Origin of the sequence: Winogradskyella sp., assembly GCF_045105575.1 — a bacterium.
GTDB lineage: Bacteria > Bacteroidota > Bacteroidia > Flavobacteriales > Flavobacteriaceae > Winogradskyella.
The window spans coordinates 1-49162 of sequence record NZ_JBGCDQ010000012.1 but is presented as its reverse complement, the minus strand read 5'-3'; the positions used below and the strand labels follow the sequence as shown (position 1 = coordinate 49162).

At 34.1% G+C, this 49162-nt stretch carries 44 protein-coding genes and 1 pseudogene; 26 read left to right on the top strand and 19 right to left on the bottom strand.

Annotated features, from left to right (window positions below; translation table 11 throughout):
* The 3 genes and pseudogenes from AB8B52_RS03795 to AB8B52_RS03785 all read left to right on the top strand — a co-directional run.
* Nucleotides 1-222 (top strand): annotated as a pseudogene (locus AB8B52_RS03795) (hypothetical protein); the annotation flags it as partial.
* A 49-nt stretch (nt 223-271) separates the two neighbouring features.
* Nucleotides 272-1087 (top strand): PhzF family phenazine biosynthesis protein, encoded by an 816-nt coding sequence (locus tag AB8B52_RS03790; protein WP_406025403.1) that lies wholly within the window; start codon nt 272-274, stop codon nt 1085-1087.
* 31 nt (nt 1088-1118) lie between these two features.
* Nucleotides 1119-1628: a GNAT family N-acetyltransferase gene (locus AB8B52_RS03785; protein ID WP_406025401.1), complete on the top strand. Its 510-nt coding sequence runs from the start codon at nt 1119-1121 to the stop codon at nt 1626-1628.
* Nucleotides 1629-1884: 256 nt separating this feature from the next.
* On the opposite strand, the gene AB8B52_RS03780 is transcribed toward AB8B52_RS03785, so the two are convergent.
* From AB8B52_RS03780 to AB8B52_RS03765, 4 genes are all read right to left on the bottom strand, one after another.
* The gene (locus AB8B52_RS03780) at nt 1885-4107 is read right to left on the bottom strand and encodes a TonB-dependent receptor plug domain-containing protein (protein ID WP_406025399.1); all 2223 of its coding nucleotides are present in this window, start codon (nt 4105-4107) and stop codon (nt 1885-1887) included.
* Between the two features lie 2 nt (nt 4108-4109).
* Nucleotides 4110-5390: a cell surface protein gene (locus AB8B52_RS03775; RefSeq protein WP_406025397.1), complete on the bottom strand. Its 1281-nt coding sequence runs from the start codon at nt 5388-5390 to the stop codon at nt 4110-4112.
* A gap of 92 nt (nt 5391-5482) precedes the next feature.
* A complete protein-coding gene (locus AB8B52_RS03770) occupies nt 5483-6043 on the bottom strand; it encodes a DUF4331 family protein (protein WP_406025395.1) in 561 nt (186 codons plus the stop codon).
* 35 nt (nt 6044-6078) lie between these two features.
* Nucleotides 6079-6744, bottom strand: coding sequence for a DUF4331 family protein (locus tag AB8B52_RS03765; protein ID WP_406025393.1), 666 nt, complete (start codon nt 6742-6744; stop codon nt 6079-6081).
* Nucleotides 6745-6891: 147 nt separating this feature from the next.
* Between AB8B52_RS03765 and AB8B52_RS03760 the strand changes: the two genes are divergently transcribed.
* Nucleotides 6892-8067, top strand: a complete 1176-nt coding sequence (locus AB8B52_RS03760; RefSeq protein ID WP_406025391.1) for an LETM1-related biofilm-associated protein — start codon at nt 6892-6894, stop codon at nt 8065-8067.
* A 117-nt stretch (nt 8068-8184) separates the two neighbouring features.
* On the opposite strand, the gene AB8B52_RS03755 is transcribed toward AB8B52_RS03760, so the two are convergent.
* The 8 genes from AB8B52_RS03755 to AB8B52_RS03720 form a co-directional block, all read right to left on the bottom strand.
* On the bottom strand, nt 8185-9132 hold the full coding sequence (locus AB8B52_RS03755) for a Fic family protein (RefSeq protein ID WP_406025389.1): 948 nt from the start codon (nt 9130-9132) through the stop codon (nt 8185-8187).
* A gap of 62 nt (nt 9133-9194) precedes the next feature.
* A complete protein-coding gene (locus tag AB8B52_RS03750) occupies nt 9195-9950 on the bottom strand; it encodes a LytR/AlgR family response regulator transcription factor (protein ID WP_406025387.1) in 756 nt (251 codons plus the stop codon).
* Between the two features lie 62 nt (nt 9951-10012).
* Nucleotides 10013-11152, bottom strand: a complete 1140-nt coding sequence (locus AB8B52_RS03745; protein ID WP_406025385.1) for an amidohydrolase family protein — start codon at nt 11150-11152, stop codon at nt 10013-10015.
* A gap of 73 nt (nt 11153-11225) precedes the next feature.
* Nucleotides 11226-11570, bottom strand: a complete 345-nt coding sequence (locus AB8B52_RS03740; protein WP_406025383.1) for a 2TM domain-containing protein — start codon at nt 11568-11570, stop codon at nt 11226-11228.
* A 6-nt stretch (nt 11571-11576) separates the two neighbouring features.
* A complete protein-coding gene (locus AB8B52_RS03735; RefSeq protein ID WP_406025381.1) occupies nt 11577-11885 on the bottom strand; it encodes a 2TM domain-containing protein in 309 nt (102 codons plus the stop codon).
* A gap of 11 nt (nt 11886-11896) precedes the next feature.
* Nucleotides 11897-13249: a histidine kinase gene (locus AB8B52_RS03730; protein ID WP_406025379.1), complete on the bottom strand. Its 1353-nt coding sequence runs from the start codon at nt 13247-13249 to the stop codon at nt 11897-11899.
* 4 nt (nt 13250-13253) lie between these two features.
* A complete protein-coding gene (locus AB8B52_RS03725; protein WP_406025377.1) occupies nt 13254-13877 on the bottom strand; it encodes a tetratricopeptide repeat protein in 624 nt (207 codons plus the stop codon).
* A gap of 11 nt (nt 13878-13888) precedes the next feature.
* Complete coding sequence (locus AB8B52_RS03720) at nt 13889-14311, bottom strand: DUF2141 domain-containing protein (RefSeq protein WP_406025375.1); 423 nt, start codon at nt 14309-14311, stop codon at nt 13889-13891.
* Nucleotides 14312-14603: 292 nt separating this feature from the next.
* Here AB8B52_RS03720 and AB8B52_RS03715 point away from each other — a divergent pair, with 292 nt between their 5' ends.
* Nucleotides 14604-14990, top strand: a complete 387-nt coding sequence (locus AB8B52_RS03715; protein WP_406025373.1) for a VOC family protein — start codon at nt 14604-14606, stop codon at nt 14988-14990.
* Between the two features lie 89 nt (nt 14991-15079).
* Here AB8B52_RS03715 and AB8B52_RS03710 read toward each other — a convergent pair whose 3' ends face one another.
* A complete protein-coding gene (locus tag AB8B52_RS03710) occupies nt 15080-15499 on the bottom strand; it encodes a nucleoside-diphosphate kinase (RefSeq protein WP_406025371.1) in 420 nt (139 codons plus the stop codon).
* A gap of 122 nt (nt 15500-15621) precedes the next feature.
* Here AB8B52_RS03710 and AB8B52_RS03705 point away from each other — a divergent pair, with 122 nt between their 5' ends.
* Genes AB8B52_RS03705 through AB8B52_RS03695 form a run of 3 tightly spaced genes read left to right on the top strand, consistent with a single transcriptional unit; the run spans nt 15622 to nt 18395 of the window.
* Complete coding sequence (locus tag AB8B52_RS03705) at nt 15622-16638, top strand: bifunctional oligoribonuclease/PAP phosphatase NrnA (protein ID WP_406025369.1); 1017 nt, start codon at nt 15622-15624, stop codon at nt 16636-16638.
* Nucleotides 16639-16666: 28 nt separating this feature from the next.
* Entirely contained in the window at nt 16667-17200 is a 534-nt protein-coding gene (gldI, locus tag AB8B52_RS03700) for a gliding motility-associated peptidyl-prolyl isomerase GldI (RefSeq protein ID WP_406025367.1), read from the top strand.
* Complete coding sequence (locus AB8B52_RS03695) at nt 17193-18395, top strand: peptidylprolyl isomerase (RefSeq protein WP_406025365.1); 1203 nt, start codon at nt 17193-17195, stop codon at nt 18393-18395. The genes gldI and AB8B52_RS03695 overlap by 8 nt, the downstream gene beginning before the upstream one ends.
* 67 nt (nt 18396-18462) lie before the next feature.
* Here the strand turns inward: AB8B52_RS03695 and AB8B52_RS03690 are convergent, their stop codons facing one another.
* Nucleotides 18463-19926 carry an aminoacyl-histidine dipeptidase gene (locus AB8B52_RS03690; protein ID WP_406025363.1) on the bottom strand — a complete coding sequence of 488 codons (1464 nt, stop codon included), beginning with the start codon at nt 19924-19926 and terminating at the stop codon, nt 18463-18465.
* Nucleotides 19927-20044: 118 nt separating this feature from the next.
* On the opposite strand from AB8B52_RS03690, the gene AB8B52_RS03685 reads away from it, so the two are divergent.
* The 5 genes from AB8B52_RS03685 to AB8B52_RS03665 all read left to right on the top strand — a co-directional run bounded on the left by AB8B52_RS03685 (nt 20045) and on the right by AB8B52_RS03665 (nt 27070).
* Complete coding sequence (locus AB8B52_RS03685; RefSeq protein WP_406025361.1) at nt 20045-20749, top strand: FKBP-type peptidyl-prolyl cis-trans isomerase; 705 nt, start codon at nt 20045-20047, stop codon at nt 20747-20749.
* Nucleotides 20750-20830: 81 nt separating this feature from the next.
* Nucleotides 20831-21898 (top strand): DUF3810 domain-containing protein, encoded by a 1068-nt coding sequence (locus tag AB8B52_RS03680; RefSeq protein ID WP_406025360.1) that lies wholly within the window; start codon nt 20831-20833, stop codon nt 21896-21898.
* 94 nt (nt 21899-21992) lie between these two features.
* The gene (locus tag AB8B52_RS03675; protein WP_406025358.1) at nt 21993-24983 is read left to right on the top strand and encodes an amidohydrolase family protein; all 2991 of its coding nucleotides are present in this window, start codon (nt 21993-21995) and stop codon (nt 24981-24983) included.
* A gap of 11 nt (nt 24984-24994) precedes the next feature.
* Nucleotides 24995-26305, top strand: coding sequence for an amidohydrolase family protein (locus tag AB8B52_RS03670; protein ID WP_406025356.1), 1311 nt, complete (start codon nt 24995-24997; stop codon nt 26303-26305).
* A gap of 81 nt (nt 26306-26386) precedes the next feature.
* Nucleotides 26387-27070, top strand: a complete 684-nt coding sequence (locus AB8B52_RS03665; RefSeq protein ID WP_406025354.1) for a hypothetical protein — start codon at nt 26387-26389, stop codon at nt 27068-27070.
* Nucleotide 27071: 1 nt separating this feature from the next.
* Here the strand turns inward: AB8B52_RS03665 and AB8B52_RS03660 are convergent, their stop codons facing one another.
* Nucleotides 27072-27869 (bottom strand): DUF6503 family protein, encoded by a 798-nt coding sequence (locus AB8B52_RS03660; protein ID WP_406025352.1) that lies wholly within the window; start codon nt 27867-27869, stop codon nt 27072-27074.
* Between the two features lie 105 nt (nt 27870-27974).
* Entirely contained in the window at nt 27975-29222 is a 1248-nt protein-coding gene (locus tag AB8B52_RS03655; RefSeq protein WP_406025350.1) for a T9SS type A sorting domain-containing protein, read from the bottom strand.
* 134 nt (nt 29223-29356) lie between these two features.
* Between AB8B52_RS03655 and AB8B52_RS03650 the strand changes: the two genes are divergently transcribed.
* From AB8B52_RS03650 to AB8B52_RS03590, 13 genes are all read left to right on the top strand, one after another.
* Nucleotides 29357-30151, top strand: coding sequence for a TrmH family RNA methyltransferase (locus AB8B52_RS03650; protein WP_406025348.1), 795 nt, complete (start codon nt 29357-29359; stop codon nt 30149-30151).
* Between the two features lie 84 nt (nt 30152-30235).
* Entirely contained in the window at nt 30236-31471 is a 1236-nt protein-coding gene (locus AB8B52_RS03645) for a M48 family metallopeptidase (RefSeq protein WP_406025346.1), read from the top strand.
* 123 nt (nt 31472-31594) lie between these two features.
* Nucleotides 31595-32503 carry an ABC transporter substrate-binding protein gene (locus AB8B52_RS03640; RefSeq protein ID WP_406025344.1) on the top strand — a complete coding sequence of 303 codons (909 nt, stop codon included), beginning with the start codon at nt 31595-31597 and terminating at the stop codon, nt 32501-32503.
* A gap of 120 nt (nt 32504-32623) precedes the next feature.
* Nucleotides 32624-34831: a RelA/SpoT family protein gene (locus AB8B52_RS03635; protein ID WP_406025343.1), complete on the top strand. Its 2208-nt coding sequence runs from the start codon at nt 32624-32626 to the stop codon at nt 34829-34831.
* Nucleotides 34832-34943: 112 nt separating this feature from the next.
* Complete coding sequence (locus tag AB8B52_RS03630) at nt 34944-35396, top strand: Fur family transcriptional regulator (protein WP_406025341.1); 453 nt, start codon at nt 34944-34946, stop codon at nt 35394-35396.
* Nucleotides 35397-35408: 12 nt separating this feature from the next.
* A complete protein-coding gene (locus AB8B52_RS03625; RefSeq protein ID WP_406025339.1) occupies nt 35409-36689 on the top strand; it encodes an adenylosuccinate synthase in 1281 nt (426 codons plus the stop codon).
* A gap of 86 nt (nt 36690-36775) precedes the next feature.
* Nucleotides 36776-38590 carry an OstA-like protein gene (locus AB8B52_RS03620; RefSeq protein WP_406025337.1) on the top strand — a complete coding sequence of 605 codons (1815 nt, stop codon included), beginning with the start codon at nt 36776-36778 and terminating at the stop codon, nt 38588-38590.
* On the top strand, nt 38587-39762 hold the full coding sequence (locus AB8B52_RS03615) for an aspartate aminotransferase family protein (protein WP_406025335.1): 1176 nt from the start codon (nt 38587-38589) through the stop codon (nt 39760-39762). The genes AB8B52_RS03620 and AB8B52_RS03615 overlap by 4 nt, the downstream gene beginning before the upstream one ends.
* A 161-nt stretch (nt 39763-39923) precedes the next feature.
* Nucleotides 39924-41330 (top strand): tetratricopeptide repeat protein, encoded by a 1407-nt coding sequence (locus tag AB8B52_RS03610; RefSeq protein ID WP_406025333.1) that lies wholly within the window; start codon nt 39924-39926, stop codon nt 41328-41330.
* 37 nt (nt 41331-41367) lie between these two features.
* Nucleotides 41368-42336 (top strand): DUF368 domain-containing protein, encoded by a 969-nt coding sequence (locus AB8B52_RS03605; RefSeq protein ID WP_406025331.1) that lies wholly within the window; start codon nt 41368-41370, stop codon nt 42334-42336.
* Nucleotides 42336-43355, top strand: coding sequence for a DUF368 domain-containing protein (locus AB8B52_RS03600; RefSeq protein WP_406025329.1), 1020 nt, complete (start codon nt 42336-42338; stop codon nt 43353-43355). The genes AB8B52_RS03605 and AB8B52_RS03600 overlap by 1 nt, the downstream gene beginning before the upstream one ends.
* A complete protein-coding gene (locus tag AB8B52_RS03595) occupies nt 43324-44085 on the top strand; it encodes a shikimate dehydrogenase family protein (RefSeq protein WP_406025327.1) in 762 nt (253 codons plus the stop codon). The genes AB8B52_RS03600 and AB8B52_RS03595 overlap by 32 nt, the downstream gene beginning before the upstream one ends.
* An 81-nt stretch (nt 44086-44166) precedes the next feature.
* On the top strand, nt 44167-46236 hold the full coding sequence (locus AB8B52_RS03590) for a DUF349 domain-containing protein (protein ID WP_406025325.1): 2070 nt from the start codon (nt 44167-44169) through the stop codon (nt 46234-46236).
* Nucleotides 46237-46378: 142 nt separating this feature from the next.
* Here AB8B52_RS03590 and AB8B52_RS03585 read toward each other — a convergent pair whose 3' ends face one another.
* The 3 genes from AB8B52_RS03585 to AB8B52_RS03575 form a co-directional block, all read right to left on the bottom strand.
* Entirely contained in the window at nt 46379-47113 is a 735-nt protein-coding gene (locus tag AB8B52_RS03585; protein ID WP_406025323.1) for an outer membrane beta-barrel protein, read from the bottom strand.
* A 190-nt stretch (nt 47114-47303) separates the two neighbouring features.
* A complete protein-coding gene (locus AB8B52_RS03580; protein ID WP_406025321.1) occupies nt 47304-48362 on the bottom strand; it encodes a serine hydrolase domain-containing protein in 1059 nt (352 codons plus the stop codon).
* A 152-nt stretch (nt 48363-48514) separates the two neighbouring features.
* Nucleotides 48515-49162: helix-turn-helix domain-containing protein (locus tag AB8B52_RS03575; protein WP_406025319.1), on the bottom strand; the 648-nt coding region annotated here is incomplete at its 5' end.

Genomic DNA, 49162 nt, shown 5'->3' with positions numbered 1-49162 from the left:
GCATATTTACATTTTCCATCTATAGCTAAGGAATTTGAAACACCAATTCTGATGTGTAATTCTATTGGTTTCAGCGATAATTTTATTGCAAATGGATTAAGTTCCATTTGGAACTCAAGTGGAGAATTAATCGGACAATTAAATGATAGTGATGAAGGAATTTTAATTTGGGATGCTGAAACCCAGAAAGCGGAAGTTGAACAATATAATAAAAGTAAATAATTTTCACGCTATGAACCATATTTCAGAACGTGACAGCTAAAAAAACAATATGACCAAAATTGAAACTTACATTGTTGACTCATTTACGGATAAACCATTTAAGGGTAATCCAGCAGGGGTTTGTGTTCTTAGAGATGAATTAAGCGATAATGTAATGCAGTTAATTGCTAAGGAATTGGGACTTTCTGAAACCGCTTTTGTAAATATTCTAACTGAACAAAATAAATATCCAATTCGATATTTTTCACCCAAAATGGAAATTCCATTGTGCGGACACGCTACATTGGCTGCGTCCAAAGTAATATTTGAGAAAAATAAAAACTTATCAAATATCAACTTTATTAATATTCAAAAATTGGATTTAACCGTTCAAAAAAAGGGAAAAGAAATAATAATGGAGTTCCCTATTTATGAAACCAAACCGCAAAATGCACCAAAGGAATTACTTAAAGCACTTGGAATCGAAAAAATAATCAACAGTGAATATAACCAAGAAACCAAAATTTTACTTTTAGAAATTGAGGACTGTAAAGCATTGAGAAATTTAACACCTGACTTCGAAAAACTAAAAAAATCCCACAATTCAATAAACGGAGTTTTAATAACATCACTTTCAGACAAAACAAACTACGATTTTGAATCAAGATATTTTTGGCCTTGGAGCGGAACCAATGAAGACCCAGTAACTGGTGGAACTCATACCTTTTTAGCCAAATATTGGGGCAACAGATTAAAAAAAACAAAAATGAACTCTTTTCAATGTTCAGAAAGAACTGGATTTATGGAAGTGGAATTAGTAAGCGATAAAAAATTGACTATAAAGAGTGAAGCTCAAATAGTGTTTAGAGGAGAATTGCGTATATAAATTCCTTGGCAACAGATTTAAACTAAAGCATATGACTATAAAAAATAGCGAACTAACAGATGTTCCTAAAATATTTGAATTGTACAGAATAGCTACAGATTTTATGAAATCGAAAAATCAAGTTCATTGGCCTGAATTTCCAAAAGAATTAATCATAAATGAAATAGAAGAAAATAGACAATGGAAGTTATTGATTAACGAACAAATTGCGTGTATTTGGGCGACAACTCTGAATGACGAATTGATTTGGGGAAAGGAAAATAATGAACCTTCTCTTTATATTCATCGAATTGCTACAAATCCTGAATTTAGAGGTCAAAATTTGGTAAAAACATTAATTACTTGGGCAAATGAATTTGGCAAAAAGAAAAGTCTGAATTATATCAGGATGGATACAGTTGGTCTAAATAAAGGTTTAATTGCTCATTATGAAAAATTCGGTTTTGAATTTTTGGGAACAAAATATATCGAAAATACAAATGGATTACCAGAACACTATAAAGATGGAGAAGTATGTTATTTTCAAAAGGAAATCATATGAATAACAAGTGTTATAAAAATCAATTAAATAAATAAGCAAATAGGAAAAGCCAGTTGCCAACATCCGAATATAACAAACAGCAGAAAAAAGAAAACCCACTCTTTCGAGTAGGTTTTCCAACTAACAAAAAACTCAAAAAAACACCATAACTAACTTATGGTGAAACTAATCTTAATCAGAGATTAATCCTTTTTGCTAGCAACCAACCAATCAATCAACTTAATCTGCTTCCCCACAAATTAAGAACTGAAAGTTTTTAAAATCTGTAGCTTACGGTTCCTTTTATAAAAAATGGAACTCCTGGCGTAAAATGTATTTCGTCAACAGACTGTGCTTCATTTTGTAATCGCGATTCTGTTGCAAATTGGGTTTCGTTCCAATCTACATCAAAAAAGTTTTCTATAGCCAAACCAAGTGTTATGTTTTTTAATGTATAGTTAATGTTAACATCGGTTACTAAATAACCTTCTGCAACTATAGAATTATCTTCGTTTGCGGCTCTATCATCTAAATATCTAAAGCGTAATCCACCAGAAAACCCATTAAGATTATCAACAGATAAACCGCCTGTTAACGTAAAATCTGGTGCTAAGGGAATATAATTTTGTCCTTCAGGATCGTCAATACTTCTTGCATTGGTGATGGTGGCATCTGTATCTAAAAACAACCAATCGGTCATTTGATATCTCAAACCTAAATCCAAGCCGTAGCGTCTTGTTCTTCCACTTGGCTCTACAATACCTGCATCTCCAACGTACACAAACTCTTGTTCTAAAAACAAGTACCAAAGTGCAGAATTCACTACTAGTTTAGGTAAAGGTTTCCAAACGGTTCCTAAATCTGCTCCATAAGATCTTGGTAAAATGTCCTCACCTCCATTGGCAACCACAACTCTAGTATCGTTGGAATGAAAGCCTAATCCAGATTTTAAATACAATTGCAGATTATCTTGTGCATTGAAAAAGAAATTCAATTTAGGGCTGAGTATTGTTTTAGTTTCCGATAGTGTTTCGTAATTGGTTTGAAGCGCATCGTTATATAAGAATTTGAAATAATCTAGTCTTAAAGCTGGTGCAATTTTAAGTTTTCCAAATTCAAATTCGGCATTCACAAAAGCATCGATATTCGTTTGGTTAATATCACCTAACTGAATATTTTCTAAGGTTGTGGTTCGGTTTAAGGTTCGTGACAATTCTACATCATTAACAATATCGTGTCTTAAGCCTATACCAGACGTGACATTCAATTCTATATCTCCTAAAAACCTCGTATGCGAAATCGCTGTGTTTGCTCCAAAAATATTTCGATCTTCTTTTTGAAAAATTTGATCACCATTAATAGGATCTTCTAAAAAGAAGGTGAAATTTGAAAATAACTCAAACGCATAATGTGAATAAAAAGCATTGGTACTCAATTTGGTATCATCATCAATGTATTTATCGAACGTAACGTTAAAATTGGTACGTTCTGTTTCACCACCTTCCGTATCATCTATGGCTCCAAAACGCGTAATGTTTCCATTATCAACTTCACGCTGCGGAATTTGTCCTGAAGCATCCCAACGGCTGGTAAAATGTGACGCTGTTAAGGTGAGTTTATCATTTTCTGGTGAAAACATAACGTACTTTCCAAATATATTCAAGCGGTTAAAATTCTGTGGAGATTCAAACGGTCCATCTGTGCCAATATATTCTACAGCAACGTAAGCATTTTTATTTTTTGTGTTTTCCATAAGATTGAATAAACCAACAGTTCTCAAGGTATTAAACTGACCTGCTGAAAATGAGATTTCACTTTCTTTTAAATAATCTTTTGTTTTAAAATTGACATAGCCTGCCGTGTTAAAGTCACCTTCTTGCGCATAATAACCGCCCTTACCAAAGTCAATTTTATTTATGGTTTCTGGAATTACAAAGTGTAAATCGCTATAGCCTTGACCATGAGCGTGAGAGACCATATTTACTGGCATGCCATCAACCGAAATAGACACATCTGTTCCATGATCGATATCAAAACCACGTAGAAATATTTGTTCTGCTTTTCCGCCACCTGCATGCTGACCTATAAATAAACCAGGTACTTTTCTTAAAACTTCTTGTGACGAATTTACAGGAGTCACACTTAAGTCCATTCTCGAAATGGTGTTTACGGTATTTAGTTCTTCAGTAATCATCATTTCATCTAATTGAAACGTTTTTTCTTCCAGAATAATTCTTAAATTATCTGTAGATGCTAAGGCTATTGTTTTGGTTTTATAACCTAACAAACCTACTCTTAGAGAATCTCCTACTTTTGTTTTGGTTATTACAAATACACCATTTTCTGAGGTATGTGCATGACTTTCTGACGTCTCGTTGTATAGGTATGCAGCTTCTAAGGGCTGATTGAGTTCATTAACAACTACTCCTTTTAGATTTTGGGCAGTGACAACTAATGAAAAACAACCAAAGATTAGCACTGCTAAAATTTGCTTCTTCATCTTTATAATTGGTTAATTTTTTGTTTCATTAAAGGGCCTAATTCATATAAGCTTGCCGTTAATTCTTCCTTTAAAGGCTTTATTTGATCTGTTTTTCCTGTGGCTTTATAAATTTCAGCAACATGGTATAAAACAGCTGGTTCAAAGGTTTTGCCATCCACGTAGGTTTCAATAATGTCATTTGCTTTTTCAACATTTCCTTGTTTAAAATAGCTCCACGCCAATAAATCGTAAGACTGTGGTGTTGGTCTATTTTTAACTTCCGCTTTTGCTATTTCTATGGCTAATTCAGGAATTACCAATTCATCGGTATAAAAGATGACGTTATAACCATTATACATAACGCCATAAGCCTTATTTTTCACAATCCTTTGGTAGTTTTGTAAAGCATCCGATTTCAATACTGACTTGTTTTGATACTCGGCAATTTCAGCTTTCAAGAGGTCATAATCTGGAGCATGATAGTAGGTTGCCACTTGATTTAAGATGTTTAGTGCATCTTCTGGTTTATTATCGTAAGAATAGGCAATCCATGCGATTCCTTTTTTAGCATAAGCGTCATTAGGATCTAGCTCTAGTGCTTTTAGAAAGTAGTGGTATGATTTTTCAATCTCACCAGCATGTCCATAGAAATCTGCTATATTGGTATAAGACCATTGCTTTAAGGATTTAATATTAGACGACTCAGCAATTGCCATGGCTTTTTCCATATTTTGAATGGCACCTTCTAAATTACCTTGATGGTCTTCCCATTTTGATATGCGAATTAAATAATCGAAATCTGAATCATCTTTTATTTCCTTTAAATAAGCTTCTGCATGGAAATAGTTTCCTAATTCTAAATGCACATCGAAGAGCATTTTTTTAGTGCCATTTAATTTTTCGCCATTAGCTTCTGCTTTTTTTAATAATTCTAAAGCCTCTTTAAAACGGTGTTGCGAAATATAGTTTACTGCTAAGGCTTTTAAATAGCCTGCATTATTATAATTAGTGAATTCATTTGAAGCGATAAGGTCATTTTCAGCTTTTATTAAAAAATCGATATTTCCAGTTTTGCTAAAAACACTTGCATAAGCGCCAGAACGTTTTGCCTGATAAATAAATTGATTAGCGTTATCGTCTATTTTATTGGTCCAAAAGTGAGCATTCTCAAATAAGGCCGAACTATCAATTGTTGTAGTTAAATAGACTTGATAATCTTCTGGGTCTGTTACGGTTTTATGAGTACAACTAAAAGAAAGGAGTACTAATAAAATAAGGGGAATATTTTTTTTTAGTATCATGATTGAAAATTTTATGTGTTACTATTTTGAGTTTTGAAATAATTCTGAAGTAGCACCATAAGCGCTACTTCAGAATTGGAATTAGCACCTTTCTACATATGAGGAGACGCTAAATATGGAAAGGACGATAAGAATGCTTTATCGTTAGAGTCTACATTATCATTTGTTAATCCTGGCTTTTCAGAACCATCTGGGCCACCAAAAATTAACACTAATTCTGTATTTATAACGTCGTCAGCTAAAGCTCTACCTGTTAAAACAGTTGCAGGATCACCATTAAAAAATGTGGTTGTTCCATCTAAGTTTACGGTTAAAACATCTGTTGCTAAAGCTCCAGAAAAACCAGCTGCATCAGCTCCAAGGACTACATTCGTGGTATAATCTGGGTTTAGTGCTAATAATCGCGCTTCAAACATCGCTTGAAAAGCTGCTCCTTGCTGAGAAGGAATTGTGGTGTTAAAAGCATCTTTCATATTAGGGCTAACAAAAACGGTATTAATAGCTGGTCTGGCCATTTGGTCTTGTGTTGTAAACGTCCCTGAGAAATCTAGACCTGACGGAATTATTATTCCATCGTCGTCACTATTGCAATTAAAAACTGTCATCGACGCTAAAATTGCTATGGCAAATATTTTTATGTTGTTGAATTTCATTTTTTTAAATTTTTGAGATTATTATTTTCTTAAGCTTATTGTTTTCTTTTAGTTTCTACCCAAGTATTCACTGAACCTGAACCACCAATCATAGATTTTGGAACTTCAACAACAACAGATAATACGTTTGTACCAGCAAAAGAATCTGTACCTGGATTATTAAAACCAGATGCTGTACCACCTAAAATGGCACCAAATTGTCCGAAATCGAAAAAGAAAGGATCATCTCTTGGACCTGCGAAATAAGATATACCGCCAACGGTTTCTACAATTGCATTTTGTCCATAAGCGGTAATATCTACGGAACCTTGGTTTGCCGCTGTTGTTCCAATGGTACTGCTTAAGTTGGTACTGTTTGCAGGAAATGGTCCAAAAAAGTACATTTTGCCATCTCTAGGAATGGCTTGAATCACCAAATCTTCGATAGCATTACCATCGGTATCAATGTTGATTTCGATCATAATGTTCTCATCAAAAGTGGCACTTCCCGTTGATCCAGGGCTTAAAAAACCTTGTACGTTAGCTGCGAAAGCTATGGTGTTGCCGGATGCACCTTGAAAGGCATAAAAGTCTGTGATATCAGACAAACTGCTTGTTCCACCTCCATCTACAGCAGGAGCATCGATGTGATCTGCTGCAATAGCAACAAATGTTGCAATACCTAATATTGCTGTTGTGATTAAAAATTTTGTTTTTTTCATAATTTTGAGATTTTTGTTTTTAATTAATTTGTGTCTCTGTTCTACCTACGAAAAAATGTAAAAGGAGGTTTTATATTTTTTTAAAAAAAATAAAATCACTATAATTTTAAGAGATAAAAATTATCTTTATACTCTAATAAAAAGCGCATGAATCCATCAGCTAGCGGCTGGATAAAAAAATTACTTCAACAAGTTTCTGAGACGATGTATTCGCAAACAGAGACTGAAGAGTTTTACAACCGCCTAAAACAAGCTGGATTTATTTACGGAAGTAATATCAAAGTGGTACTCGACATCGTTAAACCCTTTGATTTTACTGAAGAAGAACGCTGTAAGATCAATCTCCTCCTCACCTACTACTTTATTTATAAAAAGGAAAAACCTCAGGAAGATTTTATAGATAGTTTAATTAGATATTACAAAACAATTAGCGACCAAAAGCGTTCGTTTTTTGAAGAATTATTCGGTAATAAACAACCCGATAGTTTGCTTGAACAGATTATCCATAAGCGTATTCATATTGATGATAATTTTATTTCAAAAAGTTTTAATTATTTTTTAATTAATGCTCTTTTATTTGTTGATGTATTAGGTTACCAGCGATTTTTAAAACAAGAAAATGATATTAAATCATATGTTACCGATTTGGAATCTGCCTTGGAAACCATTGTGTTTTCGGTTCTAGATCATAAATCTGAAAAAACAGAATACGATGACAACCTCATAAAACTATTTGAAGGGTCTATTCGTCATAAAAATTCTGAATTACCAACCTATACTAAAGCTGTAACATTTATAGATTCCCCTTTAGAAAAATTATATGTTATCGATTTAGTTTGCATGGCATCTTGGACAGATAAAGTTATCGATGCCGAAGAACGGGAGTTTCTAATTCGCTTAAAAAATGATTTGGAGCTAGATAGTAAAGTTGTAGCCGAATCTGTAAACGACATCAACTTGTTCTATGACGAACATAAAGAAGACGTTGCCTTTTTAAGTTCTAAAAATCTAGCCCAAAGTTTTTATGATAACAGTAGTAAAATAGTATCTAAACTGATTACGCGTAATGGGAAACGTTTAATAAAAGAACTTTCTGAAAGCAAGGAAGCGATGACACTTTTGGCGCAATCCACACAACGGAATCTTACGGAAGACGAGCAGAAGAAAATTCAATCGCAATTATTAGATATTTTTAAGTCTATACCGAGTTTAGCGATCTTTATGTTGCCAGGAGGAATGTTGCTTTTACCTTTGTTTGTGAAATTTATTCCTAAATTATTGCCTTCTGCTTTTGATGAAAATCGGATTGAGGATGAGGATTAGGTTGTTTTGAATTATTGGGTTATTCAGTTATTAAAGCTGCTTGCCTAAATAACAGAATAACTGTTAACCATCTTTTAGCAAATGAGACACCTATTTTTCTGAAATCATAAAATGATCTCAACTGCCTTTGGCCTTAATGTAATTAAGAACAGCCTCCTTAGTCGTAAACCAATTACGACCTTCTTTATGGGCATCAATTTTACCTTGCCTAGCTAATAAACTGACATATTCTTGACTATAAGGGATTTCTGGCTCGTCAACAATATTAGAAATACTTTGGTACTCTTTATCTGAACCTGGAATAGCACTTAAATAAATATTTAAAGTGCGCTCTGAAGCCTGACTCATTAACAGCATTAATTTAGTATAATTAGCATTATTAGCCTGATTTAAAGCCGCGTAATATTTTGCACGATCGTTAGTAAGAATGATAGCTGGTGGATAACCATGACGCATTAAAAGTAAATTCATTACCAAACGAACGGTACGACCATTACCATCAAAAAAGGGATGAATCCATACAAATTTATGATGAAAAACGGTAGCCAACTCTATAGGACTAAGTCCTTGTGGATTTCTATTTATATAACTAATTAGCGTATCTAAATACTCCGAGACCTTACGTGCATTTGGTGGTACCAAATTAGCGCCAGAAATACGGACACCAGCATTACGGAGACGGCCAGCATAATCGTCTTCTATTGAACGTAGCACCAAGCCATGCAGATCTAAAATATCTTTAGCGTTTAAAGTATAATCTGTTTGAACCAATTGATACAACTTATGTATTGCTGTTTCATGGTTTTTAGCTTCAAAATGTTCTCTTAGTGATTTTCCTTTTATAGTGATACCTTCTTGCAGTACCATTTGAGTTTCTCGTAAAGTAAGCGTATTACCTTCAATACTATTACTGTTGTAAGTCCATTCTATTAGAAACGCTTCTTTAATATTTTGCAACACAATATTAGGCAATGGCCTAGCTGCATTTAATATGTTAACCTTATCTGCTAACCTACTAAATGTGCCTTCTAACTCTTTTCGATATGCTTTTTCTACATTCCACACACACCAAAGATACAAAATATCGGTTAAATCTAAAAATAAACATATCCGATATTATAAAAAATTTATTCTAACCAATTCTTAAAATCCTTAACACGCTCTCTCGCCACAATAATATCTTGCTCGTTAAAACGGTTCAGTTTTATTTGAAGTCGGGAGTTGGTATAACTCACCATATCCTTAATTGCATTGATATTGACATAGAACTTTCTACTAATTCTGAAGAAAACGTCTGGTTCTAAATCGGCTTCAAGTTGATCTAACGTGGCATCTAACAAATAATTACGACCTTCGTTAGTAAAAGCGTAAGTCCCTTTGTTTTCAGAATAAATACATTCTATATCTTCAATATTAATGAGTTTTAAATGCTGACCTACTTTTACCGAAAACCGCTTTTTATACTCACGTCCAATAGGATTAACCAACAAATTTTTAATATCGTTAAAATCTAATGTGACGGCTTGATTTTGAGGTGCACGACCTTTATATTTTTTTACCGCAGTCGCTAAATCTTCGTCATCAATGGGTTTGAGCAAGTAATCAATACTATTAAGTTTGAAAGCTTGTAAAGCATACTCATCATAAGCTGTGGTAAAAATGACCGCAGAATTAATATCGATTGTCTCAAAAATTTCAAAAGATAAGCCATCACTTAACTGAATATCTAAAAAAATTAAATCTGGATGTGCATTATTCTGAAACCACTCAATAGACTCTTCAACCGAATGCAACATCGTTTCTGCATCCATACCTAAGGTTTTTAGCATACGTTGTAATCGTCTTGCTGATGGTTTTTCGTCTTCAATGATAATAGTAGTCATCTCTTAGTTTTTAGTTCTTGTTTAGATCGTATTGATTTTGAATTAATCAAATTAACACGCTCTTATAATTTAACCTTTTGTCCTTTTTTCCAAACGGTATTCACATTAGCAATCGCTTTAATATCTGTGGTTACATCACCATCTACAAGCAACAAATCAGCCGAAAAACCAACCTTAATAAAACCTGTGTTTTCTAAACCGAACGCTGTGGTAATATTACTTGTTCCTGCTTTTAAAACCTCTAAAATTGGCAGTCCTGAAGCTTCTAACAGTTCAAGCTCTTTGTATAAGTCTGTGCCATAGTTAATGTTTAAGTTGGGTGGATCTGTTCCTGCTAAAATCGGAATTCCAGCATCATACATTTTTTTTACTTCAGAAAGTAATTGTGCTTTGGTCAAAAACTTATCTGCTCCTGCACCAAAACTTTCAAAGGCTTTCAGTGTTGTCAGTAATGTGGGAATCACAAAGAACGATTGATCTTCAGAAAGTTCCTTTAGTTTTTCAGAATCTAATGCCTTATCCCACCAAATGTGTACTAACCCGTCCGCATCATTTTCAATAACATTAATAGCATCTTCTAAACGACTCACATGCACGACAGCTATTTTTTCAGCATTATGGGCTTCTTTAATTAATTCTGCAACAGTTGCTGAATCTAAAGTCGCTTTCCAAGGTTCTACAATAATTTTTATATGATCTACATTCGCTTTAACACGATCTGCAATAAATTGTTTGGCATCTTCTGGCTGACTTAATGTAGGTACCGAAAACCCAAATTGCGTACCATGCCCTTCTGGAGCTGTAGCTGCAAAACCTGCCACATAATAATTAGCATAATCTGTAGAGTCTTTTAATTGGCGCATTGGTCCTTGATAAGTTTCAAAACCATGCATATCCATAACATTTAACACACCAGCTTTTGCTGCTTGCTTCAATGACTCTGGTGCCCAAGCATGAACATGTGCGTTAGATAGTGCTGGTAATAAGGTTTTGCCTTCACCATCAATAACGTACATGTTTTTTTCATTCGCGACATCAATACGGTTTGAAATTTTAGAGATGATGCCATTTTCGAATAAAACGGAAGTCTTTGAAATAACGTTATCACCATCAAAAACCTTAACATTTTTAATAAGCACATTGTTTTGTCCAAAACTAATAATAGTGACTAAAAGGGCTATAATTATTGAATATATTTTCATGATTTTTAAATTTAAGATTCTTGGTTAAATATTGCTCCACTTCTAACTTCGTACTTCAAGCTTCCCGCTCATCTCACTCCCAACTTTGACGTTCTTTCTCCATAAATTCTTCCACCTTGCGCTGTTCCCAATCTTGACTAAAGAAAAAATTTGGACCAAAGACACCTAAAAAATGAAATATTAAACCGATGCCCCAAAACGTCGCTGTAGCATATGGTGCGAAACTAAAAAACCCTTCTTCAGAATTTATAGCCACCACAATGATTAAGAATAAATTCACTACCACAAAAACTGCCAAGTGCCAATAAAAACCAACAATGGCTTCCACCTTTTTTTTCGCTCTTAAATAAGCTTCTTCTTTTCTATAATCTGATTTATTAACATCAGCTTCATATGGTTCTATACTATACTTTTCCATAATATGTTATTTTTTATTTGATAATTCTTTTTCCATTAAGGCTTCAATTTTTCGCTCTTCCCAGCCTTGTAAAAATGTTACAGAAATAAAATGAATGAGCAATACAATTCCCCAAACCGTCCAAGAACTTAAAACACTAATACTGAAAAAGTCATTAGTAAAACTCGCCCAACTATCTAAACTATTAGATAATTTGAATCCTGTAATTACAATATTAATAATGATGTAAACTGCGAGATGATTGTAGAATTTCTTCAATTTTTCAACTCTGTCTTTCGCCTTAATATATTTCAAATTTGTGTCTTGTGTTTTCATAATATTCTAAATTAATTCCAACGATTATTGCCATCTTCTTTTCGCATATATTCTTCAATTTTGCGCTTTTCCCAACTGCCACCTAAAGGACCATTATCCACAAATACACGATAGGCTTGGAATACTAAACTCAGTCCCCAACCAAACATAGGAAACCAGAACCATTGAATAGTGTATCTTGAATATTGGTACCAAATAAATATTAAAAATGGAATCACAAAACAATACGAAATTAAGCTGTAATAAAAGCTTTTTAGTTCCTCTACACGCTTGCGCGCCTTTACATAATCGTCATTAAGTCGTGCTTCTGATTTTTGATTTGTTCTCATAACAGCTACTTGTTTTGTAAGCATCGGTATGGCTACTGCAAAATCCTTTTCGCGTTGATTGATATGTACTTTTCTATTTGAAAGCAACTGATACCGTTGTTTTATATTTTCTAAACCTACTCCACTACTCTTCTTTACAATTTGTTTGGGTTGTAGATTATTCATAACGACCAAATGATCTCCGTCTTCGTATATTTTAATGTGCAAAGGTTTGCTTGTGGTAACCATATTATGCTTCACCGCGTTTTCTAAAAGCAATTGCAAGGATAAAGGCACTACTTTACTTTCTGGATTTGATGCCTTATCTGGAATTTCAAAAATAATGCTGTCTTCAAAGCGCATTTTTAAAAGCGACATATAGGTTCTGGCAAAATTTAACTCTTCGTCTACCGTTACCAATTCTTTACTTTTTTGTTCTAAGACATAACGGTAAACTTTAGATAATGACGTTGTAAACTTTTGAGCATTTACTGGATTTTCCTCAATTAAACTTGTTAATACATTGAGACTATTAAATAAAAAATGAGGATCTAATTGATTCTTTAGCGCATCGAATTTAGCACTTGCCGTACCTGCAATGACCTTTTGCTCTTGTATCTTATTCTTTTGGTAACGGTTATAGAAATAAGCAACATAAAAGAATGACACAATAGTTAGCGTAATCCATAACCCAAAGGAATAACCTGCCCAAGACTCATTGGTAATAAAAGTGTTTAAATTTTCATTAAAAATAATCACCTCGATAAATATTCTAAGGAAGAAAATGCAGATTAATGTAATGACTGTACTTCCTAAAATGCCGTATAAAATGCGCTGTATCACCTCGTACTTATAAAACTGACGCTCTTTTATAAAATTAAAATAAAAGGAATTCACATATTTAAGAACAAACGTATACAGTTGATAGAAACCAAAGTTGATTAAAAAATCATTAGTACTTTTATAATTAAAGCTTGTAGACATATAGCTTCCAATCACAAAAACCACACAGCCCATAAAAAAGGTGACTAAGATATTTTTACTCGACTTTAGCATAATTCTATTTATTACATTCTTCTAAAACTTGTTGTGCGCGCTCTTTCCCCCAACCTGGGTGCAAATCGCTCTCTGGCTTAAAGGTATCAAAAAGAGCCACCGATGCTTCAATATCTTTACAATAAGGTGCTGTATCTTTTCCGAAATACCTAGCACTTCCCATGGCCCATTCTGCCTTACCAAAAGCTACTCTTGGGTTTTTAGGATCTAAAACTGTTGCTTTTTCATATAATTCGGCAACTTTTGCTCCGTATTTCATACCATAAGTCATACCATCAAAAGCCACCCAATTGGTTAATACTTGTGCTTGCATGACTAACAATTCTGCATTATTTTCGGTTTTTGTCATAGCGTCGTCTAGATGCGTTTGTGCTTTTTCTAATTGCGCTTTTACTTTACTCGCATCTTTTTCATTCCAAGTTTTTAAGCTATTTATTTGAGCAATATAATAGTTAGGCAACCATTCTTTTGGTTCAGCCTTAGCAATGCGCTCAAACATATTTTCTGCTTCGTCTGTTTTATCGGCTTCCCAAAGTTCAAAGGCTTTGGTCATGCCTTTTTCAAAATTAGTTTGTGCCTGTGTGATTCCAACAAAAAGGAACACAATCGTAAAAATTACATGGTTCATAATAATGAGATTTATAAAGTTATTTTAACTGTTTTATTTGCTTTGAGGCTAAACTTAGCATCTTCCCATTTTGGTGGTCCCATTATACCTGTTGCGTTATTAGAGCAGCCATAATCTTCGGAAGGAAAACCAAAAAAGTTAGTATCCATTTTGCCATTATTATTTTCATCATGAAAAATACCAACGGCATATGTCCCTTCTTCAATACCATCAAAAATAACTTCAGCCTTATTATTTTCAATAGCGCTTTTAGAACCTTTAAAGGTCTTTTTTAAGAAACCAGTTTTGGTATTATATAAGGCGATAAACATGGTGCCATTATTTGTACTGGCATTTTCTACAGCAACCGTAACCGTGAAGCTGTTTTGAGCTTCTAACTGAAGGCTTAAAATATTAATAACAGTTAGGATAATAATTTTTACAAGGATATTCATGATGCTTTGTTTTTGTTTGATACAAATATCGGATACAAGTGCTGTTTTTAAAAATTGAAATAACTGAAATGTAATTTTTTGAAGATGAATTGTTGTTTTTTCATTTTTTTGGAGATGAAGATGATAAGTAAGACTAATTTAATATTGCAATGGCATCATCTTATTGATTCTAATTTGTTAAGTTTTTTTCTATTTTTAAAACTTAATTTTAAACTCATTTGCGGTAAACTATAGCTTTTAAACGTTCAACCTAATTTATCAGTTTTATTATAACTTAAAAAATAAATCACCAATGCTCAAATTTTCATTAAACCATATCGCACTTTCAGTAAAAGATGTAGACGTCTCCGTTGAATTTTATCAAAACATATTTCAACTTGAAGAAGTTAAGAATACAGCATCAAACTCTAAAACGAGATGGTTATCACTTAATGAAGGGAAAGAACTTCATCTTATTCCGCGACCAAATTTTGAGATAAAAATTAATAAAGCTGTACATTTTGCTTTAGCAACAACTGATATTAATGTCTTTATTGAACATCTTAACAGCTTAAATATTACCTACTCTGATTGGCTTAATACTGTTAATAAAGATTATATAAGAAATGATGGTGTAAAACAAGTCTACTTTCAAGATCCTGATGGCTATTGGATTGAAGTCAACCAAGCTAGTTCATAGCATTAAAGGTATTTAATAATAAATGTTCTTAAAATAAAAAAAGACCATCTGTAAAGATGATCTTTTTAAATATCGTGTATGCTTTAGATCTAAAACATATCTCTACCAGAAAAATGAAACGCACCTTCAATAGCTGCATTGTCATCACTATCACTTCCATGTACTGCATTTTCGCTAATAGAATCTGCAAACATTTTACGAATAGTCCCTTCTGCTGCATCAGCAGGATTAGTAGCACCAATTAAGGTTCTGAAATCTTCAACAGCATTGTCTTTTTCTAAAACTGCTGCGACGATAGGACCACGTGTCATATACTCTACCAATTCGCCATAAAACGGACGCTCACTGTGTATGGCATAAAATGCTTTCGCATCTTGCGTCGTCATGTGCGTTAATTTCATTGCTACGATTCTAAATCCTGAAGCATTAATTTTTTCTAATATTGCGCCAATGTGTCCTTTTTCAACAGCATCTGGCTTTAACATTGTAAATGTTCTGTTAGTTGCCATATATAATTTTTTAATGGGTTGCACCTGTGCAAATGTGCTTTGGTGAATTCGGTTGCAAAAGTAATGTATTTCTTTAATTAATCAAGCCCTTCAAATATTAAAAAAATGTATCTTCGTCATCTATGACAAAAGCACAAATTTCCGAGTTAAAAGCGGTATTAAGTACACCTAAAAATATTGTTATTGTTCCGCATAGAAATCCAGATGGAGATGCCATGGGTTCAACTTTGGGCTTATATCATTACCTAAAATTACATGAGCACAATGCTGTTGTAATTGCACCAAACGATTATCCCGATTTTTTAAAATGGCTGCCAGGTGACGACACGGTTTTAAAGTTTGAAGCACAACAAGACGAAAGTGAAGCGCTGATCAACAAGGCTGATTTAATTTTTACTTTAGATTTTAATGCCTTTCATAGAGCAGGTCATGACATGGCTGAAATCTTAGCAACTGCTTCAGCAACCAAAATAATGATCGATCATCACCAACAACCAGATGATTATGCCGCGTATATGTATTCTGATGTAAAAATGTCTTCCACTTGCGAAATGGTCTATAATTTTATTGAAATGCTCAATGATTCTGATAAAATAAATGAGAATATTGCTACTTGTTTGTACGTTGGCATTATGACAGATACAGGCTCATTTCGCTTTCCGGCAACCACAAGCAGAACACACCAAGTCATTGGTAACTTAATTGATAAAGGTGCAGATAATTCTCAAATTCATAATAATATATACGATACTAATAGTTATAGTCGTTTGCAATTATTAGGTAGAGCGATGCAAAATTTAAAGGTGATTCCCGAATTAAAAACGGCTTATATGACGCTTTCTCAGGCAGAGTTAGACGAATTCAACTTTAAGAAAGGAGATACAGAAGGCTTTGTAAATTATGCATTATCCCTAAAAGGCATTATATTTGCTGCGATTTTTATTGAAAGTAAACAAGATCACATTATAAAAATTTCATTACGAAGTAAAGGCGAATTTTCAGTGAATGAATTTTCGAGAGCGCATTTTGGAGGAGGTGGTCATACCAATGCGGCTGGAGGAAAAAGTGAAGATGATATGAAGACAACAATCCATAAATTTATTAGTATATTACCTAATTATAAACAAGACTTGTCCTAATCCCAAAATAGGTCATAAATTATTTGAAATGAAAAACCTACTCATTCTATTTATTTTTTCCTTTTTGTGTTTCAGTTGTAAATCACCTGAAGCACGCATGCCAGAATCCGTGCAATCAGGCTCGTTTTTAAAAGCCTCAGCAGAACGCAATAAAAAACTGAACGAACGCGAACGCGAACAACTACAACATATTATAAAAAGTAATCCAGATAAAGCCTATGTGGCTTCAAAAAGTGGTTTTTGGTATTACTACAATACTAAAATGGAAAATGATACCATTCAACCGCAATTTGGTGATGTTGTCAATTTCACTTTTAATGTTTCTAATATTGAAGGTACTGAGATCTATCCAGACAAAGTAAAAACCTATGTTATGGACAAGGAAGAATTATTCACTGGTTTACGTGAAGGTTTAAAACTTTTAAAACCAACTGAAACAGCCACATTTTTGTTTCCATCTCAAAAAGCATTTGGCTATTATGGCGATGAATATAAAATAGGAACAAATGTTCCTTTAATTTGTAAAGTAACTTTAAACACAATAACTCAAAAAAATGATTAGAAAAGCAATTACAGCATTTGTTGTACTCTTAGTTTTGGCAAATATTTCTTGCCAAGAACGTCTTTATCCTGATTTAGACGATGGCCTCTATGCAGAATTCGTAACAACTAAAGGGACCATGGTTGCCAAACTATACCATGATAAGGTACCTGTAACAGTAGCCAATTTTGTAGCACTTGCAGAAGGCAATCATCCAATGGCAGAAGAAAAGTATAAAGGGAAACCTTTTTATGATGGGATTACATTTCATCGTGTGATGGATAATTTCATGATACAAGGTGGTGATCCAACAGCCAGTGGTACCGGCACACCTGGATACAAATTTGCAGCAGACTTTTCGGCAGATTTAAAACATGATAAACCTGGTATTTTATCTATGGCTAATGGTGGAGGTATCAATACTAACGGAAGTCAATTCTTTATAACCGAAGCACCATACCCGAGAGGAGATGCTTTTGATGCTCAAGGAAAAATGAAACCGTGCGACCAACGTGGAGTAAGCTGTCATTCCGTCTTTGGTGAGTTAGTAAAAGGGCTCGAAGTACAAGATTCTATCTCTAATGTAAAAGTTGCAGCAAGAAACAAACCTGTTGAAGATGTTGTAATTTCTAAATTAAATATTATCAGAAAGGGATCAGCCGCAAAAAGCTTTGATGCACCTAAAATATTTACGGAAGAAATGCCTAAGGTGGAAGAGAATATTTTAAAAGCAAAAGAAGAAGCACAAAAAGCAGCCAAAGCCAGAGCGGAAGTTGCCCGAAAAGAATGGTTAAAAAATAGCGAATCACTCAAAGGACGTCGTATAGAATCACCAACAGGTATGGCCATGATTTTTACAAATGAAAGTAATGGTGTTACGCCAAAATCTACAGACCGTGTCAACATTGATTGCGCTGGTTATTTAGAAAATGGAGATTTATTTTGGACGACGAAGAAAGATGTTGCCGAGAAAAATGGAAAATATGACGAAAGACAAGACCAAGCTGGTCGTTACGCTCCATTTGATATGCCATACAACGAAACAGCACGTTTAATTGCAGGTTTTAGAGAAGCGATGTTAAATATGAAGATTGGAGATAAAGCCAGAGTATTTATTCCTTATTATTTAGGTTATGGAGAAAACGGAAATCCTCCTGTGATTCCGCCGAGTGCTAACCTCGTTTTTGATGTGGAATTGGTAAGTATTAAAAATTAATTCTACTCTTAGAACAAACAAAAAAAAGCAGCTTTTCGAGCTGCTTTTTTTGTATCGTAAACTAAAATTATCGTTTAGGAATATTTGCTAAAATCTCTAAAACAAATTTCCAATACTTTTGTGCTGAAGAAATCTGAGCACGTTCATCTGGTGAGTGTGCTCCTTTAATATTTGGGCCAAAACTAATCATATCCATATTTGGATAGTTGGTACCTAAAATTCCACATTCCAAACCTGCGTGGCAAGCAGCAACGTTTGGTTTTTCGCCATTATTTAAACGCTCATAAATCGGCACTAATACTTTTAAAATATCAGAATCCATATTCGGAGCCCAACCAGGATAATCACCAGATAATTCTACTTCGCAACCTGTTAATTCAAACGTAGCGCGTAAGGTATTCGCCAAATCTAGCTTGGTACTTTCTACGGAACTGCGGGTTAAACAGCCTATTTTAATATGACCATCTTTTACAATGACACGTGCCACATTATTAGACGTTTCTACTAAACCTTTAATATCAGGACTCATACGATAAACGCCGTTCCAAGCAGCATACAGCGCTCTAGTTAAGCCTTCTTGCACACCTAAATCCATTATTTTTTTAGGAGTCTCAATCTTAGAAATCACGATTTCCAAATCTGGTTCCATGGTTTTAAATTCGACTTTTAATTCGTCTGCAACTATTTTCATTTCCGCTTCAAAAGCAGCTTCATGCACAGCGTCAATAGCAACCGTTGCATTACTTTCTCTTGGGATGGCGTTTCGTAAACTACCACCATCAATTTCAGAAATACGCAATCCAAAGTTCTCAAAACCATCAAATAACAAACGGTTCATTAATTTATTGGAATTACCCAAACCTTCATGAATTTGCATGCCTGAATGACCACCTTGCAAGCCTTTAACGGTTATTTTATAGCCTAATTTAAATTCCGGAGTCTCTTCTTCTTTATACTCGCGTGTAGCAGTAACATCGACTCCACCAGCACAACCGACTCCGATTTCGTCATCTTCTTCCGTATCAAGATTTAAAAGAATCTCACCTTTAAGTAAACCACCTTTTAAACCTTTCGCACCAGTCATTCCTGTTTCTTCATCAATAGTGAACAAGGCTTCTAATGCAGGATGCGCAATGGTATCACTTTCTAAAATAGCCATAATTGTTGCCACTCCTAACCCATTATCTGCACCAAGTGTTGTGCCTTTTGCTTTTACCCAATCACCTACCACATGCATTTCAATCCCTTGCTCATCAAAATTAAACTCGGTATCGTTATTTTTTTGATGCACCATATCTAAATGACTTTGCATAACGATGGCTTTTCGATCTTCCATGCCTTTAGTCGCAGGTTTGCGAATAATCACATTTCCAACTTCATCCTCTATAGTTTCTAAACCGAGATTTGCTCCAAAATCTTTCATAAATTGAATAACACGCGCTTCCTTTTTAGAAGGTCGTGGTACAGCATTTAAATCTGCGAATTTATTCCAAAGTTGTTTTGGCTCTAAGGCTCTTATTTCTGAACTCATATGTCTATCATTTATTGAATTGCAAATTTACGAAATAAGGCTTAGTCTTTTTTCTAAAGATGCTTTAAAAAAAACAATATTTATTATACTTTCGTGTTTGAATAAAAATTCAAAAAAAATGAAAATAAGAATAGGATACATTGTTTTAGCTATAACGCTATTAGCTTGCAACAATAAAGGAAATACAAATGCTGACATTATTTTAACTAACAATATAGATTCTGTTAGTTATGCTATTGGTGCAAATCAGGCAAAAGGACTTTTAAATCAAGTGCCTAACTTAAATCTTGATGCTTTTATAAAAGGCTATCATGATGTTGCAGATTCAACTGATTTAAAAATCCCTGAAGTAAATCATCAAGCTATTCTTCAAACATTTGGTAAGAAACTTCAAGAAGAACAAAGACTTAAACAACAGAACGAGCTAGAAGCAAAATTCGCTGATATTAAAAAAGCAAATTTAGCTTTTTTAGAAGCTAACAAATCAAAACCAGACGTAAAAATTACGCAAAGCGGATTACAATATATAGTGGTAAAGGAAGGTACAGGAAAACAACCCGATGGTCCTTCAGCTAATGTGACTGTAGCTTACAAAGGTACAACGATTGATGGAACCGAGTTTGATAGTTCTGACTCATATACAACAGCTTTAAATGCCGTTGTTAAAGGTTGGACTGAAGGCATTCAACTAATGAAAGAAGGAGCTAAATATAAGTTTTTTATTCCTCAAGAATTAGCTTATGGAGCTAATCCACGACCTAATGGTATCATAAAACCTTTTATGACGTTAGTTTTTGAAGTAGAATTAATTAAAGTCAACTAATTAATTTTTAATAACATTGTTTTAAAAGCTTGAGTCTCATTAACTCAAGCTTTTTTAGTTTAAATCTTCTATTTTTAGTGTATGCAGAACTATAAAAAAGTCATTATTGCCTTTTCCTTCTTATTATTATTTGGATTCATCTCAATCCTGAAAGCATACCCTCAATTTGTTGAGCAATATTACAGTAATGGCCTTTATGTGTTTATATCGAAACTTAGTCGCTATGTGTTTGGGTGGGTTCCATTTTCCGTTGGTGACATCTTTTATACCTTAGCTGGAATTTATCTCATCCGCTGGCTCATCGTCAATAGAAAACGTATGATTAAAGACACCATAAATTGGCTGTTAGATATTGGAGCCACCTTATCCATCGCTTATTTTGCATTCCACATCCTTTGGGCTTTTAATTATTATAGACAACCGCTTAACAAATCGCTAAACATTAAAGCAGATTATAACACTGAACAGCTCATTTCATTTACAGAGCGTTTAATTTCAAAATCGAATCGTGTACACAATGAGCTTGCCATACACGACACCATAAAAATAGAATTTCCATACACCAAAGCTGAAATTTTTAATAAAGTTCAAAATGGTTACCAAACACTTTCCGAAGTTTATCCGCACCTCAACTACGAACGCAAAAGCCTTAAAAAATCTATTTACAGTTTACCCTTAACCTATATGGGATTTTCGGGTTATTTAAATCCTTTTACTAATGAAGCTCAGGTGAACGGCTTAATTGCCACTTATAAATTTCCAACCACATCGTGCCATGAAGCAGCGCATCAAATGGGTTATGCTGCCGAAAACGAAGCTAATTTTATAGGCAGTTTGGCAGCGATTCATAACGACGACCTTTATTTCAAATATTCGGGTTACACCTTCGGACTTCGGTATTGCTTAGCCGAAATTTATAAAAGAGACCCTGAAGTTTATGAAAAACTGCTTCCTACAATTAACAAAGGCATCCTTAAAAACTATCAAGAGGTCAAGGATTTTTGGCAATCTTACGAAAATCCTCTAGAACCTATTTTCGAAACGACCTTCGATAATTTCTTAAAAGCCAATAATCAATCAGCAGGCATGAAAAGTTATAGCTATGTCGTTGCGCTTTTAGTTAATTATTATGATGACAAAGCACTTTAGCGATTCCATAAATAAAAACGTTAAAATATTTCGATTTCATCTCAACTTAAGCTTTAATTGATATCTTTAGGAAGTTAATTAACCATCCCTTTTTATGAAAAAACTATATTTACGGCTGCTCATATGCATGTGCAGCGTTTCGCTATTTGCACAAGACTATTTTCCCAGTAATTCTGGAGTAGTTTCAAATAATTCAAATTACACGGCATTTACCAATGTAACAATTCATGTCTCACCAACCGAAGTTTTAGACAATGCCACACTTCTTATTAAAGATGGCAAAGTGATTAGTGTAGGTGCGTCAGTAAGCATTCCGAAGAATACCACCAAAATTGATCTTTCAGGAAAAACTATTTATCCATCGTTTATTGATTTATATACCACGTTCGGTGTAGAAAAACCGAAGCGTGGTGGCAATGGCCCGCAATACGCAGCCAGTAGAAGTGGTTTTTACTGGAACGACCATATAATGCCAGAGCAAGATGTGATGGCGTCTTTTACCTATGATGCTAAATCGGCTTCCGAAATGCACAAATTAGGTTTTGGTGTCGTAAATACACACATGCCAGATGGTGTGGTGCGTGGCACAGGAGCCTTAATTGCACTCAACAATAATGCAGATAACGCACTGCGCGTTGTAGATGGCGAAACCACACAACATTTATCGTTTAGCAAGAGTGTAAAATCACGACAGTCTTATCCATCTTCCATTATGGGAAGTATGGCTTTATTACGCCAAATGTATGATGATGCTAAATGGTACGAAGCTGGTAAGATTAACACCAAAGACTTATCATTAGAAGCTCTAAATGGCAACAAAAACTTACTTCAAATTTTTGAAGCTGGTAGTAGAGCCAATCTGATGCGAGCCGATAAAGTTGGTGATGCTTTTAATATTCAATATACCATTGTAGGTGGTGGAGATGAATATGAGCGTATTGCCGAAGTTAAAGCAACCAATGCCACAGTGATTCTTCCTATCAATTTTCAATTGGCTTACGATGTAGAGGATGCCTTTTTGGCAAGCACCTTATCTTTAAGTGATATGAGAACTTGGAACCAAGAGCCACATAACCCAAGATTATTAGCAGAAAACGGTATTAATTTTGCATTAACCACCCACGGTTTAAAAGCGGTAAAATCATTTTCAAGTAACTTAATGAAAGCCATTGAAATGGGACTTTCTAAACAAAAGGCATTGGAAGCACTCACCACGATTCCAGCCTCATTATTAGGGAAATCTGATGTTTTAGGCACATTAAAAACAGGAAGCTACGCTAATTTCTTAATTACAGATGGTGATATTTTTGAAAAGAAAACTAAACTTTTTGAAAATTGGGTACAAGGCACACCACATGTTCTTGAAAGTATGACCACCAAAGATATTGATGGTGATTACAATTTTAAACTAGCAGGTGAAACTTATAAACTTTCAATTTCTGGCAGTACGTCTAAGCCAAGCGCAAAACTAGAAAGTAACGACAAGTCTTTAGGCACAAAAATGAGTTACAAGGACGATTGGATGAACCTCACCTTTAAAACGGCTGATAGTACTAAAAAAGAATTTATTAGAATTGTTGCCAATGCTGCAAATACGAATGTACTTGATGGTAAAACTATATTACCAAACGGCAATAGTTTGCCTTTTTATACGACTAAATCCAAATCCGAAGACTCAGATAAAAAGGATTCTAAAAAGAAAACAGAAGACGATACTGATGTACCTTTTATGAGTCCGATTACCTATCCTAACTTAGCTTATGGATTTACAGAAAAACCAAAATCAGAAACCTTATTATTCAAAAATGCAACGCTTTGGACCAACGAGAAAGATGGAGTTTTAGAAAATACCGATATCTTAATTAAAGATGGAAAGATTTCAAAAATTGGTAAAAACCTTTCGAGTAACAAAGCAACAGTAATTGATGCTACAGGCAAACATATTACGGCTGGTATTATTGACGAACATTCTCATATTGCAGCAGCATCTATAAACGAAGGCGGACAAAATTCTTCGGCAGAAGTGACCATTGAAGATGTTTTAGATGATGAAGATGTAGACATCTATCGCAATTTAGCAGGAGGTGTAACGTCGATACAAATTTTACATGGATCTGCGAATCCTATTGGAGGGCGTTCTGCTATCATTAAACTAAAATGGGGAGAAAGTGCAGATGATTTAGTTTATGATGATTCTCCAAAGTTTATCAAATTTGCATTAGGTGAAAATGTAAAGCAATCGCGAAGCCGAACCAATTCACGTTTCCCACAATCTCGTATGGGAGTTGAGCAAGTTTTTGTGGATTATTTCAGTCGTGCAAAAGCCTATGACGATGCCAAGAAAAGTGGCAAGCCTTACCGAAAAGATACAGAAATGGAAGTGTTGGCTGAAATTTTGAATAAAGAGCGTTTCATTTCGTGTCATTCTTATGTGCAAAGTGAAATTAATATGCTGATGAAGGTGGCAGAGCAATTCAATTTTAAGATCAATACGTTTACGCACATCCTTGAAGGTTATAAAGTTGCTGATAAAATGGCTGAGCACGGAGTTGGTGGATCTACATTCAGTGATTGGTGGGCTTATAAATATGAAGTTAATGATGCCATACCTTACAATGCAGCGATAATGCATAAGGCTGGAGTTGTTACAGCGATTAATAGTGATGATGCTGAAATGGCACGTCGTTTAAATCAAGAAGCTGCAAAATCCATAAAATATGGAGGTGTTAGTGAAGAAGACGCTTTAAAGTTTGTGACTTTGAATCCTGCCAAATTATTACATCTCGACAAACGTGTTGGAAGCCTAAAAGTTGGTAAAGATGCCGATGTGGTTTTATGGACCGACCATCCATTATCCATTTATGCAAAAGCCGAAAAAACGATTATTGAAGGAGTGACTTATTTCGATTTAGAAAAAGACAAACAAATGCGTAACGCTATTAAGAAAGAGAAAAGCGAATTGATTACTTTAATGCTTCAAGATAAAAACAAAGGCTTAAAAACACAGCCTGTTAAAAAGAAAGAAGACAAATTATTGCATTGTGATTCCATGGATAACGAACATACGGAGCACAACCACAACTAATACGATATAAAATGAAACTATTAAATAAAATAAACACCCTATTATTTCTGTTATGTCTTACGCTTAGTTCAGCACAGCAAACACCAGCCGCAAAACAGACCAAAACTATTGTTATTGCTAATGGTACGGCGCATCTAGGAAATGGAGACGTTATAGAAAATAGCGTCATTGTTATTAAAGACGGAAAAATTTCTGCGATTGGTAAAAGTTCGGAAGTCCCTTTTGAACCACAAAGTATGGAGGTGATTAATGCGAAAGGCAAACATGTTTATCCTGGCTTTATTGTAGCCAACGGAACTTTAGGATTAGTTGAAGTTGATGCTGTAAAAGCCTCTAATGATTTGGCAGAACTGGGTACATTCAATCCACACATTAGAAGTATTATCGCCTATAATGCAGAATCTAAAGTGATTGAATCTATGCGACCAAATGGCGTGTTAGTTGGCCAAGTTGTGCCAAGAGGAGGACGTATTTCTGGCACCTCATCTGTGGTTCAGTATGATGCATGGAATTGGGAAGATGCGGCTATAGAAATAGATAATGGTTTACATATCAATTGGCCAAGTAGTTTTAGCAGAGGACGTTGGTGGCTAGGTGAAGATCCAGGCTTAAAACCAAATAAAGACTATGCTAAACAAGTGAAAGAATTAAGCGATTATTTTACTGAAGCAAAAAGCTATAACAACGGAGATAAAGCAGAACGTCATTTACCATACGAAGCTATGAACGGTTTGGCCGATGGCAGTAAACATTTATATATTGCTGCAGATGATGAAAAAAGTATTACTGATGCTGTGAATTTTGCAAAGTCTCATAACGTTTCTAAAATCACCATTGTTGGTGGTTACCAAGCTGCAAATGTTGCTAGCTTTTTGAAACAAAATGAGGTGTCTGTGTTTTTAAGACGTGTCCATTCTAGACCAAATTTAGAAGATGACGATTACGATTTACCCTTCAAATTAGCAAAACAATTAGTAGATGCAGGAGTTTTAGTCGCCTTAGAACCTAGCGGACAAATGGAACGCATGAATTCAAGAAACCTACCATTTTATGCTGGTACTACTGTAGCACATGGCTTAACTAAAGCGCAGGCATTACAGTTAATTACACAGAATCCTGCCAAAATTATGGGTATAGATGTTAAGTATGGTACTTTAGAAGCTGGTAAAAGTGCGACGCTATTTATAAGTGAAGGTGATGCTTTAGACATGCGCACCAACCAACTGACTCATGCCTTTATTGATGGCAGAAAATTAAGCTTAGAAACCCACCAAACAGAACTTTGGAAACGCTATGCAAAAAAATATAATCAGGAAGATTAGATTTTAAAACCACATCCTCATAACCATCTAAATTTTTATTGTCTGCAATGAATTTAGATGGTTTTATAATTAAGATACCATATGAATCCTTGGAACACTCTAAAACGTACTATCAGTAAAATTAGGCGTCAAGGCATTGTGAGAACATTTAGAGCTAGTACTTCTCACCTTTATAATATTTATTTTGACAAGAAGTATCAACTCGATACGGTTGCCGGAAAATCTCGAGAAAAGTTTCTAAAAGAACATAATTTTACAACGGATTATGGACACTACCAAGGCGCGAATACGCTTTTAGTTAAAAAGCTATTAAAACGTTTAAATCTCGATAAAAATCAAACGTTTATTGACCTAGGCTCTGGAAAAGGACGTATTTTACTGTTAGCAAATGCCTACGGATTCAGCGCAGTGAAAGGCATAGAACTGTCAAAAGAACTTTGCGATATCTCTGAGAAAAATACAACTGCATTTTTTGCTAAATCTAAATTAAAGTCGAAGATTTCGATATTAAATATAGACGCTACAACTTATAAATTTGATAAAACAGATGGAGTCTTATTTATGTACAATCCTTTTAATGGTACTCTTTTTGAAAAAGTCGTTAAAAATTTAAAACAGTCGCTCGTAAAGCATCCTCGAAACTTAACGATCATTTATATCAATCCAACCGAAACCAAAATGTTAGAATCTCATTTTAATTTTTCAAGTATTGAACGCTGCACTTGGAATGAAGACTACAACATTTACACCATCAATTCAGTTTAAACTAATCGATAATTTTAGCACTTTCAGGTTTTACAAACAGGCTTTTTTCTGGTGCGTTTTGAGAGAGTAACACTTCCGTGAATTCTACTGTATTGCGTTTTGCTATTGGCACATTATTTTCAATAGTGTACCAATCGACGCTTTTGGGTAAGACTAAACCATTAATGGTTTGCCAATTGTTATATCTAATAAAACGAAAATCTTTGCTTTTACCTTCTTTACCAAACGTAACCGTGTAACCTAACCATTCCATTTGTCCGGTTTCAGCGTTGTAATAAATAATGTATTGGTCATCTGGCGATACTCCTACTCCAGCATCGTAAGAAATTAAAATTCCTGGATACGTTTTGCCTTCAAAAACTAAAGGTTCGGCAGTTTCGTATGTAATGCCATCGTCACCTACAATAAACGGCATGGCATAAAAATACATCATTAGTCCTTTATAAAATTTAGCATTCCCTGTATATTCCATACCTTCATGCTCAACCAACCATTGGGTTTCGCCATTGTAACCTAAGCTATAAGTTGGTGTTTCAATACGTTCTGCTCTCGTTTTTAAATGGGTTATGGTCACTTCTTTCCCTGTAGATTTGTCCATAGCAAAAGAGAGAGTTTGCATGGTGTTCCAATTATCAATACCACCATGTGCATCGAAAACTTTGGTTATCGCTTCTGGATAAATACTTGTAGTAATATCTTCTGCCTTTACAGTTTCAATAGTGGTACTATTATCTTTCATTTCATTTTTACACGCTATAAAAAGCATTGCTATAAGTAATACTGAGACAGTTTTTTTCATGGTTATTTGATAGTTCTTCTGGTTTGACGAAATTAAATAAAAGTAATTACAAAAAAAGCTTCAGAATTACTCTGAAGCTCCTTTCTATTGAATTTTTATGTCACCTTAATCAACAATTAATTTTTGAACGGTTGATGCATTTCCAACGGTTAATTCCGCAAAATACAAACCACTTTCTAAACTTGAAATATCTACAATGGTTCTATTTCCATCAACATTAATGTCCTTCAAAATCATTTTTCCTTGAATGTTGTAAATCGTAAGGTTTCCTATTTCAGAATAAGAACTTGTTAATTGAATGGTAAATTCGTCTTTTGCAGGATTTGGAAATACACTAAAATTCATAGTAATAAATTCATTCAGACTTAGCGCTACAGCACTTTCAAGATAATCTGGAACAGTATTGTTATTGGTGTCATCGTCAGTTGGATCTCCATTGTTATTATAATCTTCATCTATGGTAAGAATGCCATCTCCATCATCATCGTTATCTAAATAATTTTCGATAAGGTCATTGTCTGTATCGACGAAAGAATGAATTGTATTGGCTCTTTCTGTAGTTTCATTAATTTCTACAATAGTATCTACATTATCTCCATCGTCATCAGTGTCTAAATAGTTAGGTATTGTATCATCATCACTATCATCGTCGTCTAGATTTCCATTGTTGTTAAGATCTTCATCGCTATCAATAACTCCATCACTGTCAGTATCTGGACAACTTATCGCTAACAAATCAAAAGTCGTAATAGCAGCACAATTAGTATTTAAATCTGCGACTCTAGCATAAATCGTTTGAATAGACTGAACAATATTACCATATAATAACGTTACTGTATCATTACCAATAATAGCCGCACTTTCTGTTTCGTGAAAAGACACAATAAAAACAGATGGATCTTGGCCGTTTAAAAGTTCATCAACTTTAAGCTGTAAATCAAATACAGTAAAGCCGTTATTATCTGGATCGCAAGCCTCTAATGGTGTAACTTCCACTATTACAGGTGCAGGATTAATAATTAAAGTTACAGTGGTGGTATCAAAATTAGCTGTATTTACATCAGTAACGGTTGCATAAATAGTTTGAGGATTTGTGAAGTTTGTAAAAATAAATGGCAATTGATTACTATTACTATCCGCATCTGCCTGCGTTATAAAATAGGATACATTGAATAAACTTGGATCTTGAGAACCTAAAATTTGAGGTGATATTATGGCTAAATCGAACGTATAAAACCCATCATTACTAGTGTCATCGCAAACCTCAAAAATCTGAGGACCGTTTGCTACTTGAGCGTAAGATGATAATACTGCGAATAACGCGATGAAAAAGTGGAGTAAATTTAATTTCATAGTTAGGGTTTTATGGTTTAGTTTCACTAATAAAACAAACAAAAAGTAAAAACACCTACCCTGTTTAAAGATTATTGTTTCATTTTATTCGCTTAAATTTGTCAACCTGCATTTCAATGCATAACCTCATAGTCATGAAATCTATTTCAAGTCCACAAAACCCACTAATTAAGCAGTTAATTCTGTTAAAAGAAAAATCTAGACAACGTAAAAAATCCAATCAATTTTTAATTGAAGGCAAACGCGAATTATCCTTGTCTATAAAAGGTGGTTATAAGATTGAAACTTTACTTTTTTATCCTGATTTATTCTCAGAAAGTGAAGCAAATGCAATGAATAGCCACGATATTGAAATCATTGAAATTTCAAAAGAGGTCTTTCAGAAATTAGCCCATAGAGATACCACAGAAGGCGTCATTGCTGTGGTAAAAGCTAAAAATCATCAACTTAATGATTTAAAATTCACCTCTAAAAATCCTTTAATCTTAGTGGCAGAAGCTCCAGAAAAACCAGGAAATATTGGTGCCTTGTTGCGCACTGCAGATGCAGCGAACGTCGATGCTGTGATTATTGCCAATCCAAAATCGGACTTATATAATCCTAATATTATTCGGTCTAGTGTCGGTTGTGTGTTTACAACGGAAATTGCTATGGCAAGTTCAGAAGATGCTATTGCCTTTCTAAAAAAATATAACTTTAATATTTTCTCAGCAATTTTACAAGAATCCAAACCTTATCATACACAAGATTACACCTTACCAACAGCCATAGTCGTTGGCACAGAAGCCACAGGATTAACTAAAGAATGGAGAGCTGCTGCAACACAAAACATAAGCATACCAATGCAAGGAGTTATTGACTCAATGAATGTATCTGTTGCTGCCGGAATTCTTATTTTTGAAGCGAAACGACAGCGAAATTTTCTTTAGAAAATTTCGCTAAAAAACAAATCTCAAAAACTAAATGCCAAAGGTTAATGATTAGAATTTGGAATTTAAAACATTATCATTTTTATGACTGCACAACTACTTTTCTATATCATCATCGCCATTATTATCATCAACTTTATCAAAGATAAAATTCTTGACGCTATTAATGCGAAACATTATAACGACCCAATTCCTGATGCGCTAAATGACGTGTATGATGAAACGGAATATAAAAAATCACAAGCTTATAAAACCGTCAATTACAAATTTGGAATTTGGGCTTCTCTGTTCTCATTTGTACTAACCATAAGCTTTTTATTTTTAGATGGTTTTGAATACGTCGATAACATCGCTCGACGTTATTCTGAAAACCCAATTATCATCGCTTTAATTTTCTTCGGAATTATTATGATTGCCAGCGACATCATCACCACACCTTTTGGCTATTACAAAACCTTTGTGATTGAAGAAGAATTTGGATTTAATAAAACGACAAAAAAAACGTTTGTGCTCGATAAATTGAAAGGCCTACTGATGACCGTTATTCTTGGCGGAGGAATTATTACCATTATTGTTTGGTTTTACCAAATAACAGGAGCGCAATTTTGGCTCTATACTTGGGGTATTGTAACACTTTTTACCGTTTTTATGAATATGTTTTACTCCAAACTCATTGTACCATTATTTAACAAACAAACTCCTTTAGAAGAAGGGACATTACGAACTAAAATTTCAGCTTATGCGGAATCCGTTGGCTTTAATCTCGATAAAATATTTATTATCGATGGCTCTAAACGCAGCACCAAGGCTAATGCTTATTTTTCGGGTTTTGGTAGTGAAAAACGCGTGACCCTCTACGATACTTTAGTTAATGATTTAGACGACGAGGAAATCGTTGCTGTTTTAGCACACGAAGTTGGGCATTATAAAAAAAAGCATATCATTTTCAATTTAGTCACCTCTATCCTACTCACAGGATTGACGCTTTTTATTTTATCCATTTTTATTTCAAATCCTTTACTATCAAATGCTATTGGAGTTGATATTCCGAGTTTTCATGTCGGACTGATTGCTTTTGGACTCCTCTACTCGCCTATTTCGGAGATCACTGGTTTAGTTATGAATCATTTTTCGAGAGTTTTTGAATACCAAGCTGACGATTATGCCAAAAACACCTACAAAGCCGAGCCTTTAATTACGTCGTTAAAAAAGCTATCAAAAAATAGTTTGAGCAATTTAACACCTCACAAAGCTTATGTATTTATGCATTATTCGCATCCTACACTTTTGGAACGTGTTCGGAATTTAAAGCATGGATGATAACTAATGGATTTCAAAAGAAATAATGACACCCAACATTAAAGTTGAATTAAATTTTATCTAAACCGCTTAACAATAAAGAAGTACCTTTTAGTATTTTTACAGTAAATCCTAACGAAACACATGAAAAATTTAACTTTAGCCTTAGATTGGACACCCAACATCAACCACATCGGATTTTTTGTAGCAAAAGAGAAAAATTTCTATCAAGAAAACGGTCTCAATCTTAACATTATTGACCCAACAGAAGACAACTATAAAGTTACACCAGCCAAAAAAGTAGAATTAGGTCTTGCGGATTTTGCATTGTGTCCAACAGAAAGTATCCTTAGCTATAGAACAAAAACAACACCTTTTAATCTTATTGCTATTGCTGCCATTTTAAAAGACGATCTAAGTGCTATTGTTGTAAAAAATAATGGTAAAATAAAGTCCCCAAAAGATTTAGATGGAAAATCTTACAGCTCTTACCAAGCCAAGTATGAAGATGCTATTGTGAAGCAAATGATAAAAAATGATGGTGGCAAAGGAGACCTTACTATTGCATATCCAAATAAATTAGGCATTTGGGATACCGTTTTAAATGATGCATTTGATGCCACGTGGATTTTCTTAAACTGGGAAGCCATAGAAGCAGAAGGTTTAGACCATAGTGTATCTTATTTTAAAATGAAAGACTATCACATTCCGTATTCTTATTCACCCGTAATTGCTGCAAATGAAAACAAGATTCAACAAAATGCATCAGACTATACCAAATTTTTAAGTGCGACTAAAGCAGGTTATTTATTTTGCCAAGAACATGAAGAAGAAGCCATTACATTATTTAAAAAGTATGTCCCTGAAAAAGATGCACATATTAACCTGAACAAAGCACTAAAAGCTTCTTTAGATGCTTTTGGAAACAACGAAAATTGGGGAAAGCTAGAAACATCAGTTATTAGCGAATTTCTAGATTGGATTTATGCTAAAGATTTAGAGACACAAAAAATAATGGTGCAAGATATTGCGACCAACCAACTTATGATTTGATTCTAGTATTCTCAACTACTTAAATCATATGTATTACACAAGATGTCGATTCAATTAATTTATAAAATTTCATTAAATAAAACCATTGCCCATTAACATAACTTTTACTACTTTAGTTCTATGACTGAGGAAGCCATAGAAATAGAAAATAAAGCGATAGCCAAAGCTTACAAAGAACTACTAAAAGTTAGCTATCAGACCTTAACTGACAACGATAAGAAATTAATTCGTCATGCTTTTGAGGTGGCCGTTGATGCGCATAAAGATCAGCGCAGAAAATCTGGTGAAGCTTATATTTTTCACCCTATTGCTGTGGCAAAAATTGTAGCCCAAGAAATTGGTATGGATGCTACATCCATTGCAGCGGCTTTGTTGCATGATGTAGTTGAGGATAATCCAGATTACACTATTGACGATATGGAACAGTTATTTGGAGAAACTGTGGCCAGAATTGTTGATGGACTCACCAAAATATCCAGTCTCAAAAAAGACATGGACGTGTCTTTACAAGCCGAGAATTTCAGAAAAATGCTGCTCACCTTGAATGATGATGTTAGAGTTATCATTATCAAAATTGCTGACCGTTTACACAATATGCAAACCATGGATTCTATGCGAGCAGACAAGCAAGTTAAGATTGCTTCTGAAACCTTATACATATACGCTCCACTTGCACATAGAATAGGTCTGTATAATATAAAATCTGAACTCGAAGATTTAGGCTTAAAATATACCGAACCAGAAGTCTACACTGATATTTTAGAAAAAATTGAAGATAGTAAGGAAGATCAAGATGCTTATATTAAAGCCTTTACCAAGGTTATTGAAGATTCTTTGAATACGGAAGGTTTAAATTACGAGATTAAAGGACGACCAAAATCCATTTTTAGTATTCGAAGAAAAATGGTAAAACAAGGAGTGTCGTTTGAAGAAGTCTATGATAAATTTGCGGTACGGATCATATACAAGTCCGATTTAGCCAATGAAAAATTCTTGGCTTGGAAAATATACTCTATTGTTACAGATCACTTTACACCAAACCCTATACGACTACGTGATTGGATTTCCTCACCAAAATCAACGGGTTATGAAGCCTTACACATCACCGTTGTTGGTCCAAAAAGCCGTTGGGTAGAAGTTCAGATACGAAGTGAGCGCATGAATGAAATCGCAGAAAAAGGCTATGCTGCGCACTACAAATACAAAAACGATGAAGCCAAGGAAGATAATCTCGATTTATGGATTAATCGTCTGCAAGAAGCCTTAGAAAATAATGAAGCGGATGCGGTAGACTTTGTAGAACAGTTTAAACTTAACCTTTATTCTAAAGAAATATTCGTTTTTTCACCTAAAGGAGATTTAAAATCATTGCCAAAAGGTGCTACTCCACTCGATTTTGCGTTTAGCATCCATACCGAAGTTGGCATGAAAACACGTGGAGCAAAAGTCAATGGTAAATTGATGCCATTGAGTCACGAATTGCAAAGTGGAGACCGTGTTGAAATCATGACTTCCGAGAATGCAAAACCCAATGCCAATTGGTTAGACTATGCCACAACGGCCAGAGCACGCAGTAAAATTAAATCTGCACTCAACGAGGACACCAAACTCATAGCGGAAGAAGGCAAAGAGATTTTAAGACGTAAATTGAAACAGCTTAAAATGTCTTTAAATGAATCGTCGGTTAATGAATTGGTCAGCTATTTTAAACTCAATACGTCTCTAGATTTATTTTACAGAGTCGGTATTGGTAGTATCGACAACACCAAACTCAAAGCATTTGCTTCGTCTCGTAGTAATGCTTTTGTAAGCTATTTTAAAAATAAAATCTACAAACCTTCAGTACCAAAAGATATTAATAAAGACGAAATTACGTCTAAATATGATATGCTGGTATTTGGTAAAGAGGAAGAAAAACTCAACTATACTTTGGCCAACTGCTGTAATCCTATACCTGGTGATAAAGTATTTGGATTTTTAACCATAAACGACGGAATTAAAGTTCACAAAAAAAATTGTCCAAATGCCGTAAGCCTCCAATCTAATTATGCTTACCGTATTTTACAAGCCAAATGGATTGACTCTTCTCAACAAGTCTACACCTCGCAACTTACACTTTCTGGTATTGATGATATGGGACTTGTGAACCACATTACATCGTTAATTTCAGAAAACATGCATGTGAATATGAAAAGCCTTAGTTTTTCTAGTGATGACGGTGTTTTTATTGGAAAAATTACGGTGGAAGTCAAAAATCAAACCATGCTAAAAAAGCTGATTGATAAACTAAAAAAAATCAACGGTATCGACAAGGTCACACGAGTTTAAAGTCTCAATTTTGTTTTGTTAACACTCTTGAAAACTTGTTCATTTCTTTCGTTTTAATCCTGATATTTATCATTCATATCATTTAAAATTTACCTAAATTTGTGTCTTAATTATGAATGCAAACACAGAAGAAAGTAATCAGGAAATCGTAAAACGCGTGTTTACACAGTTCCTTGAAGACAAAGGTCATAGAAAAACACCTGAGCGCTACGCTATACTCCAAGAAATTTACGACAGTGAAGAACATTTTGATATTGAATCTTTATATATCAAAATGAAAAACAAAAACTATCGTGTCAGTAGAGCAACACTTTACAATACCATAGAATTATTGTTAGATTGTGCTTTAGTGCGGAAACACCAATTTGGAAAAAGTCAGGCGCATTACGAAAAATCATATTTCGATAAAAATCACGATCACGTCATCTTAACAGATACTGGTGAAGTCATCGAATTTTGTGATCCACGCATTCAATCCATCAAAAAAACCATAGAAGAGGTTTTTGATATCGAAATAACTAATCATTCACTATATTTTTACGGCAACCGTAAAAAAGACGACTAATTCAATTTTATAATGGCAGTAGATTTACTACTTGGGTTACAATGGGGAGATGAAGGCAAAGGAAAAATTGTCGATGTATTTACCTCTAACTACGATATTATTGCACGCTTTCAAGGTGGGCCAAATGCAGGACACACCTTAGTTTTTAATGGTAAAAAGCATGTACTACATACCATTCCTTCTGGTATTTTTCATGAAGGCAAAGTCAACCTCGTTGGTAATGGAGTGGTCATCGATCCTGTTATTTTCAAAAAAGAACTCGATAAATTAGAAGAGCAAAACGTCGATTATAAAAAATCGCTTTGTATTTCTAGAAAAGCACATATCATTTTACCAACACATCGTTTATTAGATGCTGCGAGTGAAGCTTCAAAAGGAAAAGCAAAAATTGGTTCAACTTTAAAAGGTATTGGTCCAACATATATGGATAAAACTGGCAGAAATGGGATTCGCGTCGGTGATATTGAATTGGCCGATTGGAAAGACAAATACAGAGCTTTAGCAGATAAGCACGAAGCCATGATTGCTTTTTATAATGTCGATATTCAGTACGATTTAAAAGAACTAGAAACCGATTTCTTTAATGCCATTGAAACTTTAAAAGAATTAACATTTATTGATTCGGAAGAATACATCTTTCAAGCACAACAATCTGGTAAATCTATTTTAGCTGAAGGTGCTCAAGGCTCTTTATTAGATATTGATTTCGGAACGTATCCTTTCGTCACCTCTTCTAACACCACAGCTGCAGGTGCTTGCACAGGCTTAGGTGTGGCACCAAATCAAATTGGTGAAGTTTTCGGAATTTTTAAAGCCTATACCACACGTGTTGGTTCTGGTCCATTCCCTACCGAATTATTTGACGAAGATGGCGAAACCATGGGACGTGTTGGTAATGAATTTGGAGCAACCACAGGTCGTTCTCGTCGTTGTGGCTGGTTAGATTTAGTCGCCTTACGTTATGCCTGCCAAGTGAATGGTGTTACGCAATTAATAATGATGAAAGGAGATGTACTCTCAGGCTTTAAAACCTTAAAAGTGTGCACTGCTTATAAGTATAAGGGTGAAACAATTACGCATTTACCTTACAATATAGAAGCACAAAACGTTACACCTATTTACACCGAAGTAAAAGGCTGGGCAGCAGATTTAACAGGAATGACTGAAGCATCGGAATTACCAGAAAATCTGAATGCTTATGTTGAATTCTTAGAGAAAGAATTAAACCTTCCTATTACTATTGTATCTGTAGGTCCAGATCGTAAGCAGACGATTATTAGAAAAACGGTATAGTGCACCGAATTTAGATTCTGTTAAAAAAACTGTTAACTCATACTAAAGCAAATCTATAGATGTTATTTTGTAAAAAACATATTGCTTTGAAATGTTATAAGAATCTATTTTTCCTAATTTGTTTTACGACTGTTTTATTCAGTTTTGCTCAAGAAAAACAAAACATCACCATTAAATATGCAGGGATCAGTTATACGGATCCTAAAATTGAAGATGGCGCTAATGTTTTTTTAAGAGACAAATCGCAACAAGTCCATTTTATTCACAAAGGCATCAATATGTGGTGTGATAAGGCCATCTATTATCCAGATCAAGATTTTATTGAAGCTTTTAGTAATGTGGTGATGAAACAAGGCGATACCATTAATATGGTAGCGAAATATTTAGAATACAGTGCTAAAACACAGTTAGCTTTTGCTAGTGGAGATGTGGTTTTAACCGAACCACAATCCACACTAAAAACCGACACGCTTTACTTCGATAGAACCAAACAGCAAGCCTATTACAACTCAAGAGGTACTGTGGTGAGAGATTCCTCAGGAACCATTACCAGCCAAATCGGACGTTACTACATGAGCAAAAGCAAATACCAATTTATAAAAGACGTGGTACTCGTAAATCCCGAATACACCTTAAACACAGAACGTCTCGATTTCTTTTCTGAAAATGGACATGCCTATTTGTTTGGCCCTTCGACAATCGTTGGAGAAACGAGTAAAATTTATTGCGAGCGTGGTTTCTATGATACCAACGCAGATACAGGTCACTTTCAACGTAATGCTAAAATTGATTACGAAAATAGAACTGTAGAAGGTGACAGTTTATATTTTGATCGGAATAAAAGTTTCGCTTCTGCTACCAATAACATTACAGTGACAGACACCATTAATAAAAGCATTATTAAAGGTCATTATGCAGAAGTCTGGCGTGCTAAAGATTCTATGTACATGACCAAACGCGCATTGGCCATTACCATACAAGAAAAAGATTCGGTTTACATGCATGCAGATACCTTATTAGTCACAGGCAAAGAAGACAACCGAATTACAAGAGCATTTTATAACGTAAAATTATATAAAAGTGATTTAGCTGGTAAGTCGGATTCCATTCATGTGAACCAGAAAACTGGACTCACACAAATGATTAATTTGAAAAGATTCGGTTCTTCAGATGCATTTGCTATGGCTCGAAAACCTGTGCTTTGGAATATTGGCAACCAAATGACAGGAGATACTATTCATTTAATTTCAAACGTTAAAACAGAACAACTCGATTCTTTAAAAGTATTCAACAGCGCCTTTTTAGTGAGTAAAGATACCATTAGCGACGATGGTTATAATCAGATAAAAGGACAACGATTGATTGGCTTGTTTGAAGACAATGAATTGTACAATGTTGATGTTATTAAGAATGCAGAAACCATTCGGTATTTACGAAATCATGATAATGAACTCATAGGCATTCAAAAGTCGAAATCAGGAAGTATTAATGTAAAAATTATTGAACAAGTGGTTGATGAAGTTCGTTTCATTCAACAAATCGATGGAGATATTTTTCCCGAAGAAGACTTCCCTAAAACCGCAAGACAATTGAGAGGTTTTGATTGGCGCGGAGAAGAGCGTCCGTTTTCGGTTGAAGATTTATTCAGTGAGGATCCTCCTTTAAATTTGCCTTCAATAAAAGGCTTAGACGATTATGTGCCACCTGAAGAATTTGTCGATGACCAATTAACCGAACGTGTCGAAGAAGCCGGAAAAGCAACACCTCAAAAAACCAATAAAGCTGCACGGAATTTACCCAAGAAAACAAGTGTGGTTCCTTTAAGTTCAGCCGTTAAAAAAGGAAAACCTTTAAAACCTGTATCGACGGTACCAAAAAAAGAAAAAGAAGACGAGAATTGAAAACGGACTTTTTTAAATACCAAGCCCAAACCACACCACATCCTTTAGCCATGGAAATCAGTCATGCTAAAGGCAGTTATATTTACGATACTAAAGGAAAAGCCTATTTAGATTTTGTAGCTGGTGTTTCCGCTTGCAGTTTAGGACACGCGCACCCAAAAGTAGTAAATGCTGTAAAAACGCAATTAGACAAATACCTTCATGTCATGGTTTATGGCGAATACATTCAACAACCAGCAGTTGACTTATCTAAATTATTGGCAAAGCATTTACCTCATCCTTTAGAATCGACATATTTAGTCAACTCAGGCACAGAAGCGATTGAAGGCAGTTTAAAATTAGCAAGACGTTATACAGGCCGTTCAGAAATTATAGCCGCAAAAAATGCCTATCATGGCAATACTATGGGTTCGTTGAGTCTTATGGATTATGAAGAACGTAAACAACCGTTTTTACCCTTAATTCCTGATGTAAAGCACATCACCTTTAATTGCGATTGGTGCCTTAACGAGATTACAGAACAAACAGCAGCGGTTATTTTAGAAACCATTCAAGGAGGTGCCGGATTTATTGAACCTCATGCCGATTATTTAACAAAAGTACAACAACGCTGTAACGCTGTTGGTGCGGTTTTTATACTCGATGAAATTCAGCCAGGTATTGGCAGAACGGGAAAACTATTCGGATTCGAAAATTACAATTGTCAACCAGATATTGTCGTTACTGGCAAAGGATTAGGAGGCGGATTGCCTATTGGAGCCTTTACAGCATCAAAAGAAATGATGGATTGTTTGAGTGATAATCCCAAACTCGGCCATATCACCACCTTTGGAGGCAACCCAGTAATTGCAGCTGCAGCTTTAGCCACCCTAAAAGAGATTACTGAATCTCATCTCATGGCTGAAACTTTGGAAAAAGAGCAAATCATCCGAAAACATCTAACACATAAACGCATCACAGAAATAAGAGGACGCGGATTAATGCTTGCAGCTTTTATGGAAAATGCAGCACTAACAAACGACCTCATTTTACGTGCACAAGACCAAGGACTCATCTTATTCTGGTTACTTTTTGAACCTAGAGCCATTAGAATTACACCTCCATTAACAATTTCAAACGACGAAATTGTTAAAGGTTGCCGCATTATAACTTCAATTTTAGATACTTTATAATTTTATTTCAAAGCGCGCAAACCACTTGCATTCAGAATTTTAAATAGTTTTAAGAAAAGTAACATTTCAATGTTAACTACTTTGTTAAAAACATTCGTTCAAAAATCAATGTAACGCAAAGTATAACTGTAATTTTATTTCAGTGAATTTTTAAACCTTATATGCAATACAGTCAAGAAGACGATCATTTTCCAATTACTCGATTTGAATCGATGTTAAAGACCAACGATATACTGTTCTTTGACTCGAGCGAATTTGAAAATATCATCCATCACTATTTAGAACATGGAAAAATTGCTTTGGCTAAACGCGCCATAAAATTAGGTTTAGAACAACACCCTGCATCTATTAATTTGAAACTTTTTCAAGTTGAAATTTTAGTCATAGAAAATAAATTTAAAGAAGCCGATGACCTTCTAGACCGTCTTCATAATCTAGAACCGACCAATGAAGAAATATTTATTCAAAAAGCAAACGTCTTATCTAAACAAGATCAGCATCAAAAAGCGATAAATACGTTACTCATCGCTATTGATTTATCTAACACACCAGAAGATGATGGAGATTTATATGCCCTTGTTGGCATGGAATATTTGTTTTTAGATCAGTATGATAATGCCATTGTCTATTTCAAAAAATGCCTAGAAAGTGACACCTCAGATTACACGGCACTTCATAATATTGTGTATTGCTACGATTTTCTAAATAAAAATGACGAAGCCATTGTGTTTCTTAACAGCTTTATAAATAAGAATCCGTATTGCGAAGTGGCTTGGCACCAATTAGGGCGACAATATTTTGCAATTAATGATTATGCCAAGGCCAGCACAGCATTCGATTTTGCTATTATTTCAGACGATACTTTTGTAGGTGCTTATATTGAAAAAGGAAAGGTTTTAGAAAAGTTAAAAACGTACGAAGAAGCGATTGAAAATTACAAAATCACTCTGGCTTTAGATGATCCTACGGCTTTTGCATTATTGCGTATTGGTCGCTGTTATGCCAAGCTAAAACAAGAAGATTTAGCCATTCAGTTTTTCAAAAAAGCGATTGATGAAGATCCTTTACTCGATAAAGGCTGGATTGCGATTACAAAATTCTACATGAAGCGCCTTAACTATCAAAAAGCCCTTTATTATATTAATAAAGCAGTGACTATTGATAGTGACCATGTACTTTATTGGAAATTATATGCCTCTATAAATAAACGCTTGCAGTTTCTTGAAGAAGCCGAACGTGGTTATAAACGCGCTTTAGAATTAGGAAATTATGAGCTCGATACTTGGCTCAATAGAACTGATGTTTTAATTACACTAGGAGAGTTTGAAACCGCTACCTTTAACTTGTTACAAGCTACAGAATTTTATCCAGAAAATGCAGAGGTCGAATACCGTTTAGCTGGTCTTTATTTTACAGTACATCAAGCTGAGGAAGGTCGTTTTCATCTTAAAAATGCCACACGCCTTAATTTTGATTATAGTTTTATTATTTCAGAATTATTTCCACAACTTCTAGAGCAGCCTATGGTTAAGGCTATAATTTCAGAAGCTAAAAAGACGTTGAATTAAAAAAAATCATACCTTCGTCGCCTGATATTATAGAAAAATGCAAAGACGATTTTTAGATTATTTAGTCATTAGTTTTAAAGGTATTGCTATGGGAGCTGCAGATGTTGTTCCTGGTGTTTCTGGTGGTACTATTGCTTTTATTTCTGGTATTTACGAAGAACTCCTTGAAAGCATAGACAAGGTCAATCTTGGAGTTTTTAAAGTTTGGAAACAAGAAGGTTTTAAAAAAGCTTGGTATGCTATAAATGGTAATTTTTTATTGGCCTTATTTTCTGGTATTGCCATAAGTATTCTATCCTTAGCAAAATTAATTAAGTGGCTACTGCATAATGAACCGATTTTACTATGGTCTTTCTTTTTCGGGCTTGTGTTAGCTAGTATCCTTTATATAGGAAAACAAATTAACAAGTGGTCCGTAAAAATAATGCTTGCTATTATCCTCACTTCAATCCTATCCTTTTATATTACACTTGCAGAACCGTTTGCTTCACCAGACAGTCCGTTTTATTTACTGTTTTGTGGTTTCATTGCCATAATAGCTATGATTTTACCAGGAGTCTCTGGTGCATTTATTCTGCTCATTTTAGGAGCTTACCAAACCGCTATAGATACGATAAACGATTTAAGAGATGGTATATTTAATGGCGATTTCGAATTATTTAAAGGTGCACTTTTTAGATTTATGCTGCTTGCCTTAGGAGCAATTATTGGTCTTAAAGTTTTTTCTAAAGCCTTAAATTGGATGTTTAAACACCATAAAAATCTCACCCTTGCCATACTCACAGGTTTTATGATTGGCTCATTAAATAAAATCTGGCCTTGGAAAGAAGTTTTAAAAACTCGCGTAAACTCTGAAGGTGAAGTTGTTACCTTACTCGATAAAAGTATTTTACCATCGTCTTACCATGGAGATAATGAAATGGTTATAGCTTTAGTATTTATTGTTATCGGCTTTGGAGCCATTCTACTTTTAGAAACTTTAGGGAAGCAAAAAAACAAAGCTTAATGCAAAGCACCAGAGCCCTTAAAGATCGTATATTTTTGGTCATTAAAGGTTTGGCAATGGGTGCTGCCAATAAAGTGCCTGGCGTTTCGGGTGGAGTGGTTGCCTTTGTTGCTGGGTTTTATGAAGAGTTTATCTACTCCTTACAACGCGTTAATAAAACCGCTTTTAAACTTTTATTTAATGGACGTTTTGCGAGCTTCTATCGTTACATTAACGGTAAATTCTTAGCGCTTTTGTTCTTAGGAATGATGATTAGCTATTTCAGTGTTTCTAAAATTTTAGATTACCTCATTATACACTACGAGCTTTATGTTTGGAGCACGTTCTTCGGAATGATTCTGGGTTCAATTTATTACATTTCTAAAGACTTTAAAGAATGGAACCGTACCACTTTAATCGCTTTAACCCTTGGTACCATTGCTGGTGTTAGTATTAGTTTTTTAGATCCTGCCACTGAAAACGACCATCTTTTATTCGTCTTTTTCTGCGGAATTATAAGTGTTTCTGGCATGACCTTACCTGGGTTTTCAGGTTCATTTATTCTTATTTTACTCGGTAATTATGTGTTATTGTTAGTCGATTCTGTCAATGCTTTTTTCGATACCATGCTCGATGTGTTTAGTGGTAATTTTGAATTTATACACAATGAAGTCCGTATGCGCATGCTAAAAGTCTTAACTGTATTTACCTTAGGCTCAGTGGCTGGTTTAGTGACGTTCTCTCATATCTTAAACTACATCTTAAAACATTACAAAAACATTACGCTAGCCACAATAATGGGCTTTATTATTGGTTCACTTGGTGTGGTTTGGCCTTGGAAAGAAACCGTTTATAAAACCAATCTCGAAGGAGCTTTTATTTTAGATTCTACTGGAAAACAAATCATTGCAAATTACCAACGGTTTTTACCAGAACTGAACAGCCAAACTTACATTGCAATTGCTTATATTGCCTTAGGAATCCTCATAGTTTTAGGATTAGAATGGTATGGACAACACACAAGACAAATTAAAACTTAAATTCGGACTCGTAGGTCGTGATATTTCTTACTCTTTTTCAAGAGGTTATTTTGCAGATAAATTTAAAGATGACAACTTACCGCATTCATACGTTAATTTCGATTTACAATCCATAACCGAACTTTCGGAAATCATCAAAGAAACCAAGAATTTAAAGGGACTCAATGTAACCATTCCCTACAAAGAACAGGTCATTCCATTACTAGATAAACTAGATAAACGTGCTGCAAAAATCGGAGCTGTAAACACCATCAAAATTACCAAAAACAAAAAACACATAGGTTACAATACGGATTACTACGGTTTTAAAAATTCATTAGAACCGCATTTAAAATCACATCATACAAAAGCTTTGATTTTAGGCACAGGTGGAGCCTCAAAAGCCATTGCTTACGCACTTAAGAAATTAAAGATTTCTTATGACTATGTCTCGCGTTCTAAAAAAGAAGGTGTGACCTTTTTGTATTCAGAATTAACCGAAACCATCATTTCAGAATATACCATTATCATTAATTGTACTCCAATTGGCACATTTCCTAATGTTGATGAATGCCCAAATATTCCTTTCGACACCATCAGTACAAAGCATATTCTCTACGATCTTATTTACAATCCTGAGCAAACTAAGTTTTTGCGCCAAGGCTACAATAATGGAGCAACGACTATCAATGGTTTAGAAATGTTGCGTCTACAAGCCGAAAAATCCTGGAAAATATGGCAAAAGTCATAAAATATAAGGTGTGGTTGCATTTCCTTTGTAAATCTAACACTTGTTAGTATCTTTAACCTCCTATATAAAATATATTGACTTATGTCTGAAAATGATAACCTGCAAGATGCAGATGGAAAAAAAGAAGTAGTACCAACAGAAACTACTCCAATAGAAGAAACTGCACGAGAAGTTGAAGTTGAAGCTGAAGCTGAAACCGAAGTTGAAGCTGAAGTCGAAGCTGAAGTCGAAAGCGACGTTAAAGTTGAAACAGAAATCAAAGCTGAAACTCAAGCTGAAGTTGAAACTGCAGAAGCATCGCAAACTGATGATAGTGACGTAACGAGCAGCTCAAAGTCTGAAGAAGAGAAAGATCATGTTGACGAAATAGAAGCTTCAAATGCTGAAGATGCAGAAGACGAATCTAATGCAGAACGTCATGAAGTAGAAGAAAAAGATTACCATGCCATGTCTATGGCTGAATTGAGTACTGAAATAACAAGATTACTTAAAAATCATAAAATACAGACCATTTCTAAACATGTTAATGAAATAAAGTCTGAATTCAATGCTAAATTCAGCGAACTCTTAGACGAAAAGAAAGAAGAGTTTCTCGCAGAAGGCGGTAATGAAATCGATTTTTATTATACCAACGACATTAAAAAAGCGTTTAATTCTAGCTACAAAGAATACAAACAATCTATCAACGCTTATTACAAAGAGCGTGAGCAAAATCTAAAACAAAATTTAGAGCATCGTTTACAAATTATAGAGGATATTAAAGGTTTGCTTAGTGTGGAAGAAAACATGGGTACTACCTACAAGCATTTTAAAGACCTCCAAGAACAATGGAGAAATGCTGGCCCAATTCCTAGAGATAAATACAATAATGCTTGGAATACCTATCACCACCATGTAGAGCGTTTTTACGACTTTTTACATCTCAATAATGATTTGAGAGATATGGACTTTAAGCATAACTATGACCAGAAATTAAAAATCATAGAACGTGCCGAAGAATTAGCACAAGACGAAAACACCAACCGCTCATTTAGAGAGTTACAGGTATTACATAAATTATGGAAAGAAGAACTTGGACCTGTTGGTAAAGCACACAGAGAAGAGATCTGGGAACGTTTTAGCAAAGCAACCAAAACCATACATGATAAGCGACAAGCTTATTATGCAGACATGGATAAAGCGCACGAAAAAAATCTTGAGCGCAAGGAAGAAATCATTGCACTGATTATTAAAGTTTCAGAAGACAAGGACGATTCGCATAATGCTTGGCAGAAAAAAATAAAGGATATTGAAATGTTAAGAGATGCCTTTTTCAAAGCCGGAAAAGTCCCTCTTAAAGTGAACGAACAAACTTGGGCTAAATTTAAAGATGCTGTTAGAAATTTTAATCGTGGAAAAAATAATTTCTATAAAAATTTAAAGAAAGATCAATATGATAATCTTAAAAAGAAGAAAGATCTTATTAAAATAGCGGAAGACCATAAGGATAGTGACGATTTTGCAACCGTAACTCCATTAATGAAGAAAATTCAGAACGAATGGAAAAAAATTGGTCATGTCCCAAGACGCGATAGTGATAAAGTTTGGAAACAATTTAAAAACGCTTGTAATCATTATTTTAATAACATGCATGCGGCACGTAAAGCAGAGGACCAACATCTGTTCGATGCTTTTGATAAAAAAGTAAAACTTTTGGATGCTTTAAAAACCTTAGAATCTACGGAAGATCCTAAAGCAGATATCGACGTTTTAAAGGCTAAAATTTCTGAATGGAAAGCCATTGGACACGTGCCACAAAACAAACGTTATATAGATGGTAAATTCTACAAAGCCATCGATGATGCGTTTGACAAACTTAAAATGGATAAGTCTAAATTAGAAATGATTAAGTTTGAAAGTAAGCTTGAAAATTTAGCCAATCCTGATGATACCAGACTACTCGATAATGAATACAGTTTCATTAAAAAGCGTATGGACGAGATTAGATCTGAAATTAATCAGCTAGAAAATAACTTACAATTTTTCTCTAATGTAAAGTCTGATAATCCCTTAGTAAAAGAAGTTCATAAAAATATTGCGAACCACAAAAAAGACTTAGACACTTGGAAAGCTAAATTGGTTAAGGTTCGTGGGATGTATAATCAAGAATAATATAACTATAAAACTTAATGACTATAAAAAGCCCAAACATTTTAATTGTTTGGGCTTTTTACTATCTGAAAATAATAGATTAATGCAAGTTGTATTTTATGATTATTTCTATTTGTTATATGCGAGTGTTAGCATACGTTATTTATATAATTATTCCAATTCCCAAATTTACTGTAGTCGGTTCTTTTTCATTTTTTAATTCAACGAATTCACTTAAATCAGAATCAGAGTCATTGTTCTTTATAGAATTAAAATGTTGGTTAATTCTCAGAAGAATAAAACCTTTTTTATCTGACGAAAAGGATACATTTTTCTTTAATTGAATGAACGCACCAAAACTCACTGAATTATAATTATCCTTAATATCATTCTCGTAACTGATATTAGGATTAATAAAATTTGGGTCACTTGGGTCAATTATATCAATTTGAGATAAATTTGTTGTCGTGTCACCTTTTTCTTTTGCAGATATCAAAAAACTAGCAAATCCCCCAATTCCAAATTGATAAGATTTATCTTGGCTAAAATGAAAGTTAAAATTTATTGGTGTCTGAATTTGACTAATACTTCGATTTCCTTTATTCGTAACTGCTCCTATTTTATCTTCGATAGAAAACCTGTCCAGAAAAAATCCAATTCCAAAGCCAAGAGATGATTTCTCATTAATTGAATAATTTACACTTGGCAAAATAAATGCGCCTATGTTTATCGAAGATTTAATTTCAGGACTTCCATCAACATTAGTATTGGTTAGTTCACTTGTTTTTGGAACTGATATTGTCGGTCCAACAGATAATTGAAAATTAATTTTTTTGTCTTGTGAATAAATTTTGGTTAAAAAACCAATCATTAAAATCAGTAAAATTCTTTGTTTCATTGTTTACTTTGGGTTTAGTGGTTAATGAATGCTAACGTTTAGTATAAGAGTAGTAGCGGATTAAAATTCACTTTCTTTCAGTTTACAAGTTACTTAATTAAATGCAAAAACGGTTTAGATTAAAACCTAAACCGCTATTACTTTTATACATTGTTACCTGCTGGCCTTATTAACTATTATCCTAAATTTTTCATTTCAAAATATTTTCGTAAATATCAGTAAATAATTTAAGTTTCATTTTTGTAACACGTTTATTCATAAGAATAATGATTCCCCAGTTTGCAGCTCTATTATAGCATATAATTGAAGTTTGTCCCATAGAATCTCCTGTTTTTAAATAAATGGTGTTTTTGTCATCTGTAATTATATTGGTGGCTAACCCTAATTCTCTTCCATCTTTACTATAATGTACTTTTTCAGCTAGTAAAGCAGCATTAGCTATAGCATTACCTTTATTTAAGACTGCCTTTAAAAACGTAATCATATCAGAAGCACTGGATTTTACTAATCCTGCGGGTGCAGTAATACCCCAGTTTATAAATTCTTGAACTCCTCCTTCTGGGTTATATCCAGTTGTAATGTTTCTTACATTAAAATCATCAGTTAAAGTATTGGTCATTTGCAATGGGGTTATCATTTTTTCTCTAATAATTACATCATAACTTTTGCCATATATAGTTTCTAATATTTGCCCAAGTAGTACAAATCCAATTGTAGAGTAACGGTATTTTCCATAATCAACTAATTCAGTACAATTATTTATAATATCGGCTAATGTTTTTTGAGTTACACCATTCATAGGTTGTTGCGAATTTGATGCAATCAAGGCTCTAAAATCTAAATCAGTTAAACCGGATTGGTGTGATGCTAGGTCGGATATTTTTATTTTATTTTTAATTTTTTCATGAAGAATGTATTGTTTAGGAAGATAGTTATCTATATAGTCATCTAATTTCAGCTTGTCATCTATAACCGCTTGTGCTACTAAATTTGAAGTTAAAAGCTTGGTTATAGAAGAAATTTGAAAAACAGAATTTTTATTAATGTCTACTTGACTTTCTTTACTCATTTTCCCGTAGGCGGTATAATATTCTTGATTATTATGAATAAACCCAATGCTGATACCTATATCAGGATTTTTCTGATAATTCTCATTTACTATTGAATCAATCTTTTTAGAAAAGTCTTGAGCAAAAGAAAAGTTACTGATTAATAATAGTAATGTTAAAATCTTTAATGAAGTTTTCATTGTATCGTGTTTTATGTTAAAAATAATTTCAATACAAATATGCGAGGGAATTTAACGTTACGCGACCGAATGAAAGTAGTCGAACGCATTTGTTCTAAAAAAATCGTACGAGTTATTTTAAAGAAAAGTATGAGTAATTACAAACCCTTTATTTATAGGTTTTTACGATAATTAGTTGGTGTGGTATTCGTATGTTTTTTAAAAGCAGTATTAAATGAAGATTTTGAATTAAAACCAACTTCATAAAGAATTTCTAGAATAGTTTTTTTACTTTTTGTCTTATCTTTTAAAATATCCATAGCATTCTCAATACGATAGCTATTTACAAAATCGTAGAAATGTTGATTTAGTTTATGATTAATTAAAACAGATAAATCTCTAACTGGAATTGCAATAGTATTAGAAATATCTTGGATTGTTAAAGAAGGATTAAGATATGGTTTTTCTTCAATCATATATTTCTTCAGAGTTAACAACTCTGAATTAAATTCTTTTTCATTTCTGTTTAAAGATTTGTTCTTTTTTTCTTCAGAAATGTATGCATTGACAAGTTTTAATTTTGAATCAATGTTTCTGAAAAGGTTTGGATTATTGAGTGCTTTGAATAGATACCAACTGATTATAAATAGTTCAAATAGAAAAAGTCCAATTTTTAACCATTCAGAAAAGTTAGTATAAGTAGAAAATTTGAAGATGTTTTTTAACAGTGCAAGAGAATAAAATAATGACAGTGCTAACGCAAATTGAAATAACCAATTAAGTGACGTAATACTGGCTCCTGTATAATTTTCTAGGTATAT

Bases quoted from the DNA above. Each gene is read 5' to 3' on its own strand.
- AB8B52_RS03790 (WP_406025403.1), top strand. From the start codon at position 272: ATGACCAAAATTGAAACTTACATTGTTGACTCATTTACGGATAAACCA.
- AB8B52_RS03785 (WP_406025401.1), top strand. From the start codon at position 1,119: ATGACTATAAAAAATAGCGAACTAACAGATGTTCCTAAAATATTTGAA.
- AB8B52_RS03780 (WP_406025399.1), bottom strand. From the start codon at position 4,107: ATGAAGAAGCAAATTTTAGCAGTGCTAATCTTTGGTTGTTTTTCATTA.
- AB8B52_RS03775 (WP_406025397.1), bottom strand. From the start codon at position 5,390: ATGATACTAAAAAAAAATATTCCCCTTATTTTATTAGTACTCCTTTCT.
- AB8B52_RS03770 (WP_406025395.1), bottom strand. From the start codon at position 6,043: ATGAAATTCAACAACATAAAAATATTTGCCATAGCAATTTTAGCGTCG.
- AB8B52_RS03765 (WP_406025393.1), bottom strand. From the start codon at position 6,744: ATGAAAAAAACAAAATTTTTAATCACAACAGCAATATTAGGTATTGCA.
- AB8B52_RS03760 (WP_406025391.1), top strand. From the start codon at position 6,892: ATGAATCCATCAGCTAGCGGCTGGATAAAAAAATTACTTCAACAAGTT.
- AB8B52_RS03750 (WP_406025387.1), bottom strand. From the start codon at position 9,950: ATGACTACTATTATCATTGAAGACGAAAAACCATCAGCAAGACGATTA.
- AB8B52_RS03745 (WP_406025385.1), bottom strand. From the start codon at position 11,152: ATGAAAATATATTCAATAATTATAGCCCTTTTAGTCACTATTATTAGT.
- AB8B52_RS03740 (WP_406025383.1), bottom strand. From the start codon at position 11,570: ATGGAAAAGTATAGTATAGAACCATATGAAGCTGATGTTAATAAATCA.
- AB8B52_RS03735 (WP_406025381.1), bottom strand. From the start codon at position 11,885: ATGAAAACACAAGACACAAATTTGAAATATATTAAGGCGAAAGACAGA.
- AB8B52_RS03730 (WP_406025379.1), bottom strand. From the start codon at position 13,249: ATGCTAAAGTCGAGTAAAAATATCTTAGTCACCTTTTTTATGGGCTGT.
- AB8B52_RS03725 (WP_406025377.1), bottom strand. From the start codon at position 13,877: ATGAACCATGTAATTTTTACGATTGTGTTCCTTTTTGTTGGAATCACA.
- AB8B52_RS03720 (WP_406025375.1), bottom strand. From the start codon at position 14,311: ATGAATATCCTTGTAAAAATTATTATCCTAACTGTTATTAATATTTTA.
- AB8B52_RS03715 (WP_406025373.1), top strand. From the start codon at position 14,604: ATGCTCAAATTTTCATTAAACCATATCGCACTTTCAGTAAAAGATGTA.
- AB8B52_RS03710 (WP_406025371.1), bottom strand. From the start codon at position 15,499: ATGGCAACTAACAGAACATTTACAATGTTAAAGCCAGATGCTGTTGAA.
- AB8B52_RS03705 (WP_406025369.1), top strand. From the start codon at position 15,622: ATGACAAAAGCACAAATTTCCGAGTTAAAAGCGGTATTAAGTACACCT.
- gldI (WP_406025367.1), top strand. From the start codon at position 16,667: ATGAAAAACCTACTCATTCTATTTATTTTTTCCTTTTTGTGTTTCAGT.
- AB8B52_RS03695 (WP_406025365.1), top strand. From the start codon at position 17,193: ATGATTAGAAAAGCAATTACAGCATTTGTTGTACTCTTAGTTTTGGCA.
- AB8B52_RS03690 (WP_406025363.1), bottom strand. From the start codon at position 19,926: ATGAGTTCAGAAATAAGAGCCTTAGAGCCAAAACAACTTTGGAATAAA.
- AB8B52_RS03685 (WP_406025361.1), top strand. From the start codon at position 20,045: ATGAAAATAAGAATAGGATACATTGTTTTAGCTATAACGCTATTAGCT.
- AB8B52_RS03680 (WP_406025360.1), top strand. From the start codon at position 20,831: ATGCAGAACTATAAAAAAGTCATTATTGCCTTTTCCTTCTTATTATTA.
- AB8B52_RS03675 (WP_406025358.1), top strand. From the start codon at position 21,993: ATGAAAAAACTATATTTACGGCTGCTCATATGCATGTGCAGCGTTTCG.
- AB8B52_RS03670 (WP_406025356.1), top strand. From the start codon at position 24,995: ATGAAACTATTAAATAAAATAAACACCCTATTATTTCTGTTATGTCTT.
- AB8B52_RS03665 (WP_406025354.1), top strand. From the start codon at position 26,387: ATGAATCCTTGGAACACTCTAAAACGTACTATCAGTAAAATTAGGCGT.
- AB8B52_RS03660 (WP_406025352.1), bottom strand. From the start codon at position 27,869: ATGAAAAAAACTGTCTCAGTATTACTTATAGCAATGCTTTTTATAGCG.
- AB8B52_RS03655 (WP_406025350.1), bottom strand. From the start codon at position 29,222: ATGAAATTAAATTTACTCCACTTTTTCATCGCGTTATTCGCAGTATTA.
- AB8B52_RS03650 (WP_406025348.1), top strand. From the start codon at position 29,357: ATGAAATCTATTTCAAGTCCACAAAACCCACTAATTAAGCAGTTAATT.
- AB8B52_RS03645 (WP_406025346.1), top strand. From the start codon at position 30,236: ATGACTGCACAACTACTTTTCTATATCATCATCGCCATTATTATCATC.
- AB8B52_RS03640 (WP_406025344.1), top strand. From the start codon at position 31,595: ATGAAAAATTTAACTTTAGCCTTAGATTGGACACCCAACATCAACCAC.
- AB8B52_RS03635 (WP_406025343.1), top strand. From the start codon at position 32,624: ATGACTGAGGAAGCCATAGAAATAGAAAATAAAGCGATAGCCAAAGCT.
- AB8B52_RS03630 (WP_406025341.1), top strand. From the start codon at position 34,944: ATGAATGCAAACACAGAAGAAAGTAATCAGGAAATCGTAAAACGCGTG.
- AB8B52_RS03625 (WP_406025339.1), top strand. From the start codon at position 35,409: ATGGCAGTAGATTTACTACTTGGGTTACAATGGGGAGATGAAGGCAAA.
- AB8B52_RS03610 (WP_406025333.1), top strand. From the start codon at position 39,924: ATGCAATACAGTCAAGAAGACGATCATTTTCCAATTACTCGATTTGAA.
- AB8B52_RS03605 (WP_406025331.1), top strand. From the start codon at position 41,368: ATGCAAAGACGATTTTTAGATTATTTAGTCATTAGTTTTAAAGGTATT.
- AB8B52_RS03600 (WP_406025329.1), top strand. From the start codon at position 42,336: ATGCAAAGCACCAGAGCCCTTAAAGATCGTATATTTTTGGTCATTAAA.
- AB8B52_RS03595 (WP_406025327.1), top strand. From the start codon at position 43,324: ATGGACAACACACAAGACAAATTAAAACTTAAATTCGGACTCGTAGGT.
- AB8B52_RS03590 (WP_406025325.1), top strand. From the start codon at position 44,167: ATGTCTGAAAATGATAACCTGCAAGATGCAGATGGAAAAAAAGAAGTA.
- AB8B52_RS03585 (WP_406025323.1), bottom strand. From the start codon at position 47,113: ATGAAACAAAGAATTTTACTGATTTTAATGATTGGTTTTTTAACCAAA.
- AB8B52_RS03580 (WP_406025321.1), bottom strand. From the start codon at position 48,362: ATGAAAACTTCATTAAAGATTTTAACATTACTATTATTAATCAGTAAC.